At 45.1% G+C, this 57,671-nt stretch carries 56 protein-coding genes and 1 pseudogene (1 of these 57 running past the window's edge); 52 read left to right on the top strand and 5 right to left on the bottom strand.

What is annotated here, in order from left to right; translation table 11 throughout:
* Positions 1–455, top strand: partial view of a methyltransferase gene (locus tag OQJ75_RS15545; RefSeq protein ID WP_265970943.1) — the 3' portion only. 619 nt of this gene lie to the left of the window's left edge; 455 of the gene's 1,074 nt are visible here — the last part of the coding sequence; the start codon falls outside the window, past its left edge; it ends in the stop codon at positions 453–455.
* A gap of 24 nt (positions 456–479) precedes the next feature.
* A complete protein-coding gene (locus tag OQJ75_RS15540) occupies positions 480–1,721 on the top strand; it encodes an NAD(P)/FAD-dependent oxidoreductase (protein WP_265970944.1) in 1,242 nt (413 codons plus the stop codon).
* Positions 1,722–1,863: 142 nt separating this feature from the next.
* Here the strand turns inward: OQJ75_RS15540 and OQJ75_RS15535 are convergent, their stop codons facing one another.
* Positions 1,864–2,370: a Fe3+-citrate ABC transporter substrate-binding protein gene (locus tag OQJ75_RS15535; RefSeq protein ID WP_248374257.1), complete on the bottom strand. Its 507-nt coding sequence runs from the start codon at positions 2,368–2,370 to the stop codon at positions 1,864–1,866.
* Positions 2,371–2,509: 139 nt separating this feature from the next.
* On the bottom strand, positions 2,510–3,643 hold the full coding sequence (locus OQJ75_RS15530; RefSeq protein WP_265970945.1) for a flagellar assembly protein FlgT: 1,134 nt from the start codon (positions 3,641–3,643) through the stop codon (positions 2,510–2,512).
* Between the two features lie 192 nt (positions 3,644–3,835).
* Here OQJ75_RS15530 and OQJ75_RS15525 point away from each other — a divergent pair, with 192 nt between their 5' ends.
* Positions 3,836–4,471 carry a FlgO family outer membrane protein gene (locus OQJ75_RS15525; protein WP_248374261.1) on the top strand — a complete coding sequence of 212 codons (636 nt, stop codon included), beginning with the start codon at positions 3,836–3,838 and terminating at the stop codon, positions 4,469–4,471.
* 9 nt (positions 4,472–4,480) lie between these two features.
* Positions 4,481–4,912 carry an LPP20 family lipoprotein gene (flgP, locus tag OQJ75_RS15520; RefSeq protein ID WP_248374263.1) on the top strand — a complete coding sequence of 144 codons (432 nt, stop codon included), beginning with the start codon at positions 4,481–4,483 and terminating at the stop codon, positions 4,910–4,912.
* 264 nt (positions 4,913–5,176) lie between these two features.
* On the opposite strand, the gene OQJ75_RS15515 is transcribed toward flgP, so the two are convergent.
* The 3 genes from OQJ75_RS15515 to flgA form a co-directional block, all read right to left on the bottom strand.
* On the bottom strand, positions 5,177–5,602 hold the full coding sequence (locus tag OQJ75_RS15515; protein WP_248374265.1) for a flagella synthesis protein FlgN: 426 nt from the start codon (positions 5,600–5,602) through the stop codon (positions 5,177–5,179).
* Positions 5,603–5,668: 66 nt separating this feature from the next.
* Positions 5,669–5,986 carry a flagellar biosynthesis anti-sigma factor FlgM gene (gene flgM, locus OQJ75_RS15510; protein WP_248374267.1) on the bottom strand — a complete coding sequence of 106 codons (318 nt, stop codon included), beginning with the start codon at positions 5,984–5,986 and terminating at the stop codon, positions 5,669–5,671.
* Between the two features lie 179 nt (positions 5,987–6,165).
* Positions 6,166–6,912 carry a flagellar basal body P-ring formation chaperone FlgA gene (flgA, locus tag OQJ75_RS15505; RefSeq protein ID WP_265970946.1) on the bottom strand — a complete coding sequence of 249 codons (747 nt, stop codon included), beginning with the start codon at positions 6,910–6,912 and terminating at the stop codon, positions 6,166–6,168.
* Positions 6,913–6,989: 77 nt separating this feature from the next.
* Here flgA and OQJ75_RS15500 point away from each other — a divergent pair, with 77 nt between their 5' ends.
* The 48 genes and pseudogenes from OQJ75_RS15500 to OQJ75_RS15265 form a co-directional block, all read left to right on the top strand.
* Positions 6,990–7,916, top strand: a complete 927-nt coding sequence (locus OQJ75_RS15500) for a chemotaxis protein CheV (protein ID WP_019825285.1) — start codon at positions 6,990–6,992, stop codon at positions 7,914–7,916.
* Positions 7,917–7,927: 11 nt separating this feature from the next.
* A complete protein-coding gene (locus OQJ75_RS15495) occupies positions 7,928–8,755 on the top strand; it encodes a protein-glutamate O-methyltransferase (RefSeq protein WP_004736174.1) in 828 nt (275 codons plus the stop codon).
* Between the two features lie 255 nt (positions 8,756–9,010).
* On the top strand, positions 9,011–9,406 hold the full coding sequence (flgB, locus tag OQJ75_RS15490; RefSeq protein WP_265970947.1) for a flagellar basal body rod protein FlgB: 396 nt from the start codon (positions 9,011–9,013) through the stop codon (positions 9,404–9,406).
* Between the two features lie 4 nt (positions 9,407–9,410).
* A complete protein-coding gene (gene flgC, locus OQJ75_RS15485; RefSeq protein ID WP_004736176.1) occupies positions 9,411–9,824 on the top strand; it encodes a flagellar basal body rod protein FlgC in 414 nt (137 codons plus the stop codon).
* Between the two features lie 17 nt (positions 9,825–9,841).
* Positions 9,842–10,555: a flagellar hook assembly protein FlgD gene (flgD, locus tag OQJ75_RS15480; protein WP_248374273.1), complete on the top strand. Its 714-nt coding sequence runs from the start codon at positions 9,842–9,844 to the stop codon at positions 10,553–10,555.
* Between the two features lie 50 nt (positions 10,556–10,605).
* On the top strand, positions 10,606–11,910 hold the full coding sequence (gene flgE, locus OQJ75_RS15475; RefSeq protein WP_248374274.1) for a flagellar hook protein FlgE: 1,305 nt from the start codon (positions 10,606–10,608) through the stop codon (positions 11,908–11,910).
* Between the two features lie 251 nt (positions 11,911–12,161).
* The gene (gene flgF / locus OQJ75_RS15470) at positions 12,162–12,911 is read left to right on the top strand and encodes a flagellar basal-body rod protein FlgF (protein ID WP_017056855.1); all 750 of its coding nucleotides are present in this window, start codon (positions 12,162–12,164) and stop codon (positions 12,909–12,911) included.
* A gap of 21 nt (positions 12,912–12,932) precedes the next feature.
* Positions 12,933–13,721 carry a flagellar basal-body rod protein FlgG gene (flgG, locus tag OQJ75_RS15465; protein WP_004739713.1) on the top strand — a complete coding sequence of 263 codons (789 nt, stop codon included), beginning with the start codon at positions 12,933–12,935 and terminating at the stop codon, positions 13,719–13,721.
* Between the two features lie 88 nt (positions 13,722–13,809).
* The gene (gene flgH / locus OQJ75_RS15460; RefSeq protein WP_265970948.1) at positions 13,810–14,586 is read left to right on the top strand and encodes a flagellar basal body L-ring protein FlgH; all 777 of its coding nucleotides are present in this window, start codon (positions 13,810–13,812) and stop codon (positions 14,584–14,586) included.
* Positions 14,587–14,679: 93 nt separating this feature from the next.
* Positions 14,680–15,771 (top strand): flagellar basal body P-ring protein FlgI, encoded by a 1,092-nt coding sequence (locus OQJ75_RS15455; protein ID WP_248374277.1) that lies wholly within the window; start codon positions 14,680–14,682, stop codon positions 15,769–15,771.
* A 10-nt stretch (positions 15,772–15,781) separates the two neighbouring features.
* Complete coding sequence (gene flgJ / locus OQJ75_RS15450; protein WP_248374278.1) at positions 15,782–16,717, top strand: flagellar assembly peptidoglycan hydrolase FlgJ; 936 nt, start codon at positions 15,782–15,784, stop codon at positions 16,715–16,717.
* A gap of 223 nt (positions 16,718–16,940) precedes the next feature.
* Positions 16,941–18,821: a flagellar hook-associated protein FlgK gene (gene flgK / locus OQJ75_RS15445; protein WP_265970949.1), complete on the top strand. Its 1,881-nt coding sequence runs from the start codon at positions 16,941–16,943 to the stop codon at positions 18,819–18,821.
* A gap of 10 nt (positions 18,822–18,831) precedes the next feature.
* Complete coding sequence (gene flgL / locus OQJ75_RS15440; protein WP_265970950.1) at positions 18,832–20,025, top strand: flagellar hook-associated protein FlgL; 1,194 nt, start codon at positions 18,832–18,834, stop codon at positions 20,023–20,025.
* Between the two features lie 421 nt (positions 20,026–20,446).
* Entirely contained in the window at positions 20,447–21,583 is a 1,137-nt protein-coding gene (locus OQJ75_RS15435; RefSeq protein ID WP_248374281.1) for a flagellin, read from the top strand.
* A 638-nt stretch (positions 21,584–22,221) separates the two neighbouring features.
* On the top strand, positions 22,222–23,355 hold the full coding sequence (locus tag OQJ75_RS15430; protein ID WP_248388051.1) for a flagellin: 1,134 nt from the start codon (positions 22,222–22,224) through the stop codon (positions 23,353–23,355).
* Between the two features lie 517 nt (positions 23,356–23,872).
* The gene (locus OQJ75_RS15425; protein ID WP_248374283.1) at positions 23,873–25,003 is read left to right on the top strand and encodes a flagellin; all 1,131 of its coding nucleotides are present in this window, start codon (positions 23,873–23,875) and stop codon (positions 25,001–25,003) included.
* Positions 25,004–25,084: 81 nt separating this feature from the next.
* Positions 25,085–25,510 (top strand): flagellar protein FlaG, encoded by a 426-nt coding sequence (gene flaG / locus OQJ75_RS15420; protein WP_248374284.1) that lies wholly within the window; start codon positions 25,085–25,087, stop codon positions 25,508–25,510.
* A 22-nt stretch (positions 25,511–25,532) separates the two neighbouring features.
* Positions 25,533–27,560 carry a flagellar filament capping protein FliD gene (gene fliD / locus OQJ75_RS15415; RefSeq protein WP_265970951.1) on the top strand — a complete coding sequence of 676 codons (2,028 nt, stop codon included), beginning with the start codon at positions 25,533–25,535 and terminating at the stop codon, positions 27,558–27,560.
* A 3-nt stretch (positions 27,561–27,563) separates the two neighbouring features.
* A complete protein-coding gene (locus OQJ75_RS15410; RefSeq protein ID WP_017060688.1) occupies positions 27,564–27,869 on the top strand; it encodes a flagellar protein FliT in 306 nt (101 codons plus the stop codon).
* Between the two features lie 12 nt (positions 27,870–27,881).
* Complete coding sequence (gene fliS / locus OQJ75_RS15405) at positions 27,882–28,292, top strand: flagellar export chaperone FliS (RefSeq protein WP_004736194.1); 411 nt, start codon at positions 27,882–27,884, stop codon at positions 28,290–28,292.
* Between the two features lie 228 nt (positions 28,293–28,520).
* Positions 28,521–29,987, top strand: coding sequence for a sigma-54 dependent transcriptional regulator (locus OQJ75_RS15400; protein WP_265970952.1), 1,467 nt, complete (start codon positions 28,521–28,523; stop codon positions 29,985–29,987).
* Between the two features lie 183 nt (positions 29,988–30,170).
* Positions 30,171–31,211 (top strand): sensor histidine kinase, encoded by a 1,041-nt coding sequence (locus tag OQJ75_RS15395; RefSeq protein ID WP_265970953.1) that lies wholly within the window; start codon positions 30,171–30,173, stop codon positions 31,209–31,211.
* Between the two features lie 33 nt (positions 31,212–31,244).
* Positions 31,245–32,654 (top strand): sigma-54-dependent transcriptional regulator, encoded by a 1,410-nt coding sequence (locus OQJ75_RS15390; RefSeq protein WP_248374288.1) that lies wholly within the window; start codon positions 31,245–31,247, stop codon positions 32,652–32,654.
* 132 nt (positions 32,655–32,786) lie between these two features.
* On the top strand, positions 32,787–33,098 hold the full coding sequence (fliE, locus tag OQJ75_RS15385; protein ID WP_017060684.1) for a flagellar hook-basal body complex protein FliE: 312 nt from the start codon (positions 32,787–32,789) through the stop codon (positions 33,096–33,098).
* A gap of 16 nt (positions 33,099–33,114) precedes the next feature.
* Positions 33,115–34,857 (top strand): flagellar basal-body MS-ring/collar protein FliF, encoded by a 1,743-nt coding sequence (gene fliF / locus OQJ75_RS15380; protein WP_248374289.1) that lies wholly within the window; start codon positions 33,115–33,117, stop codon positions 34,855–34,857.
* The gene (gene fliG / locus OQJ75_RS15375; RefSeq protein ID WP_248374290.1) at positions 34,850–35,911 is read left to right on the top strand and encodes a flagellar motor switch protein FliG; all 1,062 of its coding nucleotides are present in this window, start codon (positions 34,850–34,852) and stop codon (positions 35,909–35,911) included. Before fliF ends, fliG begins: the two co-directional genes overlap by 8 nt.
* A 124-nt stretch (positions 35,912–36,035) precedes the next feature.
* Positions 36,036–36,836 (top strand): flagellar assembly protein FliH, encoded by an 801-nt coding sequence (gene fliH, locus OQJ75_RS15370; RefSeq protein WP_265970954.1) that lies wholly within the window; start codon positions 36,036–36,038, stop codon positions 36,834–36,836.
* Complete coding sequence (fliI, locus tag OQJ75_RS15365) at positions 36,836–38,155, top strand: flagellar protein export ATPase FliI (RefSeq protein ID WP_248374292.1); 1,320 nt, start codon at positions 36,836–36,838, stop codon at positions 38,153–38,155. The genes fliH and fliI overlap by 1 nt, the downstream gene beginning before the upstream one ends.
* 22 nt (positions 38,156–38,177) lie before the next feature.
* Positions 38,178–38,615: a flagellar export protein FliJ gene (gene fliJ, locus OQJ75_RS15360; protein WP_265970955.1), complete on the top strand. Its 438-nt coding sequence runs from the start codon at positions 38,178–38,180 to the stop codon at positions 38,613–38,615.
* Between the two features lie 182 nt (positions 38,616–38,797).
* Complete coding sequence (locus OQJ75_RS15355; RefSeq protein ID WP_265970956.1) at positions 38,798–40,927, top strand: flagellar hook-length control protein FliK; 2,130 nt, start codon at positions 38,798–38,800, stop codon at positions 40,925–40,927.
* Between the two features lie 115 nt (positions 40,928–41,042).
* Positions 41,043–41,531, top strand: coding sequence for a flagellar basal body-associated protein FliL (gene fliL / locus OQJ75_RS15350; RefSeq protein WP_248374295.1), 489 nt, complete (start codon positions 41,043–41,045; stop codon positions 41,529–41,531).
* Positions 41,532–41,538: 7 nt separating this feature from the next.
* The gene (gene fliM, locus OQJ75_RS15345) at positions 41,539–42,582 is read left to right on the top strand and encodes a flagellar motor switch protein FliM (protein ID WP_086715921.1); all 1,044 of its coding nucleotides are present in this window, start codon (positions 41,539–41,541) and stop codon (positions 42,580–42,582) included.
* Positions 42,583–42,611: 29 nt separating this feature from the next.
* Positions 42,612–43,022 (top strand): flagellar motor switch protein FliN, encoded by a 411-nt coding sequence (gene fliN / locus OQJ75_RS15340; protein ID WP_004739851.1) that lies wholly within the window; start codon positions 42,612–42,614, stop codon positions 43,020–43,022.
* Positions 43,022–43,462: a flagellar biosynthetic protein FliO gene (gene fliO / locus OQJ75_RS15335; protein ID WP_265970957.1), complete on the top strand. Its 441-nt coding sequence runs from the start codon at positions 43,022–43,024 to the stop codon at positions 43,460–43,462. The genes fliN and fliO overlap by 1 nt, the downstream gene beginning before the upstream one ends.
* Positions 43,449–44,378, top strand: coding sequence for a flagellar type III secretion system pore protein FliP (fliP, locus tag OQJ75_RS15330; RefSeq protein WP_265970958.1), 930 nt, complete (start codon positions 43,449–43,451; stop codon positions 44,376–44,378). The genes fliO and fliP overlap by 14 nt, the downstream gene beginning before the upstream one ends.
* Positions 44,379–44,389: 11 nt before the next feature.
* Positions 44,390–44,659, top strand: a complete 270-nt coding sequence (gene fliQ / locus OQJ75_RS15325; RefSeq protein WP_029235191.1) for a flagellar biosynthesis protein FliQ — start codon at positions 44,390–44,392, stop codon at positions 44,657–44,659.
* 6 nt (positions 44,660–44,665) lie between these two features.
* Positions 44,666–45,448, top strand: a complete 783-nt coding sequence (gene fliR, locus OQJ75_RS15320; RefSeq protein WP_017060672.1) for a flagellar biosynthetic protein FliR — start codon at positions 44,666–44,668, stop codon at positions 45,446–45,448.
* 9 nt (positions 45,449–45,457) lie between these two features.
* On the top strand, positions 45,458–46,588 hold the full coding sequence (gene flhB / locus OQJ75_RS15315) for a flagellar biosynthesis protein FlhB (RefSeq protein ID WP_248374298.1): 1,131 nt from the start codon (positions 45,458–45,460) through the stop codon (positions 46,586–46,588).
* A 212-nt stretch (positions 46,589–46,800) separates the two neighbouring features.
* Entirely contained in the window at positions 46,801–48,900 is a 2,100-nt protein-coding gene (gene flhA, locus OQJ75_RS15310) for a flagellar biosynthesis protein FlhA (RefSeq protein WP_265970959.1), read from the top strand.
* Between the two features lie 27 nt (positions 48,901–48,927).
* A complete protein-coding gene (flhF, locus tag OQJ75_RS15305; RefSeq protein ID WP_265970960.1) occupies positions 48,928–50,490 on the top strand; it encodes a flagellar biosynthesis protein FlhF in 1,563 nt (520 codons plus the stop codon).
* 13 nt (positions 50,491–50,503) lie between these two features.
* On the top strand, positions 50,504–51,391 hold the full coding sequence (locus tag OQJ75_RS15300) for a MinD/ParA family protein (protein ID WP_248374301.1): 888 nt from the start codon (positions 50,504–50,506) through the stop codon (positions 51,389–51,391).
* Positions 51,384–52,118: an RNA polymerase sigma factor FliA gene (locus OQJ75_RS15295; RefSeq protein WP_248374302.1), complete on the top strand. Its 735-nt coding sequence runs from the start codon at positions 51,384–51,386 to the stop codon at positions 52,116–52,118. Before OQJ75_RS15300 ends, OQJ75_RS15295 begins: the two co-directional genes overlap by 8 nt.
* Before the next feature lie 42 nt (positions 52,119–52,160).
* Complete coding sequence (gene cheY, locus OQJ75_RS15290; RefSeq protein ID WP_016767062.1) at positions 52,161–52,529, top strand: chemotaxis response regulator CheY; 369 nt, start codon at positions 52,161–52,163, stop codon at positions 52,527–52,529.
* Positions 52,530–52,634: 105 nt separating this feature from the next.
* Positions 52,635–53,366 carry a protein phosphatase CheZ gene (locus OQJ75_RS15285; RefSeq protein WP_248388041.1) on the top strand — a complete coding sequence of 244 codons (732 nt, stop codon included), beginning with the start codon at positions 52,635–52,637 and terminating at the stop codon, positions 53,364–53,366.
* A gap of 9 nt (positions 53,367–53,375) precedes the next feature.
* The gene (locus OQJ75_RS15280) at positions 53,376–55,550 is read left to right on the top strand and encodes a chemotaxis protein CheA (protein WP_265970961.1); all 2,175 of its coding nucleotides are present in this window, start codon (positions 53,376–53,378) and stop codon (positions 55,548–55,550) included.
* Between the two features lie 13 nt (positions 55,551–55,563).
* Complete coding sequence (locus tag OQJ75_RS15275; protein ID WP_248388039.1) at positions 55,564–56,688, top strand: protein-glutamate methylesterase/protein-glutamine glutaminase; 1,125 nt, start codon at positions 55,564–55,566, stop codon at positions 56,686–56,688.
* 10 nt (positions 56,689–56,698) lie between these two features.
* Positions 56,699–57,481, top strand: a complete 783-nt coding sequence (locus tag OQJ75_RS15270; RefSeq protein ID WP_265970962.1) for a ParA family protein — start codon at positions 56,699–56,701, stop codon at positions 57,479–57,481.
* Positions 57,468–57,671 (top strand): annotated as a pseudogene (locus tag OQJ75_RS15265) (chemotaxis protein CheW); the annotation flags it as partial. The gene OQJ75_RS15270 and the pseudogene OQJ75_RS15265, both read left to right, overlap by 14 nt.

Here is a 57,671-nt window from a genome sequence, read left to right as displayed (position 1 = left end):
CGATTGTCGACTTGCCACAGCAACTAGAAATGGCAATGGCAAACGCGACACAACATGGTCATCAAGACCGAGTGACGCCATTCCCAGCCAACATGCTCGACAAACAACAAGCTTTGCCGACGGGTGCAGATGTGTGGTGGATGAGCCAGTTCCTTGATTGCTTCTCGCCAATGGAGATTCTGAGCATATTAAAGCGTGTTCGCTCTCATATGTCAGAAGAGGCGACGGTCTATATCCTTGAACTGTTTTGGGATGCACAGAAATACGATGCGGCTTCTTATAGCTTAAACGCGACTTCTCTTTACTTTACTTGCTTGGCCAACGGCAACAGCCGTTTTTATCGCAGTGAAGATTTCTTAGAGATCGTTGAAGAAGCAGGCTTTGAAGTGGTGACCCGTACCGACGATATCGGTCTTGGTCATACGCTTCTTGAACTGAAAGCTGGCGCGCAATAAAAATAACAAACATGGCTTAAATTAATGAAAAAACTGTCAACTCAAGTAGTGATCATCGGAGCTGGGCCATCAGGGTCTATTGCCGCGTCTTTGCTTCATAAAAAAGGCATCGATGTTCGAGTGATTGAAAAGAGCCTTTTCCCGCGCTTTTCTATTGGTGAAAGCCTACTGCCTGCTTGCATGGAAGTGATTGAACAAGCTGGGATGAGCGAAGCGGTGGCTGACGCTAACTTCCAATTTAAAGATGGTGCAGCCTTTCGTAAAAATGGTGTGTACACCGCGTTTAATTTTGAAGATAAGTTCTCTGCTGGGCCGGGAACCACGTTTCAAGTTCAACGAGGCGCCTTTGATAAGGTGTTAGCAGACACTGCCGAGGCGCAAGGTGTCGCTATTGATTACCAACATGAGTTGATGGGCATTAACTTCACTGAAGACAGCACCATTTTAGAGGTTCAAGTAGTTGATGGAGAACGCTATCAGCTAGAAGCTCAATATGTGCTGGATGGCAGTGGTTTTGGTCGAGTGTTACCGAAAATGCTTGATTTGGAAGAGCCGTCATCCCTTCCACCTCGTAAAGCCATTTTCACGCACATCAACGATCATATTACCGAGGTGGATACCGACCTTGAATATGATCGAAACAAAATTCTGATCTCGGTGCACCCGACCAATCCTGACGTTTGGTATTGGTTGATCCCGTTTAGTAACGGAGTGTCTTCGTTTGGTGTAGTCGGGGAGCCTAAGTTCTTTGAATCATACCCAGAGGATAAGATTGCCGCGATTAAGCAACTGGCAACGGAAGAGCCGGGTTTGGCTGAAATATTAGCGAATGCAGAGTATCCAAACCCTGCGGGTGAAATCGGTGGCTATTCTGCCAACGTAAAACACCTTGCAACAGACAAGTATGCACTATTGGGCAATGCCGGTGAGTTCCTTGATCCTGTGTTTTCATCAGGTGTGACAATTGCGATGAAGTCAGCTCAGTTTGCGGTTGAGTGCGTGGAAAAACAGCTCAATGGTGAGACGGTTGATTGGGTTCGTGATTATGCCGATCCATTGATGGTTGGCGTAAACACCTTTAGAACGTATGTCGAAGGGTGGTACTCAGGTACTTTGCAGGATGTGATTGTTTATCAAGATCCTAATCCGAAGATTAAGCAGATGGTGTGCTCAATTTTGGCTGGCTACGCATGGGATCAAACCAATCCTTATGTGAAAGAGTCAAAGCGTCGATTGACGACACTGGCAGAGATATGCCGAAGCTAGGTGGTCGATTTAGGGTGTAGCAACACACTAAAGCACCGTAATGACATAGCCTATAAATCAAAACAGCCGCAATGCGGCTGTTTTTGTATCTGGTAAATATGGGAAGCTGATTCTCAGCTAACTCGCTCTACTGAGGTTGATACTATTTCAGGTCGATGCTATTCAGTCGCCCCATAAAGATAAGCAGCTCAATCACATCTTTGTGAGCTTCAAGCAGTGCTCGTTTGGTTTGGCTATAAGCGGCAAGTCGGCCGTGCTTTCTGATGGAGCACACCTTAGTTTTGTATTTGTAGTCGCCGTTTTCTGAGAATACACGCCACTTAGCGATGTAGCATTCGTCGCGGTGTTCAGGATCACTCTGAGTTGGATTTGGCTTGAATACAATTTTAGGTTCTAGACTATGAGGCAGGCGCGTCATCAGATAGGGCTCTTTGAGGACTTTGGGCCAGAACTTACCCCAAAGCTGTCTGCCTAGCTCATCTCTTAACTTAATGGTTTTCTTCAGTGCTTTATCTTCACCCATACGAACAAAGCCGACAGACCTATGTAGTACTGTGTCTTCGGGTGTATGAATGTGGATCTTAAAAGCGGTTTTACCTTTCGAGATAAAGCGGTAACCGGTAGCACCAATTAGATTATTCTGGCTCATAGTTTGCTAAATGATGATTATGTTATTAATAAGGTTACGACAAATACGTTAAAACCGAAACTAATCATCATGAAAAAAATAAAGCCTTAACAAAAGTGCTAAGGCTTTATTAGAAACTCTGAGACGAGAGTGTCGGTAACTACATGATTTTCTGCATCACATCACCAATTTGAATGCTTCCTGCAAGGCTTGGTTGATCAATCGTCAGTTCCGCTTCGTTTTCATAAACGCGAGAAACCGTTAGGGTAATGTCGCTTTGAGAAACCTTATTTCGTGGCAAGCCGCGTTGGTCGATAAACGAACCTGTGTGCCACAGCTGCAGCTTGTCACCATGTTGAACACCATGCATTCGGCCCAAATCAATGGTCACAGTATTGCCGTAGACCGCAGCAACCTCTGGAAGGGTGATCTTACATGATACTTCTGATTCCAAGTCCAACATGATATTACGGCTGACGCGAAGCATCATGCTGCCGTAAGTGGATGCCCAGAAGCGCGCGCTGCGTGTATCGACTTCACTGGTCTTGGCAAATGGCCATTTTGCTACTTCACGGTAGCTACGATTGTAAACTTGGTGACCTGTTTTACCGTCAAACACTTGCATCTCTAGTGCAAACTGACGGTTGATAACGTCGTCTTTCAAAAGTTTAGATTCGATGGTCGCGGTTAAATCGGTAATGTCGCCGCCGATGATGTACTGCGCGCCTGTGTCTTGAGCGATCATCTTGATCACTTCAGGTCGACGCTTGTCGATGTCGTAGTTGGTTGTGCCGACAGACACAAAGCTGCGAGATTCTTGCGCAAGTTGCCTGTCAACCACGTGGCTGAAATCATCGCCGATGTTATAGATTCTTCCCATCACGGCTTGTTGAGGCGAGGTCACATCAATATTGCCGACCAAAAATGTCTTTTTGTATTGGCTCTCATGGCAAGCATTTGCCGAAGGGTAGATGTCTATCCTTGCGGTGATCATTAAATTGCCACCGCGTATTCTCTCTTTATCAACCAAGATGTAGCGAACTTCGTGGTTGGTAAACTGGAACTCTTTCTTGCTCGCATCCAGATAGGGCGTGAGGTTGGATATACTACCTATATCAGCGCCTGAAAACTGAACAGCTTTGTAAACCGCGTCTTCCAGGGCGTGGATCCTTGCGTTTTCTTCTGTCGATACGATGGCTGCGGTACCGGTAACTTCATACCAAGAGGCATGAGCACTGAAGCTTATGGTTATCAGTGAACTTATTGAAAATAAGTAAGAAATTATTTTTTTCATCTATTCGTTACCAGTTGGGTATAAATATTGCTTAACAAATAACTATAAGCTTGAAGCTGACTTAAGTGCGTTTTTCTTAATCTGTACCATTAATGAAAAGCAAAGACTGTTCCAACATTGTAATCCATTGAAAAGAATAATGGTGAGAACATATTGGAACAGGTGGCACTAAAACTATCTGGAGATAAGAGAATGAAAAAGTGGCTCGTAGTAGTGAGTGTCATGTTATTGACCTCATGCGCTTATTCGCCAATCTATAACGGTAAGTCTGAATATTCAGGCAGTCAGTTTATGTTGATGGATAGCCCTCGTCATACCATGGATTTTTTCGTGGAAAGTATGACCGAAGATCTGATCATTTCGAATACGAGTATCTCAGCAAGAACTCCGATAGCGATCACTTCGTTTGTTGATTTGCAACATATGGACACAACTAACTGGCTAGGAAACTCGGTATCAGAAGGTTTCATTCATCAGTTTCAACGTCGTGGCTTCAAGGTTGTTGATTTTAAAACGACAGGTTCTATCCAAGTGACTCACCAAGGTGACTTCGCGTTAAGCCGCGATTGGAAAGACTTAGCTCAAGAGCAAGACGTACAGTACGTACTGACAGGCACTATGCTCCGTCAAGAAGGTGGTGTTCTAGTGAATGCTCGTGTGGTTGGAATGCAAACACGTATAGTGGTGGCTTCTGCACAAGGCTTCTTGCCTGCAGACCGTATTGGTCGTGACCTAGATACTCTAAACAGTATTCGAACTCAAGATGGCGTTATCATTCGTTCTGACCCAACGATGACCCAGCCTTATACCGTTATTCTTCGCCCTTAGGAGTTCGAGATGAAGAAGTTAATATTTGTTGTCGCCGCTTTGTTGCTTGTTGGGTGCCAGCCATTGCAAAATATGAGGGCAGACGACTTCTTGGTTGCCGTTGGTTACGCGAGTATCAGTGAGCAGAAAGGTCGTAACGACGAAGAAAGACGTATCCGTGCGATGAGAGCCTCTAAGATTGATGCTTATCGTGAACTTGCAGAGCAAGTCTATGGTATGCGTGTGAGTGGTCGAGCAGAGCTTGAAGATCAACGCCTTGGTACTGAACGTACTTCTGGTGCGGTTGATGGTGTAATCCGCGGTGCAGAAGTGGTGCGCAGTTACCCTGTGGGTGATAGCTATGTAACAGAGCTTCAGCTCGATATTCGTAAGATGGATAAGTTACGTGATTACGGTGAAGTGCAACCAGTGCCTGAGAAGAGACAGCAAACTCTGTTCTAATTTCGGTGTTTGAATTGAATATTCAATGATATTGGCTGCCACTCGCTTTCCAGGTGGCGTATCGGCAACCAATAACTGATATGAATAAAAAGCGGCAAGTATGAAGATACTTGCCGCTTTTTATTTATCGATTTTGTCAGGGCGCTCAAAGGCTGAATTAGACGTTTTGATAAGGGATAACGACAGGAATAGTCTGGGATACAGATACAGATACAGATACAGGCAGAAGGTTAATAAGGGGTATTACTGAAGAGGGAGACTTAACTAGGCTTTTACGTTGGTTCCCAACGTAGAGATAGTATGCGTTTGACCACCGGCATTGTAGGTCATGCCAATTTTCCCGTGGCTTTGTTGCATCATATTGCTGAGTTTTTTGAAGCTAAGCTGTGCTCGATTCAAGGCTTCGCCATTCACAAGGTTCGCTTGCTGGCAATCGTGCACTATGGACTGGATCTTTGTAACTAACTGAGCGAGTTCAGGATTCTCGGTCAATTCTGATATGTTGGTATGGGCTGCGATTCGTTGATCGGTTGATCTTAGCTGTTCAACAAGGATCACTTTGTCTTTGGCAATTCGCTCAATATCGTTTGATTGTCGGCTCGTAATAGCGGTTTTCTCTGAACTTAATAATTCAGATAAGGCTTTGGCATTTTGAAGTTGAAAATTAACTAAATCTGCTAGTGCCGCCATAATGTAAACCTATTCATAACCTCGTGTTCTTTAAGACAATCGCTTCAATCAAAAGTGAGTGCTGGCTTAAAGACCTTTTAATTCATCTTCGAACTTGATCATGTTGTCTGCCAGTTTTTCTGGATCGACAGTGTATGAACCGTTCGAAATCGCTTCTTTGATCGCTGCTACTTTCACAGAATCAAAGCTTGGCTGTGCAGCCATATCTTGATGGAGCTGACCAATCGCTTTGCCTTGTTGGCTCAGTGAAACCGCATCTTTGCTTACTGGTGATTTAGTTGATACATCAGAGCGCGATGCCTCAGAACTAGAATCAGAGCGCACTGCTGAACGGTTAGTGGTCGTTAGGGTTTGCCCTGAACGAATATTATCGATGCCTGCCATAGTTAAGCCTTTTTCTTCAAAAATGGGAACCTGTACAGTCAATATCGACCAAGGGTTCGATTACTTTAGCAATTTTTAGCCCAATAGTCGAAAAGGGACAAAACACGGCAGCTGTAATATTTAGCGTTAGAATTGAGAGTAAAATCACTAATGATTACCACCCATTTAGAAGTAAAGCGTTAAAAGTAAACCGTGACTTCAGACATGCTGGTAACAATCCCTTCAATTATACGCTGTGATTTATCATTTTTCACTCTTACTTGATCACCCATAGATCCATCGGCAAGCGCAGTTCCTTTGGTGGTAATGGTCATGCCACCTTTTACTGCCTGTATGATAACCTTCTCGTTTCGACATACGACACAGATATCACCTCTTTCAACAACATCTCCCGGTCTTAGGTTCTTTTTAACCTTGGCACCGACGACTTGCTCTGGGGCTGTGAAACCTTGGCGACGAAACTTGTTAAGAGAAATCATCGCGGTGGTCACATCGTATTGACCGACAATTTCGCCTCTCGCTAGTGCTCTGGTTGTCGTGACAAGGGGCACCGACATAGAAAGACGTACCGGTACATAAACTCGCCACTCATCAGGAACACATTGCACTAAAACCGTAATACTGCTGCGGGTATTGGTGGTGGTTGAGGCGCTGGTCTCTAAAGGCACTGGGCAGTTTGTTGCTTTGATTCTTGAGTCAACATTTGCTGAATTAACAAAGAGTTCGCCGCCTCGTGGCTGTTCAACGGTATCAAGGATGTGTTGCTCCGCTGCAGACTGAATCATCTCAATTTGTTCTGGGGTCGCAGCTTGTACAAAAAAACTAAACAATATTGATAAAATGCCGATAAACTTAGCGACAGTTTTAAAAGTAGCTCTACACATTGCTATGGAAAGAGGTGGCAAATTTGTTTTATAATACGTCATTCCGTTTCTCTGGTGGTTCGTAGCCTGCAGTAGACTAACACTTTTTATACAAAAAAGTTTGATATGGAGATGAGCTCATGACGGGTATTCTTGATTCGGTGAATCAGCGTACGCAACTCGTCGGTCAAAACCGATTAGAATTACTAACCTTTCGCCTAATGGGGCGTCAGCGTTACGGCATTAATGTCTTTAAAGTAAAAGAAGTGCTTCAATGCCCTAAGCTGACAAAGATGCCAAACTTGAACCCACTGGTTAAAGGTGTAGCACACATTCGTGGCCAAACGATCTCTGTGATCGACTTGAGCTTAGCGATTGGTGGCCGTCCTACAACGGATGTTGAAAAGTGTTTTGTGGTTATCTCTGAGTTTAACCGAACCATTCAAGGTTTCTTGGTCAGTTCAGTAGAGCGCATTATTAACATGCACTGGGAATCGATTCTTCCGCCGCCAGATGGCGCAGGTAGAGCTAACTACCTGACAGCGGTAACCAACATTGATAATGAATTGGTAGAAATTCTTGATGTTGAGAAGATCCTTGCAGAAATTTCTCCTGTTGATGAAACAATGGACAGCAAGATTGCTGAAGATATTGCGAAAGTAGAACAAGAGAAAGAACTGGTTCGCCGCATCTTGATTGCTGATGACTCGACCGTTGCTCGTAAGCAGGTTCAGCGTGCTATTGAGTCGATTGGTTTTGAAGTTATCTCGGTGAAGGATGGTAAAGAAGCCTATGAGAAGCTGATGCAGATGTCATCAGAAGGCAGTATTTACGATCAGATTTCATTGGTGATTTCTGATATCGAAATGCCAGAAATGGATGGATACACGCTGACTGCTGAGATTCGTCGTCACGCCGAACTTAAAGATTTATACGTAATTTTACACTCATCGTTGAGTGGTGTATTTAACCAAGCCATGGTTGAGCGTGTTGGAGCTAACTCCTTCATCGCTAAATTCAACCCGGATGAGCTTGGTGCAGCGGTAAAAGCTGCGTTAACTAACTAAAAGAGACATTAATGACTGCTATAACAATAAGTGATCAAGAGTATCGCGATTTCAGCCGTTTCTTAGAATCTCAATGTGGCATTGTATTAGGTGACAGCAAGCAGTACTTAGTGCGCAGTCGTCTAAGCCCATTAGTAACGAAGTTTAAGTTAGCTTCGTTATCTGATTTGTTGAGAGATGTAGTAACAGGCCGAAACCGTGAGCTGCGTGTGGCTGCTGTCGATGCCATGACGACGAACGAGACACTTTGGTTCCGTGATACTTACCCGTTTGCTGTACTTGCGGATAAGCTTCTACCGGAAATAGCGGCAAATAAACGTCCTATTAAGATTTGGTCTGCGGCAAGCTCTTCAGGCCAAGAAGCGTACTCAATGGCAATGACGATTCTTGAAACTCAAGCTCGTAAGCCAGGTATGCTGCCAAATGTATCGATTACCGCAACTGACATTTCAGCAAGTATGTTAGATATGTGCCGCACTGGCGCTTACGACAACCTAGCATTGGGACGTGGGCTTTCTCCTGAACGTCGTCGTACTTTCTTTGAAGATGCGGGCGATGGCCGTATGAAAGTGAAAGATAACGTCAAGCGCATGGTGAACTTCCGCCCTCAGAACCTGATGGACAGCTATGCATTGTTAGGCAAGTTCGACATCATTTTCTGTCGTAACGTGCTTATTTATTTCTCGCCTGATATGAAGTCAAAGGTACTTAACCAGATGGCAAATAGCCTGAATCCTGGTGGTTACTTACTATTGGGTGCGTCTGAATCGTTAACAGGCTTAACGGATCGTTTTGAAATGGTTCGCTGTAATCCAGGCATCATCTATAAATTAAAGTAACGAGCGGCACCGATATTAGGTGTAACGTTACCATCTAAATTTAAAACCCAGCCAAGTGCTGGGTTTTCTTTTTCCTGCTTAAGCTATATCTTTAAGTCAGAGTGACATTCCAATTTACTCTATTTTTTGGCTTGTATATTGCAAGTTTACCCAAGAGTAACCTGTAAAAGTATTGATAGCCCGCTTTGCTTTAAAAGTTGGTATATATATTGCTTTGGTTATCTCATAACAGTCAGTTCTTGAGTTGAGGTTTACATGGCTATTTCTTTTGACAATGCTTTGGGCATTCACCAACACACGGTTGGTGTACGTGAGCGTAACGCTGAGGTGCTTTCCACCAATATCGCGCAAGCCAACACGCCTGGGTATAAAGCAAAAGGATTAGACTTTAAGAAATCACTGCAAGCGGCAAGTTCTGGGGCAAGTATTGGTCTTAGCCGTACAGATGGTCGGCACATTTCTGCCTCAACAACGGTGATCGGGGAAACGAAGTATCGAATTCCTACACAACCTGATACAGGAGATGGCAACACGGTTGATTTGGATTTGGAAAGAAACCTTTTCATGCAAAACCAAATTAGGCATCAAGCCTCTCTCGACTTCTTAGGAAGTAAGTTCAAGAATTTAACTAAAGCGATTAAAGGGGAATAATTAGATGAGTTTATTCAATGTATTCAATGTAACTGGTTCTGCGATGAGTGCTGAATCTGTTCGTCTAAATACGACCTCGAGTAACCTTGCGAACGCGGATAGTGTAAGTAGTTCTGCTGAAGAAACTTACAAGGCTCGTCACGCAGTGTTCGGCGCTGAGTTAAATAAAGCACGCAACAGTGGTCACACTGTGCCTGTGAAAGTATTAGGTATTGTTGAAAGCGATAAGCCGCTTAGTGCGGAGTACAACCCGGATCACCCATTAGCGAACAACGAAGGCTATATCTACAAGCCTAACGTGAACGTTATGGAAGAAATGGCAAACATGATTTCGGCATCACGTGCGTACCAAACAAACGTGCAGGTTGCTGACTCGAGTAAACAAATGCTGCTGCGTACGCTGCAGATGGGTCAATAAGGATAAGGAGGTAGCACATGGCTGGAATCAACAACAATGTTGGTCAAAGCGGCTTGTCCTATGTTGACCAGCTGAAGAGTCTTCAAGATGGCGCTAAAAAGCCCGACGAAACAACAGGTAAGCAGGATCTTAAACAAGAAGATTTCTTATCTTTGTTGACTAAGCAATTAGCACAACAAGACCCTTTTAAGCCGGTTAGCAATGACCAGATGATTGCGCAAATGGCTTCATTTGCGACCGTAGATGGCATTGGCAAAATGAATACACAGTTTGAAAGCTTGAATTCATCAATGACCTCTAACCAAGCACTGCAGGCATCCTCTTTGGTTGGCCGCGATGTATTGGTTCCTGGTGCGGCAGGTGTAAAACCCGGTGATGGCGGTATGGCGTCAATGGTTAAACTTCCTCAAGCAATGGAAAATGTAATGGTCCGTGTTGAGAACGAAGTTGGCCAATTGGTTCGCACTTTTGATATCGGCTCTAAACCATCAGGTGATACACGTGTTGAATGGGACGGAAAAGACGAAGACGGTAACCCATTGCCGGCCGGTAAATACAACGTGAAAGCGTCAGGTTTATTGGATGGTGAGAACACAGAGTTCCAAGTGTCCAGTTATGCGAACGTGAACAGTGTGCTTCTTGGTAAGGGTGATGGCAACGTACTACTCAATCTGGCTGGTTTCACATCGCCAGTACGACTTGCTGAAGTACTAGAAGTTGGTAAAGCGTAACACTTTAAAAGAGTGATTATGCTAGCTAGAGAGATTAGGAGAATATTGGAATGTCATATGTAGCTTTAAGCGGTCTATCCGCTGCACAACTAGACCTGAATACAACCAGTAATAACATTGCGAACGCAAACACATTTGGCTTTAAAGAGTCTCGTGCGGAGTTTGGTGATGTTTATTCAAGCTCGTTGTTCACTAACGGAAAAACCACCCCAGGTGGCGGTGCGCAAGCTAGCAAAGTTGCACAACAGTTCCATGAAGGTTCAAGTATTTATACCAACAACCCAATGGATTTGAGAGTTAGTGGTACTGGTTTCTTTGCTGTAGCTAAAGATCGTATGGTGCCAGAGATTAATGAATTAACTCGTAATGGAGCATTTCACCTAAATAAAGATAACTACATGGTAACCTCAAATGATGAATTTCTTCTTGGTTATGCAGTTGATCCTGAAAGTGGTGAAGTATCTTCATATGCCCCAAAGCCATTAAGCATTCCTGCTGAGTTTGGTAAGCCAAAGCAAACCGGTAATATTGAAGTAGGAGTTAACCTTCCTGCTAATGGTGATCTTAAAGACCCGGCTGCGTTTAACTTCAATGATTCTGATACTTATAATCGTTCAACATCTTCGACGGTATACGATTCAATGGGGCAGTCTTACAAGTTAACGACTTACTACCTCAAAGATCAAACCCAACCTAATACTTGGCAAACTTATTACACCATGACTGATGGTGAAGGTGAGAAGCCAGTAAATATTACCGGTGGTGATGCGACAAATTCACAAGGCCATATCGGTCACACTATGCGCTTTAACAATGACGGTACTTTAGCGAATTTAAATAACGGTCAGCCGATTATTTCTGAGCAGTTAGGTGCAGGTACAACTCCGATTGATTTAAATGGTGCCGATGTAACTCAAACACTTAATTTCGGTCTAGACTCGTCAACTCAGTTTGCTGCTCCATTTGAATTGACTAAATTTGATGAAGATGGTGCAACCACGGGTTTCCTTACTAAGGTTGATTTTGATGAAGCCGGCAGTGTTCTAGGTACTTACTCAAATGGTGAAAACGTGATGCTTGGTCGTGTTGGTTTGGTACGTGTACCTAATGAGCAAGGCCTGGATAAGAAAGGCGGCACGCAATGGGATTCTACTAGTTACTCTGGTGATAAGATCTGGGGTGAATCGAACAAAGGTTCATTTGGTAGCATCAACAACGGCTCTCTAGAGCAGTCGAACATCGATATGACTCAAGAACTGGTTGATTTGATTTCTGCTCAACGTAACTTCCAAGCGAACTCGCGTTCTCTAGAAGTACACAACCAGCTACAACAGAATATTCTTCAGATTCGTTAATCGTTTAAAGCGTTTGAATCATCTGCGAATACCCAATTCAATGTTATTGAATTGGGTATTGTTGTTTGTCTTTTTATTTGCCGCCCCTATTGCCGCACGGTAATGCCACTGGCAACAATTCTTCCTGAATGATCCTTTGATGATCACCTTTCTTGTTCGTTTTCTATTTAAATTATTGATAAATAACAGTTAAAAATATTGGCACAGTGTTTGCTTTATTAGCCCCAGAAGATGATTTTTGGAGCAAAATTATGGATCGCGCACTGTTTCTTGCCATGAGTGGCGCTAAGCAAAATATGCAAGCTTTGCAGCTACGTGCAAACAACCTTGCCAACGTAAGTACAACGGGTTTCCGTGCTGATTTAGCACAGGCACGTTCAATGCAAGCGTATGGTGAAGGCATGCCTACTCGTGTTTTTAGCATGACAGAGCGTCCGGGACATAATTTCGCTCAGGGTAGTGTGGTTACTACTGGCCGAGATCTAGATGTCACCATTCAAGGTGATGGTTGGATTTCAGTTATGGACAATACTGGCCGTGAAGGTTTAACACGTAACGGTAACCTAAGGGTTGATCAAAACGGTTTACTAACCAACGCAAGTGGTCACTTAGTGCTTGGTGAAAACGACGCACCAATCACGTTGCCTATTCCAATCAGTAAAGTAGAAATTGGTACAGACGGTACGATCTCAGTCATTCCTCAAGGCGCTCCAGCTGAAGAATTGGCCGTGGTTGATCGTATTAAGCTTGTCCGTCCAGACAATCAAAGTTTGTTTAAAGATACGAATGGTCTATTCCGTTCGAAAAACCCAGATCAGGCATACGAAGCAGATGCAGCGGTAACGTTGCTAAAAGGTGCTATCGAAGGCAGTAACGTAAATGCCGTAGGTGAAATGACCAGCCTAATTGACCTACAACGTCAGTTTGAAATGCAGGTCAAGATGATGAGCACAGCAGAGGAAATGGACAAGTCGTCTGATTCACTGCTTCGTATGAGCTAATAGAATTTAAAGGAAATTGCTATGCATCCAGCATTATGGGTAAGTAAAACAGGCTTAGATGCCCAACAAACCAATATCTCAACAATTTCAAACAACCTTGCCAACGCCTCAACCATTGGTTTCAAAAAGAGTCGTGCGGTATTTGAAGATTTGTTCTACCAGAACATTAACCAACCGGGTGGCCAATCGTCTCAGAACACTGAATTGCCAAGTGGTTTGATGTTGGGTGCTGGTTCTAAAGTAGTGGCTACTCAAAAGGTTCACACGCACGGTAACGCACAAACAACGTCGAACAGCCTAGATATGATGATTGAAGGCGATGGCTTCTTCCAAGTTGAGATGCCAGACGGTGAAACAGGCTACAGCCGTAATGGTCAGTTCACTCTGAACGGTGACGGCGCAATCGTAACATCGGGTCAAGGTTACCCTTTGCAACCTGAAATCGTTATCCCTGAAGACGCGATCTCGGTGACAGTAGGTAACGACGGTGAAGTATCGGTTCGTCTTCGTGGTGAGCAAAACAACGTCGTAGTTGGTCAAATCACAATTACAGACTTCGTAAACCCAGGTGGTTTAGAACCAGTCGGTCAAAACCTTTACTTGCCGACAGGTGCAAGTGGTGACCCACAAGAAGGTGTTCCGGGTTTTGATGGCCTAGGTAACATCCGCCAGTCGATGCTAGAAACATCGAACGTAAACGTAACCGAAGAGCTAGTGAATATGATCGAGGCTCAACGTGTTTACGAAATGAACTCGAAAGTTATCTCGTCGGTAGACAAGATGATGAGCTTTGTTAACCAGCAGCTGTAATTGGTTATTTGCCGCTTACTTGTTTCGCATTAATCGACGTGTTTGCCACTGTCTACTATTTACAACGACTTGCTGAGAGTATATCGCCATGAAACGTATTTTTTGTTTAGCCCTGTTAGCTTCGATGACTGGTTGTACAGTACTGGATCCTATTGAAACTCCAGCGCAAGAGAACGCGACCACAGTGGTTGATGCGGTAGAAGGTGATAAGTCGGCAGATGAAAGCTCTGGCATTATCGACACGCTTCGTGGCAGAACCGACCCAATCGCGGGTGATCCAGCATGGGCGCCAATCAATCCAAAAGAAAAACCAGAACATTACGCAGCGGCAACAGGCTCACTGTTCAATATCAATCATATTGGCAGCATGTACGATGACTCAAAACCGCGTGGCATTGGTGACATTATTACCGTAGCGCTAGATGAGAATACTCGAGCGACCAAAAAAGCCAATGCCGACATGTCTAAGTCGAACGATGCATCGATGGAACCTTTGGCTGTGGGTGGCCAAGAGCTGACGATAGACAAGTACAACTTCTCTTATGATCTGAGCAACACCAATACCTTTGCGGGTGATGCGTCAGCCAACCAAAGTAACAGCATCAGCGGCTATATTACCGTTGAAGTTATCGAAGTCTTAGCCAATGGCAATCTAGTGGTTCGTGGTGAAAAGTGGATGACACTGAACACGGGTGATGAGTACATCCGTCTAAGCGGCACTATACGTCCAGACGATATTGATTTCGAAAATACCATCGCTTCAAACCGTGTTTCTAACGCACGAATTCAGTACTCAGGGACTGGCGTGCAAAAAGATATGCAAGAGCCTGGATTCTTGGCACGATTCTTTAATGTATCACTGTAGAGCTTGAGAGGGTGTCGACATACTGACAGCTTCTATCGCGCACCATATCTAGCTAAGCTATTATAAATTAAAGCAATACAGACAGGTTACTCAATGAAAAAACTAACACTCGTACTATTCGGCATGCTATTTCTTGCCACCAGTGCCCATGCTGCGCGTATCAAAGACGTGGCAAAAGTGGCGGGTGTTCGTAGTAACCAACTTGTTGGCTACGGTTTGGTGACAGGTTTGCCGGGTACAGGTGAGACAACTCCCTTTACCGATCAAACATTTAACGCGATGCTGCAAAATTTTGGCATCCAATTGCCGCCCGGCACTAAGCCAAAAACAAAAAACGTAGCGGCCGTTATTGTGACTGCTGAATTGCCAGCCTTCTCTAAGCAAGGTCAGGAAGTTGACGTAACCGTATCTTCTATCGGTTCGGCAAAAAGCTTACGTGGTGGCACACTGATACAGACCTTCTTGAAAGGTCTAGACGGTCAAGTGTATGCGGTCGCGCAAGGTAACTTGGTAGTAAGTGGCTTTAGTGCACAAGGTAACGACGGTTCTAAGATTGTCGGCAACAACCCTAATGTTGGCATCATTTCTAGCGGCGCAACAGTAGAACAAGAGATCCCAACCCCATTTGGCCGTGGCGACTACATCACCTTTAACCTAATCCAATCAGATTTTACAACGGCTCAGCGTATGGCTGATGCGGTTAACAATTTTTTAGGTCCACAAATGGCATCTGCGGTTGACGCGACGTCAGTAAAAGTTCGCGCTCCTAGAGAAATCAGCCAACGTGTGGCTTTCCTCTCTGCCATCGAAAACATCGAATTCGATCCTGCAGAGGGCTCTGCAAAAATCATCGTTAACTCACGTACTGGTACGATTGTGGTTGGTAAGCACGTTCGACTAAGAGCGGCGGCGGTAACCCACGGTGGTATGACGGTTGCAATCAAAGAAAATCTAAACGTAAGTCAACCGAATGCATTCTCTGGTGGCCAAACGGTAGTGGTTCCTGATTCCGATATTGAGATCACGGAAGGCGATGGCAAGATGTTCAAATTTGAACCTGGCTTAACGCTGGACGATTTGGTCCGCGCAGTCAATGAAGTGGGCGCTGCACCTTCTGATTTAATGGCAATCCTTCAAGCACTGAAACAAGCGGGTGCGATTGAAGGCCAGTTGATCATTATCTAAGGAGTAAAGCATGATTAAGAACAACAATGACATCGGCTTTATTCACGACATCGGCAGCTTAGACCGTCTTCGTCAACAAGCAGTAAACGGTGAAGAAGGCAGTGAAAAAGAAGCACTCACAGCAGCTGCAAAACAGTTTGAATCGATTTTTACGTCGATGCTGTTTAAGTCGATGCGTGATGCAAACTCTAGTTTCAAGTCAGATATGCTGAACAGCCAGAACGAGCAGTTCTATCGTCAGATGCAAGATGACCAAATGGCGAGTGAACTCAGTGCATCAGGTTCACTTGGTCTTGCGGATATGATTGTTGCTCAGCTAAGTGCAGGCCAAGCAAGTGATGCGACAGAAGATAAGGTTCGTAGTGAAGGTTTTGATACTTCACTGCAAAGACCTCAGTATTCAGGCCGTTCAGAAGAGAAATTCTCTGAAGTTCAATCAGCTAAGTCAGCAACAGCCATGTCAGCAGCAAAACAACCCGCTTCATTTGATTCTCCAGAATCGTTTGTTACGTCGATGAAGCCTTACGCTGAAAAAGCGGCGAGCGCACTCGGTGTTGACTCGTCACTGCTATTGGCACAAGCAGCACTTGAAACAGGTTGGGGCTCTAAGATGATTAAGAACTCTTTGGGCAACAGTAATAACCTATTCAACATCAAAGCAGATAGAAGTTGGAAGGGCGATAAGGTCGCGACTCAAACGCTTGAGTTCCATGGCAAAACAGCCGTTAAAGAGTCAGCGTCTTTCCGTTCTTACTCTAATTTCGAAGATAGCTTTAATGATTACGTGAAGTTCTTGAACGAAAACCCAAGATACGAAACAGCGCTACAGCATCAAGGCAATTCAGAGAATTTCATCAAAGGCATTCATCAGGCTGGTTACGCAACTGACCCTAACTATGCAGAAAAGGTGTTGCGAGTTAAAGCCAAGATTGATGAGATGAACTAATCACCTTTAATGAACATTGAGAGCTTGCCATTGGCAGGCTCTTTTCTTATTTTCCCCTTCCGATCTTGCCACGTCTCTCATCGTTATCTCCTTATACATCAATAAATTATTGTCTTTTATCTCTCCGCTTTCTCTGTTGGCACATATATTGCTAAATATCTTAGTAATATGCGGTTGTAGTTAATCAGTTTATCCTGATTTTGTTAAGTTTTTTGGGGGTATTATGGCGTCGGATCTTCTGAATGTAGGGGCACAAAGTGTTCTTACTGCTCAGAGACAGCTAAACACCACTGGTCATAACATTTCTAACGCCAACACAGAGGGCTATAGCCGCCAATCTGTGATTCAAGGTGTTAATGACCCGCGTCAGTACGGTGGCCAAAGCTACGGTATGGGTGTGCATGTGGAAAATGTTCGCCGCTCTTGGGACCAATTTGCCGTCAACGAACTTAACTTATCGACAACCAATGCCGCCAATAAAGGTGATACCGAAGCCAATCTAGACATGCTGTCGAGCATGTTGTCATCGGTTGCTTCGAAGAAGATTCCAGAAAACCTTAATGAATGGTTTGATTCAGTTAAAACATTGGCCGATACACCGAATGACGTTGGTGCGCGAAAGGTTGTATTAGAAAAAGCTGGGTTATTAAGTAAAACGTTGAATGAGTTTCATGAAACGGTTCGCCAACAGTCTGATTCTACGAACAAAAAATTAGACATGGGTATCGAGCGAGTTAACCAACTTGCTTACGAGATCCGTGACGTACAACGCTTAATGATGCGAACTCCTGGGCCTCATAACGACCTACGAGATCAGCACGAAAAGCTAATTAATGAGCTATCTGGTTACACCAAAGTGACGGTAACGCCGCGCTCGAATGCCGAAGGGTTTAACGTTCATATCGGTAATGGTCACACCTTGGTTTCAGGTAGTGAAGCAAGTCAACTGAAAATGGTTGATGGCTTGCCCGATGCGCATCAACGTCGTTTAGCGATTGTTGAAGGTAAGTCTTTAAAACCGATCACCAGCAGTGATATCGATGGAAAAATTGGTGCCATGCTAGACATGAGAGACGAGCATATTCCAGCAATCATGGATGAGCTTGGCCGTTTGGCGACCGCGTTTTCATACGAAGTAAATAGTCTTCAAGAACAAGGTTTGGATCTTAACGGCAACGTAGGTAAGGACCTGTTTACCGATGTGAACTCAGAGCGGGTGGCAAAATCTCGTGTCACGGCTAGCGGGCAATCAAAAGCAGATGTTGCGGTATATATTGAGGATACCTCTGCCCTAAAAGGCGGTGAGTATGGCCTGAAATACGATGGCAGTGATTATGTCGTGACTAAGCCGAACGGTGAGAGCGTTAAGATGGCAACCGACTCTAGCGGTAGCGCTTTTTATCTTGATGGCATGCGAGTGGAAGTACGTAATCCTCCTGAACTAGGAGAGAAACTGTTACTGCGTCCAACGCGTAATTTTGCCGCTCAGATTCAGATGGAAACCAAAGATCCAAAAGACATCGCTGCTCAAAGCTATGAAGCTTCGACCACGTTTGCCAAGGGTACTGCTGGGTTCAAAATCATAGAGGCGGGTCAGCTGCGTGAGTTTGAAGTGATTGTTTCACCAAAAGGTGAGCAGTTTGCTGTGACTGACCCGAAAGGTAATATTTTAATGCAGCCGCAGCCGTACCCACCACAAGGACCTGTGACCATCAATGGCACGACCTTTGAGTTAACCGGTGGCGCGGTGGCAAACGATAAATTTACGGCAAACCTTGTCCCATCAGAAGGTGATAACGGAAACCTACGTAAACTACAAGATCTCCAAACAGGCAAGATGTTGAATGATGGCGAGTCTACGATTTTAGAACTTTATCACAACTTGAATACCAATACGGGCTTGAAGTCTTCAACGGCAAATCGCTTGAATGATATCGCAACGTTAGAAAAGCAGTCAGCTCAAGAACGTATTGCTTCGATCTCGGGAGTTAACCTCGATGAAGAAGCGGCAAATATGATGAAATTTCAACAAGCGTATATGGCTTCTTCACGCATCATGCAAGCAGCCAACGATACGTTTAACACTATTTTGGCTCTGAGATAGGAAGGTATAAATGTTGAATCGTATCTCTAGCTTCCATAATTATCAGTCAGTACAAAATGACTTGCGCCGCCAAGAGAACAAGGTGCATCACAACCAAGCACAACTCGCTTCGGGCAAAAAGTTACAGTCGCCAAGTGATGACCCATTGGCAACGCACTATTTACAGAACATTGGTCAGCAGTCAGAACAACTCAAGCAATATAGTGACGCAATAGTCTTGGTTCGTAATCGATTAGAACATCAAGAAGTCATGATTTCTAATTCGGAGGATTTTGCTGATGACGCAAAACGTACCGTGATGGAAATGGTCAACGGCTCATTATCTCCAGAAGATCGCCTTGCAAAGAGACGCGAAATTCAAGAGTTAGCGAGTAATTTTTTGCATATGTCTAACTCCCAAGATGAGTCGGGTAACTATACATTTGCAGGTACAAAACCTAAGAATCAGCCATTTTTCCGAGATAATGAAGGTCATGTCAGTTATGCCGGTGATGATTATCAACGCAAGATGCGTGTGGCAAGCAGTTTTGAAATGGCGATGAACGATCCGGGTAGCAAGCTGTTTATGGAGATCGATAATCCATTCGGTGATTATGAACCTCAATATGATTTGCAGCCAGCCTCTGCATTGTTACTTGAAAGAGCAACAAACGAATCTTTGCAAGACGAATCAACCTACAAAATTACTTTTGTAGATATGCAAAATGGCAAATTTGCTTATCAACTCGAAAAAGATGGTAGCACGGTTTCCGTAGAAGATTTTGAGCCGTCTAAAGGTATTGAATATGAAGGCTTGAGTATTCAAATCAAAGGTCAAATCACCAAAGGTGATTCGATAACCTTGGAACCAAGAAGCTCTTTTTCAATATTTGATACCTTTCAAGATGCAGCAATACTTGCAGAATCATCAGTGTCCGATGCATCAGCAACCGCAAAATTACAACAAGTAACCGAAGAGTTCCATGCTGCTTTTATTCATTTGACTAAGGCTAGAACGGATGTTGGTGCGCGGTTGAATACGCTAGATATCCAAGAACAGCAACATGAAGATTTTAAGTTGTCTTTAGCGAAAGCAAAAAGCAACTTTGAAGACTTGGATTACTCGAAGGCAATCATTGAATTCAATGAAAACTCTAGAGCATTACAAGCTTCTCAACAAGCGTTTGGTAAAACCAAAGACCTGACCTTGTTTAACTATATTTAATAATCAATCGGTATATAGCGGTGAATTAACACTCACCATTGAAGTTAGATTCTTTGCCGTATGTGCTATGCCGTACGAGCGAATTACTTCAACCTTTACCGTTTTTTATACAGGATGCTATCTGTTTGAGAATAGCGGCAAAAAGCGGCAATGGGCGAATGAAGGTACCTTTGTTTCCTAAGCTAGTTAAACCAAATTAAGTTAAGTTTTAATTTAAGTGATTGATTTTATGCGCATTAAAAATTAATCAAAACAGTATTAAACTTGGCATATAACTTGTATCTGTGTTGGTCATAAAATGATTTATACAGATCTTAAACTCTGCATAGGGTTTAGCGAGTAATACACGGTCAGTGCTTATCCATATGAGAGTAAAGCTGGCCGCTTCGCAGAAAGTTTGCGAACTCATAAGGAGAGCAAAATGGCTATTAATGTAAGCACTAACGTTTCTGCTATGACAGCACAGCGTTACCTGAATAAAGCGTCTAATGATTTAGCGACCTCAATGGAGCGTTTGTCATCAGGGCATAAAATCAACAGCGCGAAAGATGATGCAGCCGGTCTGCAAATCTCTAACCGTTTAACGGCACAATCACGTGGTTTAGACGTGGCAATGCGCAATGCCAATGATGGTATTTCAATTGCACAAACCGCTGAAGGTGCGATGAATGAATCAACTAACGTACTACAACGTATGCGAGACCTCGCTATTCAATCATCTAACGGAACTAACACCGCAGCTGAACGTACCGCGCTCAATGAAGAATCATCGGCGCTTCAAGATGAGCTTAACCGTATCGCGGAAACCACATCTTTTGGTGGCCGTCGTCTATTGAACGGCTCCTTTGGTGAAGCGTCATTCCAGATTGGTGCAAGCTCTGGTGAAGCAATGATCATGGGACTCACTAGTGTTCGTGCTGATGACTTCCGCATGGGTGGTACGACGTTTGATTCTGAGAATGGTAAAGATAAGAGTTGGGAAGTGCCTGCTCAAGCTCGCGACCTTAAGCTCGAATTCAAAACTAAAGCGGGTGAAGACATCGTTTTAGATATCAATACCAAAGCAGGTGATGATATCGAAGAGCTCGCGACTTATATTAATGGTCAATCGGACCTTGTGAACGCATCGGTTACTGATGATGGTCGCATTCAACTATTCGTTGCTGAACCTGATCTTGAGGGAGCAATGTCTATCTCTGGTGGCCTAGCGTCTGAGCTAGGTATTAAGAGCGAAGGTCGCGCAACATCGGTTCAAGATATTAGTTTGATGAGTGTTGCAGGATCACAGAATGCTATTAGCGTGATTGATTCTGCAATGAAATACGTAGATTCACAGCGTGCTGATTTGGGTGCGAAACAGAACCGTCTAAGCCACAGTATTAATAACTTAGCAAACGTTCAAGAGAACGTAGACGCTTCAAACAGCCGAATCAAAGATACGGACTTTGCGAAAGAGACGACGCAAATGACCAAGTCACAAATTCTGCAGCAAGCAGGTACTTCGATACTTGCTCAAGCAAAACAGTTGCCTAACTCTGCAATGACACTATTGCAATAGTTATTGGTTGAACTTGCTGCTCGTGTTCAGACGTGAGCCATGTAGCAAGGGAAACTGGCAAGCATACTTACTATGAGTGTTTAGCTCTCTCATCTCTCACCTGCTATTCATTTTTACGGTAAGAATGCAACGGCGCGTCAGAAATGTGTTCATTTCTCGATGATCTCCACACAGGCTCTGACCTGCCAACTAGCCCCGGTTCTCTCAAAGGAAAAGGGGCTTTTTCCTTTCTGTTTTTGCTATTTATTTTCCTGCGAATTTTCTCGCTCTACCTTTCTAAAATTTCTAGTTGATTGTTCTTCTTCACGGTAAATAATTTCATCTATTACACAAGATCTGCCTAATCGAGAGATCTTTTGCGATCGATCATTTCTCCGACTTGAGCAATTTAGACGACGATTCGAACGTTTTTTAAACAGTTCAAGATCTTTTCTCAATTGAAATCTATAACTGTATTAGAAAGTCATCAAAATTAAGTTATTGATAAATATTAAATTAATATTTTTTTTGTGGTTTTTTAAAAGTTTTCCTAAAGCTTCTGATTTTCGCGCCGTTATTAAAAGTAACTTTGAGAGAACTACTTGGTTTTCCGAGACGTCGGAAACCGCTATACCGGAAAATCAATTGGAGAAATCACCATGGCAGTGAATGTAAATACAAACGTATCAGCGATGACAGCGCAACGTTACCTAAACAACGCAAACAGCGCGCAACAAACATCAATGGAGCGTTTAGCTTCAGGCTCTAAAATCAACAGCGCAAAAGATGACGCTGCGGGCCTACAAATCTCTAACCGTTTGAACGTTCAGAGCCGCGGCCTTGATGTTGCTGTTCGTAACGCGAACGATGGTATCTCTATTGCACAAACTGCTGAAGGTGCAATGAACGAGACAACAAACATCCTGCAACGTATGCGTGATTTGTCTCTACAATCTTCAAATGGCTCAAACTCAAAATCTGAGCGTGTAGCGATTCAAGAAGAAGTAACAGCACTAAACGACGAACTGAACCGTATTGCAGAAACGACGTCTTTTGGTGGCAACAAGCTACTTAACGGTACTCACGGTACTAAATCATTCCAAATCGGTGCGGATAACGGCGAAGCGGTAATGCTTCAGCTGAAAGACATGCGCTCTGATAATGCTCAGATGGGTGGTAAGAGCTACCAAACTGACAACGCAAAAGACAAAGACTGGAACGTTCAAGCGGGCTCTAACGACCTGAAAATGACGTTTACAGACAACTTTGGTCAAGCTCAAGAAGTCGATATCAGCGCAAAAGCGGGTGACGATATCGAAGAGCTAGCAACGTACATTAATGGTCAACAAGACTCTGTAAAAGCGTCGGTAACTGAAGATGGCAAGCTACAAATGTTTGCAGGCAACAATAAGGTTGAAGGCAGTGTTGAATTCTCTGGTGCGCTTGCGGGTGAACTAGGTATGCAAGCAGGCAAAGAAGTGACGGTTGATACTATTGACGTAACGTCTGTAGGTGGCGCTCAAGAATCAGTTGCTGTTATCGATGCGGCACTTAAATACGTAGACAGCCACCGTGCTGAGCTAGGTGCTTTCCAAAACCGTTTCGACCACGCGATCAGCAACTTAGACAACATTAACGAGAACGTTAACGCATCTAAGAGCCGTATTAAAGATACCGATTTCGCGAAAGAAACGACTCAGATGACTAAGTCTCAGATCCTTTCTCAAGCTTCAAGCTCGATTCTTGCTCAAGCGAAGCAAGCGCCGAACTCGGCACTTAGCCTACTAGGTTAATCGATTAAAAAGCCACGTTGGTTATAAACGCTGTTGATCATAAGCGTTAACGTTAGGCTTCCACAAATTAGCTCGTGGTGAGAGATGAGCGCTAAACAGACCCAGCTTCGGCTGGGTTTTTTATTGCCTGCAATTTGGCGAAGGTGTCTCTGGAAAAGTGCAGTGCTGGTAAGCAGTCTTTCGTCATCCCAGAATCGAGTCGAACGAGATATCAGGGATCTTTTTTGGTTTTTATATTCAACACCACGCCCATTGATCCGAGCTGAATGGAAACTTTAGCGAATGTCGCCCTATTAATTGAATCCCGATCACACTTTTCTTTGTTGTTGAAAAGAATACGAAAAAAAACACATTTTTTATTAAAGCTTCTACTTGAGGGGCCGTTAAAGGGATTGAGAGAAATGATATGTACCAATGTAAGGTGAGAGAGACACTGGTGCATAAACAAAATTGACATGTATTTGTGTGAGGTGAGAGTCACATAAGTGCATTAAAAAATGCCTAAAGGAGATCAACTATGGCGATTAATGTAAACACAAATGTGTCTGCAATGACGGCTCAGCGCTACCTAAATAGCGCGGCTGAAGGTACTCAAAAATCAATGGAGCGTTTGTCTTCTGGCTATAAAATAAATAGCGCAAAAGATGATGCTGCAGGCCTACAAATCTCTAACCGCTTAACGTCGCAAAGCCGTGGCCTAGATATGGCTGTGAAAAACGCGAATGACGGTATCTCTATTGCACAGACAGCTGAAGGTGCAATGAATGAGTCAACCAACATTCTGCAACGTATGCGTGACCTTTCTCTTCAATCTTCAAATGGTTCAAACAGCAAATCTGAACGTGTTGCGATCCAAGAAGAAGTCTCTGCTCTAAATACAGAACTTAACCGAATTGCTGAAACGACCTCTTTTGGTGGTAACAAGCTTCTTAACGGTACTTACGGTAGTCAATCTTTCCAAATCGGCGCAGATTCTGGTGAAGCTGTAATGCTTTCTATGAACAACATGCGTACTGATACTAAAGACATGGGCGGTAAGAGTTACGGCGTAGAAGAAGGCAAAGATGCTTCTTGGCGTGTAGGTGCCGGTTCTGATCTAACGATTAAGTACAACGATAAGTTTGGTGAAGCTCAAGAGTTGTCTATTTCTGCAAAAGAAGGCAATGACATCGAAGAGCTAGCGACTTACATCAACGGTCAAAGCCAAGACGTAAAAGCGTCGGTAGGTGAAGGCGGCAAACTGCAACTTTTCGCTTCAAGCCAAAAAGTTGAAGGCGATGTTGAGTTCGGCGGCAGCCTTGCTGGTGAGCTTGGTATTGGTGCAGCTAAAGACGTGACTGTTAATGATATCGATGTAACTTCTGTTGCTGGTGCAAACGAAGCGGTATCTATCATCGATGGCGCACTAAAATCTGTTGATAGTAACCGTGCATCTCTTGGTGCTTTCCAAAACCGTTTTGACCACGCAATCAGTAACTTAGATAACATCAACGAAAACGTTAATGCGTCTAAGAGCCGTATCAAAGATACCGATTACGCGAAAGAAACAACGGCTATGACTAAGTCTCAAATCCTACAACAGGCGAGTACTTCTATCCTAGCTCAAGCAAAACAGTCACCATCAGCAGCTCTAAGCTTATTGGGCTAAACTTACCTCGGTAAGTAGCGGTAAACTCTACTCTGAGTAGAGTTTTACTGTTTGGCTCATAAAGGATGGAGGGAGAGTGTTATGGAAATATCATCCAACGCATCGAACATCCAGCCTTATGGCTCACCTAATGGCATTAAAATTGCAAGCGATGAAGGTAGTAGTGCGTCGAGTATTTCGCGACTAAAAGAAGCAACATCTTATGGCAAGGTAGATAAATCGAAAGAGGAAGCTACCGAAGCGGCGATTCAATTAGCTCAACATAGACAAGAGTTAAATGATGAAGAACGAGTCAAAATGGTGGAGAAGGTAAACGAGTTTATCTCCTCTCTCAATAAAGGTGTAGCTTTTAAGGTTGATGAAGAATCTGGGAGAGATGTGGTTACCATTTATGAGACCACAACCGGTGATATTATTCGCCAGATCCCTGATGAAGAAATGCTTGAAATTCTAAGACGCCTAGCAGCCCAAAACTCGAATAGTCGAATATTTGAGGTGAAGGTTTAAGTCGTATTATTGAGGTGGTTTAATGAGTTTTGGCCCAATGGGGATTTCGTCTGGCATGGATATCAATTCCATGGTCAGCAAAATTGTTGATTCGGAGCGTGTGCCTAAACAGCAACGAATCGACAATGAACGAACGCGAATCGATACCAGCATTAGTGCCTATGGAAGACTCAGAGAATCCCTTGATTCGATGAAAAACCTGATGACAAACTTTCGTCAGGAAAAAGCTTTTGCTGTGAGAACAGTTGAAAGTACCGATGACGGTCTTGTCTCTGCAACCGCGACTACCGAAGCGATCGCTGGCAAATATGCCATCGATGTGTTGCAGCTTGCCCAAAGCCATAAAGTGGCTTCTGATGTTCTATCAGAGGACATGAAATTTGGCCCAGGTAAGCTGCAGGTTTCGCTTGGTGATGACAGCTTTGACGTGCAAGTTGGCGACAGATCGAGACTTATCGAAGTTGTTCGTGGTATCAATGGTGCAGATAGCAACCCAGGCGTTCGTGCATCTATTATCAACGATGTCGAAGGTCCAAGACTTATAATTGCCTCGAACCAGTCTGGTTCCGATCAGCAGATCAGCATTAATGTTGAGTCAGACGCTGCCAATCCCCTGAAAAAACTCGAATACAAAACGCTTGAAGAACGTGTTAAAGCGCTAGAGAAAGCGCGCGTTGCTGCTCAAGATATTCTAGCTCTAACCCCTGCAGGAAAAGCCGCGGAACTCGTTGATGACGCGATCTCGAACGATGATCCAAATGCGAGTGAAACACTCGATGAAGATGGCAATGTCATCTCTAAATCTCAAACCGATTCTACTTCTGGTGTTGACGGAGGCTCTAAAAGTCTCAGCTACGGAGAACAAGCCGCAGCCGACGGCCAAGCAGCTCTTGATGCAGCTAAAGCGGCAAAGTCGGTGATGCCTGAAGATAATATCCCCGGCTGGACTGAAACCGCGTCAGGAACTCTTTTAAATTCTTACAATACACCAGAACTTGAGCTTGATGAAAAAGCGATAGAGAAGGCACCCGATGTGCCGGGGTGGTCAAATGCTGCCTCAGGTACTCTGACCGATTCATACGTGACACCGAAAGAAGCCCAACAAAAGCTTGAGGCGGAGCAAGCGCGTATCGAAGAGAAAATTTCACAAGAAAAAGCCGATCTTGCTGAAAAAGTTCAAAAAGGCGAATTGACCGCTGAGCAAGCCAAAACAATTGAACGTGCGAAATTAGAACCTGAAGAGCGTGAGCTTTTAGAGCAAGTCGATAAAGTGCAAGCTGATCTTGCTCAAGCTCAACAGTCTTTTGATACCTATAGCGGCATGACTGAAGTCCAAGCGGGACAAGATTCAATGGTCGTCTTGGATGGCGTAGCTCAATTGTCTAGTAACAACAATGTGATTGAAGATGCCGTAGAAGGTATCGACATTACGGTGAAAGGAAAAACGCCAAAAGATAAGCCACCGGCAGAGATTGGTGTGGAGTACGACCGTAATAGTGTGCGCCAAGACATTGAAGCTTTCGTTAACTCTTACAATCAATTTTACCAAGTCTCTAAGAGCTTGGCAGGTGTTGATCCAACGACCGGCCAAAAAGGGCCGCTTTCTGGTGACAGTACAGTGCGTAACGCCGACTCGCGATTGAAAGGGGTGTTCTCATCAAGTATCGAAGGTGCGCCTGACAACCTTAAGTCTTTGACTGAATTCGGTATCACCACCACAAGACAAGGCTCGCTAGAAATCAACTACGACATGCTTGATCGTCAACTCAACAATAACTTTGATAAGTTGGGCGAGTTCTTTGGTGGCAACAACGGCTTCGCCAAAAAAGTGGAAGATGCGATTCAAGGTATCACAGGTATCACGGGTTCAATCCGTACTAGAGAAAAGAGCTTGGTCGAGCAAAACTACCGTTTAGTTGATGACCAAAGCGCGCTTGACCGCCGCATGGACAGCCTAGAGAGCCGTACCCACTCTAAATTCACTGCCATGCAAGATGCGACCAGTAAGATGCAATCTCAGTTGGGCAGTATGATGAATGCGTTGGGCTAATAGATGAATAGCCAGCTACAAGAGCTTTGTGAACTCGATCAACTAATTATCTCCAAACTTGAATTTAGTGAAATTAATGCTGAAGAAATCACGCAGCTAGTCGATAACAGAGAACAGTTATTGCAAAACGTGCTTCAAATAATCGACTCACATCCCGACGTTAAGCAAAGTTCTGAATGGTTTGAAGCCATTACCAGAACCAGAAAATTAGTCGAATTGATGCAGTCTGAGACGAGTCGAGTAGGTAAGACCCTACACAAATACCGTCACGGCGCTAAATCAGTTCAACAATACAAAAAGTTTTTATAGAAGAGGTTTACTATGCGCGGTTCTTTACAGGCATATAAAAAGGTATCAGTGGATAGTCAGCTAACAGCTGCCTCACCGCATAAGATTGTACAAATGCTAATGGCCGGTGCTATCGAGCGTTTGATTCAAGGTAAAGCGGCAATGCAAGCGGGCAACATCCCAGTAAAAGGTGAGCGACTTGGTAAGGCTCTAGATATCATTATTAGTCTACGCAGTTGCCTATCTATGGACGATGGTGGCGATATTGCGAAAAATCTAGATCAACTTTATGAGTTCATGATCACGCAAATTTCTGCGGCAAATCACAAAAATGACCCACAGCCTATTGATGATGTTATCGATATTATTCGTGAAATTAAGAGCGCTTGGGACCAAATTCCGAACGAATATCACAACTTGACGTCAGCTGACGTAGGTATTTAAAGAAAAATTGCAGTTTTAACCAATCTCATATCCCTTAATTGGTTGGTTGCCTTATTTTTTTAATCAAATAAAATAGAAGCCATTAGATAGCCTAATGGCTTTTTTCGTTGCTGATTTCCTAAATTTGTCCACGTAAAACATAATCGTTGATACTTATCTCTGTTTTATAGATTGCGTCGCTCACCGTTTTTCCGCATCGCACCAAAATAAAGGCAATAATTCCTACTTATGCAAGGTTTGGCAAAACTGCTTGTCGTCGACGATAACGCTCAAGATCGTCACAATTTAAGCACAATATTAGAGTTTGTAGGAGAGAGCTGCGAAGTAATCAGCTCTGAACAAGCACGTAAAGTTGACTGGTCACAACAGTGGGCCGGTTGCATTATTGGTACCATTAAAGGTAAAGGCTTCAACGCATTACTGAATGAGAAGCTTGTTCACGCCAATCACATCCCTTTACTGGTGATTGGCAAAAACAATCACCCGGTTGACGAGTTAACTAACTATGTTGGTGAGCTTGAACTTCCTCTTAACTACCCGCAATTAAGTGATGCATTAAGACACTGTAAAGACTTCTTAGGCCGTAAAGGTGTTCAAGTTGTGTCTTCAGCACGTAAGAACACACTGTTTCGCAGCCTAGTCGGACAAAGTGCTGGCATTCAAGAAGTACGTCACTTAATTGAACAAGTCTCTTCTACAGAAGCTAACGTGCTGATTCTTGGTGAGTCAGGCACAGGTAAAGAAGTTGTAGCGCGTAACATTCACTATCACTCTAAACGTCGTTCAGGGCCTTTCGTGCCAGTGAACTGTGGCGCGATTCCACCTGATTTGCTTGAAAGTGAACTATTTGGTCATGAGAAGGGCGCATTTACTGGTGCGATTACCGCACGTAAAGGCCGCTTTGAATTGGCTGAAGGTGGCACACTGTTTCTTGATGAGATTGGCGATATGCCAATGGCGATGCAGGTTAAGCTGCTACGAGTACTGCAAGAGCGATGTTTTGAACGCGTGGGTGGCAATAGCACCATACAAGCTGACGTTCGAGTAATTGCGGCAACGCATCGCAACCTTGAAGATATGATCGACGATGATTCGTTCCGTGAAGACCTTTACTATCGCTTGAATGTATTCCCGATTGAAATGCCGGCGCTTCAAGACCGTAAAGAAGATATTCCACTGTTGCTTCAAGAACTGATGACTCGAATGGAAGCGGAAGGCAGCATGCCTATCTGTTTCACGGCTCGTGCTATCAACTCTTTGATGGAGCATTACTGGCCGGGTAACGTTCGTGAACTTGCGAACCTTGTTGAGCGAATGGTTATCTTGTATCCAAACAGCTTAGTAGATGTGAATCACCTACCAACTAAATATCGATACAGCGATATCCCTGAGTTCCAGCCAGAGTTTAATAGCTTTGGATCTGAAGAAGAGCAAGAGCGTGATGCACTTGCTGACTTATTCTCAGAAGATTTCAGCTTTGAGCAGCAAGATGATATTGCCGACAATGCTAACGCTCCTCAAGAGTTACCGCCAGAAGGGGTTAACTTGAAAGAACTACTTGCGGATATGGAAGTGAATATGATCAACCAAGCCTTGGAAGCGCAGGGCGGCATTGTTGCTCGTGCTGCTGACATGCTTGGAATGCGTAGAACCACTCTGGTTGAAAAAATGCGTAAATATAACTTGCAGCGATAGTGTACAGTTTTAGATGAAAACGAAAAACTAACACACACTTTTAGCTATTGGGCAACTCTAGCTAAGTGAATAGATAAACCATAGTCGAGTTGTTGCTTGCTTAACTATGTGATAAATATAGCAAATAGCCTGACTCGTGTTGTACGTCTCAGGCTGTTTTAGTATTTGAGGCAAATTTTTGACATGCACGTATCTAACGAACCAGAAAATCAATCTCACCTAGATTCTGTTGAACAGCAGGTTGAGCGCTATAAGCAAGTGCTCGACGTGATGCCAGCAGGAGTCATCTTGTTAGATACACACGGTGAAGTGAGAGAAGCGAACCCTGAAGCGCACCGTATTCTTGGTGTTGAGTTAGTCGGCGAGAAGTGGTTTTCAGTGATTCAAAGTGCCTTCGACCCAAAAGACGATGACGGTCATGAGATCTCATTGAAGAACGGGCGAAAAGTGCGTTTGGCAATTTCAGCCTCTACCACGGGTCAGCTTATTTTGATTACCGATCTGACCGAGACCCGACTATTGCAGTCTCGCGTGAGTGATCTTCAACGCTTGTCTTCATTAGGCAGAATGGTGGCCTCGCTTGCCCATCAGGTTCGTACGCCGCTTTCAAGTGCGATGCTGTATGCATCAAACCTTGCCGCGCCAAACCTGCCGCCGGCAACAAAGACACGTTTTCAATCTAAGCTTATGGATAGATTGCATGACTTAGAGAAGCAAGTGAACGACATGCTGCTGTTTGCCAAAGGTGGTGACAACAAAGTGGTTAAGCCATTTACTGTAGCTGAATTGATCACTGAATTTCACCCTATGGTGGAAGCGGCATTGAAAACCAACCAGATTGATTATTGCCAGGAAGTTGAGGGCGAAAAGACTCAAATGTTTGGCAACGCCAATGCTATCGCCTCAGCGTTAAGCAACCTAGTGTTGAACGCGGTTCAAATTGCGGGTAAGGAATCGCAGATCGATGTTTTTTTTAGGCCCGTAAACGGCGAGCTTAAAATATCAGTGCAAGACAGTGGCCCCGGAGTACCGAAAGAGCTTCAAGGTAAAATTATGGAACCCTTCTTTACCACTCGTTCGCAAGGTACAGGTCTAGGCTTAGCGGTTGTACAAATGGTATGTCGAGCACATGAAGGCCGACTGGAATTGATATCAGAAGAAGGGGACGGTGCATGCTTTACCATGTGCCTACCGCTGGAAAGAAGTACTTCTTCTGAAAACTAATAAGTTTTAACTGAATTTACACTGGAGAATCCTATGGCTCAAAGCAAAGTGTTAATCGTCGAAGATGATGAAGGTCTACGCGAAGCCCTTGTCGACACACTCGCGCTTGCTGGCTATGAATGGCTGGAAGCGGATTGTGCGGAAGATGCTCTGGTCAAATTGAAATCTAACTCCGTTGATATTGTCGTGTCTGACGTTCAAATGGCAGGCATGGGTGGTTTGGCACTGTTAAGAAACATCAAGCAGCATTGGCCAAACTTACCTGTATTGCTAATGACAGCGTACGCCAACATCGAAGATGCCGTTGCTGCAATGAAAGAGGGCGCTATCGACTATATGGCAAAGCCATTTGCGCCAGAAGTTCTGCTCAACATGGTCAGCCGCTATGCGCCTGTAAAATCGGATGATAATGGCGATGCCATCGTTGCCGATGAGAAAAGTATCAAGTTAATGATGCTGGCTGATAAAGTCGCAAAAACCGATGCCAACGTCATGGTGTTAGGCCCGAGTGGTTCTGGTAAAGAGGTGATGTCTCGCTACATTCACAATGCCTCTAGTCGTAAAGATGGCCCGTTTGTCGCGATTAACTGTGCAGCGATCCCAGACAACATGTTAGAAGCGACCCTGTTTGGTTATGAAAAAGGCGCATTTACTGGCGCTATTCAAGCTTGCCCGGGAAAGTTCGAGCAAGCGCAAGGCGGTACTATTTTGTTGGATGAGATCAGTGAAATGGATCTTAGCCTACAAGCCAAACTACTGCGTGTATTACAAGAACGCGAAGTTGAGCGGTTAGGTAGTCGTAAGAGCATCAAATTGGATGTTCGTGTATTAGCGACCAGTAACCGTGACCTTAAACAGTATGTTTCTGAAGGTAATTTCCGTGAGGATTTATATTACCGCCTGAATGTATTCCCAATTTCTTGGCCACCACTGTGTGAGCGTAAAGGCGATATTGAGCCTTTAGCCAAGCACTTAGTTGAGCGCCACTGCACCAAACTTGGCATGCCAGTGCCAATTATGTCAGCGCAAGCAATCAGTAAACTCGTCAATTATCCGTGGCCGGGCAATGTTCGTGAATTAGACAATGTGGTACAGCGTGCGTTAATATTGAGCGAGCAAGAGAACATCTCTGGTGAGCACATCCTTCTTGAAGGTGTTGATTGGCAAGACGCAAGCAGCCTACAACAAATTGTTGAAGGTAATAGTGTTGTAGCGCCAGAAATTAAGCCGATTGCTGAAGCAAACCCAATCAATAAAATCGCAGCTAGTAGCGAAGGGTTAGGTAATGAGCTTAGAGATCAAGAGTATGCGATCATCCTTGAAACCCTGATCGCATGTAATGGCCGACGCAAAGATATGGCTGAAAAACTGGGCATTAGCCCACGAACATTACGTTATAAACTGGCGAAAATGCGCGATGCTGGAATAGATATCCCAAACTGAGGATAGATTAGTAGTGTCAGCTTTCTGACTAGTGTAATACGATATCTAGTCAATTTAATGTGTGGCACGCTAATTGCTCTGTCAATAATATATCTAAATAGATGGTCATAATTTTGACTCCTGAGGTAGTAGATGAGAATAGATGGTTTACAAGGCGAAATGCAGGCAATGATGGTCGAAGCTGCCAGCGCGCGTCCCGCAGCAACGGGGCAAGCGGTCGGTGCAGATTTTGGCAATATGCTGACTAATGCCATCAATAATGTGAACTCATTACAAAAGACCTCAGGTGATCTTCAAGCTCGTTTTGATAGTGGCGACCAAAGTGTGTCTCTATCAGACGTGATGATTGCTCGGAATAAATCTAGTGTGGCTTTTGAGGCGACGATCCAAATTAGAAATAAATTGGTCGAATCGTACAAAGAGCTGATGAACATGCCGGTATAAGTTAGGTAGTTAAATAGTGGCAGATAATAGTCAAACAACAGATTTAACCGTGAGCGATAGCAACGACCACGCACTTATTGCAGGCTCTGAGCTAGACGGCGAAGGGCAAAATCCCGATCTAGGTGAACGCAGTTCATCGAAGTTCGATATGGCAGTAGGTGACCTCGATTTACTTCGTCAGGTCGTCTTAGTCCTTTCTATCTCTATCTGTGTAGCGCTTATTGTGATGCTGTTTTTCTGGGTTAAAGAGCCAGAGATGCGTCCATTAGGGGCCTACGAAACAGAAGAATTGATTCCGGTTCTTGATTACTTAGATCTACAAAAGATCGAGTACTCACTTGAAGGTAATACCATCTCTGTTCCTGCTAGCGAGTACAACTCATTAAAGCTGAACATGGTACGAGCTGGTTTGAACCAAGAGCGAAACGCGGGTGATGACATCCTCATGCAAGACATGGGCTTTGGTGTATCGCAACGTTTAGAGCAAGAACGTCTTAAATTAAGCCGTGAAAGACAACTTGCCAAAGCCATTGAACAGATGAAACAGGTACGTAAAGCTCAGGTCTTATTGGCCTTGCCAAAGCAGAGTGTTTTTGTACGTCATAATCAAGAAGCTTCCGCTTCCGTATTCTTGACCCTTAAAACGGGTAACAACCTCAAGCAGCAAGAAGTCGATTCTGTTGTGGATATGGTCGCTAGTGCCGTTCCGGGAATGAAAACCTCACGTATTACGGTGACCGATCAGCATGGTCGACTGTTGAGCTCAGGCTCTCAAGACCCTATGTCTACGGCGCGTCGTAAAGAACACGAGTTAGAGCGCAATCAAGAACAAGCGCTGCGTGAAAAAATTGACTCTATCTTGATCCCTATTCTTGGGTTTGGTAACTACACAGCTCAAGTTGATATTCAGCTCGATTTCAGTGCTGTGGAGCAAACAAGAAAACGTTTTGATCCGAACACGCCAGCAACACGAAGTGAATACACCTTAGAAGATTACAACAACGGCAATACTGTGGCGGGTATTCCTGGCGCATTGAGTAACCAGCCTCCAGCTGATGCCTCAATTCCACAAGATGTCGCTCAGATGAAAGACGGCTCAATGACTGGTCAAGGCTCTGTTCACAAAGAAGCGACCCGAAACTTTGAGCTAGACACCACCATCAGTCATGAACGTAAACAGAGCGGAACGGTTAACCGCCAGACGGTTTCTGTTGCGATCAAAGACCGTCAATCCTTGAACCCAGATACGGGTGAAGTGGTTCATACGCCTATCCCGGCGAGCGAAATCAATGCGATTCGCCAAGTTCTGATTGGTACGGTGGGCTTTGATGAAACTCGTGGTGATTTGCTAAATGTATTAAGCATGCAGTTTGCCCCTCAAGTAACAGATGTTGTTGCTGATGTACCAATCTGGGAACATCCAAACTTCAATGACTGGGTTCGTTGGTTTGCAAGTGCCTTGGTTATTATTGTGGTGGTGTTGGTACTTGTTCGCCCTGCTATGAAGAAACTACTTAACCCAGCAGCAGACAACGACGATCAAATGTACGGCCCTGATGGTATGCCAATTGGTGCCGATGGTGAAACCAGCTTAATTGGTGGTGATATTGAAGGTGGTGAGCTGTTTGAATTTGGTTCAAGCATCGACTTGCCAAACCTTCATAAAGACGAAGACGTGCTGAAAGCAGTACGTGCACTTGTAGCGAATGAACCAGAGCTAGCAGCTCAAGTAGTTAAGAATTGGATGGTAGATGGCTAACGAAATAGTTCCACAACAAACTGAAGGCGGTGAAGTGCTTGATGTCTCGAGCGTGGATATCGGTTCTATCTCAGGCGATGAGCGTGCTGCGATCTTGTTGCTCAGTTTAAATGAAGAAGATGCTGCTGGTATTATTCGTCACCTAGAGCCAAAGCAGGTTCAGCGTGTGGGTAGTGCGATGGCGCGAGCTACAGACCTATCCCAAGAGAAAGTAGGCGCAGTGCACCGTGCTTTCTTAGATGATATTCAGAAGTACACCAACATTGGTATGGGCAGCGAAGACTTTATGCGTAATGCGTTGGTTGCTGCTCTGGGTGAAGACAAGGCGAATAACCTTGTTGATCAAATCCTTCTCGGCACTGGTTCGAAAGGTTTGGATTCGCTTAAATGGATGGATCCTCGCCAGGTGGCGAGCATTATCATCAACGAGCACCCGCAGATTCAAACGATTGTATTGTCGTACCTCGATGCCGATCAGTCGGCAGAGATCCTATCTCAGTTCCCAGAGCGTGTTCGTCTGGATCTGATGATGCGTATTGCCAACCTGGAAGAAGTTCAACCTTCGGCGCTTGCTGAACTGAACGAAATCATGGAGAAACAGTTCGCGGGTCAAGCGGGTGCTCAAGCTGCCAAAATTGGTGGCCTGAAAGCTGCGGCTGAGATCATGAACTACATGGACAACAACGTGGAAGGCGTCTTAATGGATCAAATCCGTGACCAAGACGAAGACATGGCAACGCAGATTCAAGATCTGATGTTTGTCTTTGAAAACCTTATTGAAGTTGATGACCAAGGTGTTCAACGTCTACTACGTGATGTTCCACAAGACGTTCTACAGAAAGCACTTAAAGGTGCCGATGAAGGTCTACGTGAGAAGATCTTCAAGAACATGTCTAAACGTGCTGCCGATATGATGAGAGACGATATTGAGGCTATGCCGCCAGTGAAAGTCTCTGACGTTGAAGCGGCTCAGAAAGAGATTTTGGGTATTGCTAGGAAGATGGCAGATAGTGGCGAAATTATGCTATCTGGTGGCGCCGACGAGTTCCTTTAAACAGAAACCTCAAAAGCCCCACACTGTTGGGGCTTTTCTTTATCCAATCTCGAACCACAGATTAATTCAGTTTAACTGCTTGAACTTACAATACAGTTAAGCTCACTCATAGATAGGTACTGATATGTCAGGTGATAGAAAACGCGGCTTCCTTCGCCCTGAAGAAGATAATACGGTTGCCCAACCTCAAAAATGGGGGCTGCCTGACTACACCTCTGATGTGAGCAAACAAGCCAAAGAAACCGCCTTTAACTACGATCCCAGTTGGATGCCAACGGTTGAAGAAGCCATTGAAGATGAAGAGCTGGTTCTGACTGAAGAGCAAATCGAACTGATTAAGCAGGGCGCTTATCAAGAAGGCCTTCATCAAGGTCAAGAAGCTGGCTTCAAGCAGGGCTACGAAAAGGGCAAAGAAGAAGGCTTTGTCGCAGGTCATGCCGAAGGCAATGAAGCCGGTAAGCTTGAAGGCGTGACTGCTGGTCAAGAGTATATCCAGCAGCAAGTCGCCATCTTTATGGGACTCGCAAACCAGTTCGCTCAACCTTTGGAGCTAATGAATGCTCAGGTTGAGAAGCAATTGGTCGACATGGTGCTTACCATGGTAAAAGAAGTGGTTCATGTTGAAGTGCAAACCAACCCACAAATCATATTAGATACCGTGAAAGAATCGGTAGAGTCGTTGCCGATTTCTGGTCACGCGATTACATTGAAGCTTAACCCTGAAGATGTTGCGATTATTCGCTCTGCGTATGGCGAAACCGAATTGGATTGCCGTAATTGGACGTTAGTTGCCGAGCCTGCACTCAACCGTGGCGATGTCCAAATCGAAGCGGGTGAGTCGAGCGTTAACTACCGCATGGAAGAACGTGTGAAGAACGTGATTCAAAGCTTCTGCGGCGCAAATCGTCATCAAGGTCATGCGTAATGCTTGAGTTAGCGAATCGTCTCAGCCAGTACAAAATCGAAGGATTAAAATCACGACCAGTTGCCTCAGGTAAATTGGTGCGAGTTGTCGGCTTAACACTTGAAGCAACCGGCTGTAAAGCGCCGATTGGTAGCTTGTGCTTGGTTGAGACCATGTCTGGTCAGATGGAAGCTGAAGTCGTTGGTTTCTCTGGCGATAACCTATTTTTGATGCCGAGTGAACAAATCACTGGGATCTTACCCGGTGCTCGCGTTACACCAATGACCTCAGAAAGTGGCATTCCTGTCGGGATGGAACTGCTTGGTCGAGTGATCGACGGCGTCGGTAATCCACTCGACGGTTTAGGTCCAATCTATACCGAGCAACGCGCTTCATTTAATGCTGAACCAATTAATCCGTTAGCTCGTAAACCGATTTCTGAACCACTCGACGTTGGTTTGAAGGCGATTAATGGCCTACTTACCGTAGGTAAAGGGCAACGTATTGGCCTGTTTGCTGGCTCTGGTGTGGGTAAGTCGGTCACGCTTGGGATGATGACTCGAGGCACTACTGCGCAAGTGGTGGTGGTAGGTCTAATCGGTGAGCGTGGACGAGAAGTAAAAGAATTTATTGAAGAGATTCTTGGCGAAGATGGCCGTAAACGTTCAGTTGTTGTCGCAGCTCCTGCCGATTCATCGCCATTGATGCGCTTAAAAGGCTGTCAAACTGCGCTGGCTGTCGCCGAGTATTTCCGCGACCAAGGCTTAGATGTTTTACTACTAATGGATTCATTGACCCGTTTTGCTCAGGCTCAGCGTGAAATTGCTCTTTCTGTGGGTGAGCCGCCTGCAACCAAAGGTTATCCGCCATCAGTCTTTGCTAAGCTTCCTGCGTTGGTGGAACGTGCGGGTAACGGCAACGATGAACAAGGTTCGATCACCGCTTTCTTTACTGTTCTAACCGAAGGCGATGACTTACAAGATCCGATTGCTGATGCGTCGCGAGCGATTTTGGATGGACACATTGTGTTGTCCCGAGAGATGGCCGATGCGGGTCATTATCCTGCGATTGATGTTGAGAAGTCTGTAAGCCGTGTGATGCCTCAAATCACAACCGAAGAACATGTCTTGATGTCGAAAGCGGTAAGGCAAGTGTTGTCTATTTGTCGTAAAAACCAAGACTTGGTATCGATTGGTGCTTACAAGCCGGGTACCGATCCTGCGATTGATAGTGCCTTCACCTTGAAACCGAGATTGGACGAATACTTACAACAGAAAATGAAAGAAACGGTTCCCTATGACATGTGCGTCAACATGTTGAAACATGTGTTAGGGGGCTAGGTCGTGTTGAAAAAGGTCAATCATGGATAACGCGTTAGAATTTCTTCTTGATCAAGCGAAAGACCAAGAGAACCAAGCCGTACTGGCGCTTAACAAAGCGAATTCTGAGTTGCAAGGTTACTACGATCAGGTCTCGCAGATTGAAAAATACCGACTGGATTATTGCCAACAATTGGTCGACCGAGGTAAGGCGGGGCTTACAGCCAGCCAATATGGTCACCTGAACCGCTTCCTAACTCAGTTGGATGAGACATTATCCAAACAGAGAGAAGCCGAACACCACTTCAAAAATCAGGTCGACAACTGCCAAAACTACTGGATGGAGTTGCGTAAAAAACGTAAATCCTACGAGTGGTTGATGGAGAAAAAGCAGAAAGAGAAAGCAAAGCTGCAAGACCAAAGAGAACAAAAACAAATGGATGAGTTCTCGACTCTGATGTTTGGCCGAAAGAAGATGTGATCCTAAGTCATAAACGATACAGGTATTGTTGGGCAGATTGTAAAACCGTAACTTATAGGCATGTTTCTTGCTCCGTTTTATATAAAATTGCGTGTTATGCCCTACAAAGGTATGAAAAACGCCCGACTTTCTTTTTGTTGCCTAGTTTGTGGCAGCAAAGCTAGTAGATAGAGCTTGTATATATGAATGTTAGTCTTTCCTCAAATTCAGCGACCAACAAAACGTCATCGTTGTTGGACACCGGTTCTGCCTCTCCCAAGGTAGAAGAAACCGGCGACTCTAAAGGTTTCTTTGAATCCTTTAAAGAAGCGCTTGGCTTTGAAGAAAGTGGTAGTAAAGCCGTAGCAAAAGACGCAGAAAGCACCGCGAACCCTGATGCTAAACAGGCCTCTACCGAAGGTGAAGCGTCAGCCGAAACGAACAAAGGTGATTCAGCTGAATCAAAGGCGACTGACGAAGTGAGCGAAGCGCAAAGCAAGCAAGCAGCTTCAGAAGTAGAAGGCGAGAAAGCTGCTGAGAAAACATCTGTAGAGGTTGCGTCTAGATCTGAGGCTAAGCTCAAAGTTAATTCAGGCCCTGGTAGCACTGTCGCTGATAAAACTTTCGCAGATAAGACGGATGGTAAAGATGCGCAGGCTACGACTAACGATTCTAAAGAACAGGTTGCTCAATCCCAGGCTCAGGTTTCATCAGTTGTAGATGGCTCTACGCAGGCATCGCAAGCTAATGCAGCGATGAGTGAAGGCAATAAATTGCTTGGTCAGTTGGATGAGGCAAATAAAACGCTTAATAAGACACCTAACGGCAAAGGCTTGCCTCAGCAAGCTCAGATAGACCAAGCTCAAGGCAATATCGCTGGAGCTCCTATTGCAGGTGCCTCCGTTGTTGGTCAGGCTACACAACAAGCCAATGCTGCAAATCAAGAGAAGAGTTTTGAAGTCGATTCTGAAATCGCAGTGCTTACCGGTGGTAAAGGCGTTTCTCAACTGACAGATGATGAAATTCGACAGTTGATGGATAAAGGCGTCACTCCAGAACAAATTGAAGCCAGTATGAGTCGAGAGCTGAGCCAAAAGAATGCGGCTAGTGATGTTGTGGCTGTTCAAGGTCAAGCAATCTCGCCAGCAGATATTGAGCTCGCAAAGCAGGTTGATGCCCATGCCAAAGCGCTAAATCAATTGAATGGACAAATCGAATCAGAACAGTCTGTTGTCGATAGCTTGCTTGAGAAGCAACAAAGTGGCGCTAAGTTGACGGTTGATGAGCAAGCCACTTTGGCTAAAGCAACCTCTAACTTAGACCTGTTGAATCAACAGCTCACTAACGTTCAACAACAAGCAACGGATTTGGTAAGTCATGCTCCGACTGTGAACAGCATGTCCGGTGACCCCGCTGCTATTGATTGGGAGAATACGGATTCAAGCGAAACTAAAGCCTTAGCTGCGGCAGCATCAACAGCGGCTGTAGCGACGGCTGCACAACAAGTGTCAGCGCAGGCCGCTTCTCAATCAGCAAACAATGCTCTTACGGATAAGGCGGCAATACTGCACGCCAATAATGCGCATGCAGCCCAACAGGCAGCAGCTCAACAAGCTAATGTAGCTTCACCTCAGCAGCAAGCAACGTTGGATCCAGCTTTAACCGCGCAAGGAGTGGCGATGAATGCAACGCCAGTTGCCACAAAAGCAGGCTCGACTGATGCGCTTCTTAAAGCGGGCGCCGGTGCAGCAGCACTGTCTGGTTTGGGTAAAGCGGGTGCTAAAGAAGATTCTAAAGATTCGACCTTTGCTCAGCAGATCGCTTCTGCGACTGGTGCACAAGGGACAGCCTCGGTGGGTTCAGCACCTACGCGAGCTGAAATTCAAGCTGCTCAACAAGCGCCTTTACAGCTCACCAAAGAGCTAGCCAATGAGCAGGTGGCTGAGAAAGTACAAATGATGATGTCTAAGAACCTTAAGAATTTGGACATCCGTCTCGACCCGCCAGAGTTGGGCCAGATGAAAATACGCATGACCATGAATAATGACGTGGCGAACGTACACTTTACGGTGAGTAATCAGCAGGCGAGAGATGTGATAGAACAAACCTTACCTCGCTTGAGAGATATGCTTGCTCAGCAAGGTCTGCAGCTTGCCGATTCGTCAGTTCAACAACAGAACTCTGGTCAGGGGCAAGATAGATACAACAATGGTGAGCAACAATCCGGCGCTAACCGCACAAATGGTGGCCAAGGTGATGAAAACCTTGATAGTGGCAGCAATCTTGAATTGAATGTCGCATCAAAGCGTGATGGAATTAGTTATTATGCCTAATATCAGGCTAAAGAACGCTTGGTTAATAGAAAAAACCATCAGTTAATAGAAAGTACTGTTAGTTAAATAGAAAGAACCGTCAGTTAATCGAAAGAACAGGAAGTTAGAGTAAAGTATGGCAGAAGAACAAGATGCACCTAAAGGAAAGAGCAAGCTCCTTATAATCATTATTGCCGTAGTCGTGTTATTGCTTGGTGTAGGTGGTGCACTGCTCTTTTTCTTAAGCTCTGACGATAGCGCCTCTGAATCTCCGTCTCAGCCAGCAACTGCTGTGGTCGCTGCAGAGCCCGTTATGTATGTTAATATCCCTCAGCCCTTCTTGTTCAATGTGACAGGTGATAAAAAAGATCGCTTAGTTCAAATAAAAGCACAGATGATGGTTCGTGGTAGTAAAAATGAAGACCTAGCTCGTTACCACTCTCCACTTGTAGAAAGTACGTTATTGGCCACGTTCGCTTCGGCAACAGTCGAACAGTTACGTTCACCAACCGGGAGAGTTGAACTGCGTAACAAGGCAACAGAAGATATCAAAGCCAGTCTGACCCAAGCCGTGGGTCAACCTGTGATAGAAAAAGTGCTATTCACTGACTTCGTGATTCAGTAGGTAATTTGTGACCGATTTATTAAGCCAAGACGAAATTGATGCGCTGTTACATGGCGTTGATGATGTTGAAGAAGTTGAAGATATTGTAGAAGCTGATAACGACAGTGCTGTCAATTTCGATTTCTCCTCACAAGATCGAATTGTTCGTGGTCGAATGCCGACCCTTGAACTTATTAACGAGCGCTTCGCGCGTCATTTGCGTATTAGTTTGTTTAATATGTTGCGTAAAACGGCTGAAGTGTCGATCAACGGCGTGCAAATGATGAAGTTTGGTGAGTACCAAAACACATTGTATGTACCCACCAGTTTAAACATGGTTCGTTTCCGTCCACTTAAAGGTACGGCGCTCATCACCATGGAAGCGCGTCTGGTTTTCATTCTCGTAGAGAACTTTTTTGGCGGTGATGGTCGTTTCCACGCCAAGATTGAAGGTCGTGAATTCACGCCTACCGAACGACGAATCATTCAGTTACTGCTGAAAATTGTTTTTGAAGATTACAAAGAAGCTTGGTCTCCAGTGATGGGGGTTGAGTTTGAATATTTGGATTCTGAAGTGAACCCAAGTATGGCGAATATTGTGAGCCCAACTGAAGTGATTGTTGTGAGTTCGTTTCACATCGAGGTAGATGGCGGTGGCGGTGACTTCCACGTTGTCATGCCTTACTCGATGGTTGAGCCGATTCGTGAACTGCTGGATGCGGGTGTTCAATCAGACAAAATGGAAACCGATGTTCGTTGGAGCACAGCACTGCGTGATGAAATCATGGACGTGCCCGTTAACTTTCGCGTTAACCTTCTAGAACAAGATATATCGCTACGTGACTTAATGGAGCTGCGCCCTGGTGACGTTATTCCCATGAACATGCCTGAGCACGCGACGATGTTTGTCGAAGAACTGCCAACGTATCGTGTGAAAATGGGACGTTCAGGTGAAAAACTTGCGGTGCAGATTTCGGAAAAAATTCGAAGACCGAGTGTGGTTAAAACTGATCTCGCTTTTCTAGGTAAAGACTTGATGTCTGAACTCGAAAACAGCGATGATGACGAATAGCAAAATAGATAAAAGTATAGGAATTGGTAATGGAACCTAGTGAAGATCAAAAGCTAGCAGACGAATGGGCTGCAGCACTTGGTGAAGATCCTTCAGCACCGTCAATTGATGTTGATGATGTACTTGCGGCACCACTTGATGAGCTAACCGATTCATCATCTCCGATTTCTGAAGATGAGCGTCGTAAGCTGGATACCATAATGGATATTCCAGTGACTATTTCGATGGAAGTTGGCCGCTCTCAGATCAGTATCCGTAACTTACTTCAATTGAACCAGGGCTCAGTTGTTGAGCTTGATCGAATTGCTGGTGAGTCACTGGACGTGATGGTTAACGGTACTCTGATTGCCCACGGTGAAGTGGTTGTAGTAAACGACAAATTTGGTATTCGCTTGACTGACGTTATTAGCCAAACAGAACGAATTAAGAAGCTGCGTTGATGAGCTTTTTGTTTCAAAGACTGGCGAGCTCTTCTCTCGGAATGACAGAGCTGTTACGAGGAATCTTGGGAGTGGGGCTATTAACGGCTCCTTCCATTGCTTTTGCAGCAACGCCGCCATCTCTCGATTTAGCAACCACCTTTGGATCGCTAATTTTCGTTATCGCCTTCATCTTATTTATTGCTTGGCTACTCAAGCGCATGCAAGTGCCTGCAATGTCCAACCAACAAGGGTTGTCCATTGTGAGACAGATAGCGGTTGGGACAAAAGAACGTATTGCTATCGTTCAAGCGGGTGAGGATCAGTATCTAGTGGGTATCACCACACAATCGATTCAGCTGATCTCTAAGCTCGATAAACCTCTTACTCAGGAGATGCTGGAAAAAAGTACATTTTCAAGTCAGCTTTCCCAGCTAATAAAAAAAGATGCAAACAAGTAACGGACTTTTGAACTCATCTTACTTTTACCAAAGCGGAGTTTTCCAAATGGTGAAAGTGTGGTTAGTTCCGCTTATTCTCCTCTGCTCTCTAGTCTTCAGCATGTCGGTATTTGCACAAGCTGAAGATGGCACCGTGATTCCAGCGAATACGGCTGGTTCAGAGTCGGTCACCATCAGTACGATGGAGCAAGACCAAGCCAAATCTCAAACCATGACCACGGGCAGTTTAACGGGAAATGGTGGCGGTATTCCTGCCTTTACCATGACAACCAATGCTAACGGTGGTGAAGACTACTCGATTAATTTACAAATTTTAGCCTTGATGACCATGCTTGGCTTCTTGCCCGCGATGGTGATTTTGATGACGTCGTTCACCCGTATTGTGGTGGTGATGTCTATCTTGCGTCAGGCGATGGGTTTGCAACAAACACCTTCAAATCAAGTCATCATTGGTATCGCGATATTTTTGACCTTCTTCATCATGTCTCCGGTGATCAATCAGGTCAATGAGCAAGCGGTTCAACCTTATCTGAATGAACAGATATCGGCACGACAGGCATTCGATGTCGCCCAAGGCCCGATTAAATCTTTCATGCTCAAGCAGACTCGAATCAAAGATTTGGAAACCTTTGTTGAGATCTCGGGCGCGGAAGTGACCAACCCTGAAGATGTTTCAATGGCGGTTCTGATCCCTGCATTTATCACGTCAGAGCTAAAAACGGCATTCCAAATCGGCTTTATGCTGTTCTTGCCGTTCCTAATTATTGATTTAGTCGTTGCCTCGGTGCTGATGGCCATGGGTATGATGATGTTGTCACCGATGATTGTATCCTTGCCATTTAAATTGATGCTGTTTGTCCTTGTTGATGGTTGGAACTTGATACTCTCCACACTCGCCGGCAGTTTTGCCTTGTAGCTGGGGGAATAATGAATCCTGAAATATTCGTAGAATTGTTCCGAGATGCACTTTGGATGGTACTGATAATGGTATGCGCCATTATTATTCCTAGCCTGCTGATTGGTTTGGTCGTGGCGGTATTCCAAGCTGCAACCTCAATCAATGAACAAACCCTCAGCTTCTTGCCTCGTTTGATCGTAACTTTGTTGGCGTTAATGTTGTTTGCTCACTGGATGACGCAGATGATGATGGAGTTCTTTTTTGAACTCATTGAACGCTTGCCGCAAGTTTTGTATTAGACCAACATGGAATACCCAACGAGCCTTGTACTAGAGTGGTTAGCCAATTATTTTTGGCCATACACTCGCATCTCAGCGATGCTGATGGTGATGACGGTAACGGGGGCACGCTTCGTGTCTCCGCGTATTCGTCTGTATTTAGGTTTGGCGATCACTTTTGCGGTGATGCCTGCGATTCCTGCTGTTCCAAAAGAGATTGAACTGCTTTCTTTCCAAGGTTTCCTTACCGTCTTTGAGCAAATCGTGATTGGCGTTGCCATGGGCTTTGTGACTCAGTTCATGATTCAGACCTTCGTCATGCTCGGTCAGATCTTGGGTATGCAATCGAGCTTGGGCTTCGCCTCAATGGTCGACCCGGCTAACGGGCAAAACACGCCTGTACTTGGTCAACTGTTCATGCTACTTGCGACCATGTTCTTCTTGGCGACTGACGGTCACTTGAAAATGCTACAGCTGGTGGTGTTTAGCTTTAAGACCTTGCCGATTGGCAGTGGCTCGTTGACTTCTGTGGATTTTCGAGAGCTAGCATTGTGGCTCGGCATCATGTTCAAAACGGCACTGGCGATGTCCTTATCGGGGATTATCGCGCTGCTGACGATTAACCTTTCTTTTGGTGTAATGACGCGTGCAGCACCTCAGTTAAACATCTTTTCTTTGGGTTTTGCATTTGCACTACTCGTGGGTCTGTTACTTTGTTGGTACATCCTTGGCGGCTTGTACAGTCACTATGAGCTATTTTGGATGCAGGGCGAACAACAGATATGTCGTTTAATCCGGTTAGATTGCTAGGAGACTGAAATGGCAGAGTCAGACGGTCAAGAACGCACAGAAGACGCCACGCCCAAACGCTTGCAACAGGCCAAAGAGAAAGGGCAGGTTGCAAGATCAAAAGAGCTAGCGTCAGCATCGGTACTGATAGTCGGTGCGATTGCATTAATGTGGTTTGGCGAATCGATGGCGAAGGCTTTGTTCGAGGCTATGCAACGCCTTTTCTCTTTGAGCCGCGACGAGATCTTTGATACTAACAAACTTCTAGAAATTGCTGGTGGTGCTTTAGTCAATCTAGTGTTCCCGCTGTTTTTGATACTGATAACCCTGTTTGTCGCTGCCGTCATTGGCGCTGCGGGTGTCGGTGGGATTAACTTCTCAATGCAAGCGGCGATGCCTAAGGCGTCTAAGCTCAATCCACTAAGTGGTATCAAGCGTATGTTTGGCCTGCAAAGCTGGGTTGAACTGCTCAAATCTATTCTGAAAGTGGCGCTTGTATCGGGTATGGCGATTTATCTGATTCAAGCTTCTCAGCATGATTTAATGCAGCTGAGCATGGATGTATATCCGCAGAATATCTTCCACGCTTTGGACATCTTGCTTAACTTTATTCTGCTTATCAGTTGTTCTTTGTTGATTGTGGTGGCGATTGATATCCCGTTCCAGATCTGGCAACACGCCGATCAATTGAAGATGACTAAACAAGAAGTCAAAGACGAATTCAAAGACACTGAAGGTAAGCCGGAAGTGAAAGGTCGAATTCGCATGTTGCAAAGGGAAGCGGCTCAGCGTCGTATGATGGCTGACGTCCCTCAAGCTGATGTGATTATTACCAACCCGGAACACTTTTCAGTGGCGCTGCGCTATAAACAGAATCAAGATAAAGCGCCGGTTGTGGTTGCCAAAGGTGTCGACCATATGGCGATGAAGATCCGTGAAATTGCACGTGCAAACGACATCTATATTATTCCAGCGCCGCCATTGGCGAGGGCGCTATATCACACCACTGAACTAGAACAACAAATTCCTGACGGTTTGTTTACGGCAGTTGCACAAGTGCTTGCATATGTTTTCCAGCTTAAACAGTACCGAAAACGAGGTGGCGAGAGACCAAAACTGCAAGATTCTAATATGCCGATCCCACCTGATTTACGTCATTAGATCAATTGCTTGAGCTCTGCGTGATGAACCCTGATAATAGCGAGTTAGCTAATCTTCTTTTTATTGAGGTGATGGCGATAATTTGACGTGAGATGTTGGTACAGTGTTTGCTGTAGTAAGCCTGAACATTATAAGCCCATAGCAAAACAGCCCTGACTAAGATCTAATCCACTTGTTCAGAGAGCTACAACATAGCGAAACTGTCTAGATTTATGAAATTCTCCCTGCCTTTTGCGGACAAGCTACCTAAAATCCCTAACCGTGCCATGCCTGCGATTGGTGCACCTGTTATGGTACTTGCCACGCTCGCTATGGTGGTGTTGCCCATTCCAGCTTTCTTGCTGGATATGTTCTTCACCTTCAACATTGCATTGTCTATGGTTGTGCTATTGGTTTCGGTTTATACCCGCAGGCCTTTAGACTTCGCTGCATTCCCAACGGTACTTCTGATTGCCACTTTACTTCGATTGGCCTTGAACGTTGCTTCGACACGTGTGGTATTACTCCATGGTCATGAAGGTGGTGACGCAGCAGGTAACGTGATTGAAGCTTTCGGTAACGTGGTTATTGGTGGTAACTATGCGGTTGGTTTAGTGGTGTTCTTGATTCTGATGATCATCAACTTCATGGTTGTAACCAAAGGTGCAGGTCGTATCTCGGAAGTAAGTGCACGTTTCACGTTGGATGCCTTACCCGGTAAACAGATGGCAATCGATGCCGATTTGAATGCGGGTTTGATCGATCAAGATCAGGCTCGTACCCGTCGATTTGAAGTTACCAAAGAAGCGGACTTCTACGGTTCGATGGATGGTGCGTCTAAGTTTGTTAAAGGTGATGCAATTGCCGGTATTTTGATCCTGTTCATCAACATCATTGGTGGCTTGAGTATCGGTATGGCTCAGTTTGACCTTGGTTTTGGCGAAGCAATCGAAATCTATACGCTACTGACTATCGGTGATGGCTTGGTTGCACAAATTCCATCTCTATTACTGTCCATCGCAGCTGCGATGATGGTAACGCGTCAAAACACCGATGAAGATATGGGCGAACAACTTGTCTTCCAAATGTTCGATAACCCTAAAGCCCTAATGATCACTGCTGCAATCCTTGGCATCATGGGTATTGTTCCTGGTATGCCGCATTTCTCATTCTTGAGTCTTGCCATCGTTGCAGGTGCAGGTGCTTATTACATCGATAAAAAGAACAAGAAGAAGGCCGAACAACCCAACCTTCCGGCTACCGTTGAAGCTACTGGAGAAACGGGCTCGCAGAAGGAACTCTCTTGGGATGACGTTCAACCTGTTGATATTATTGGTTTGGAAGTCGGTTATCGTTTGATTCCGCTGGTGGATAGAGATCAGGGTGGCGAACTGCTTGAGCGTGTGAAAGGGGTTCGCAAGAAGCTGTCTCAAGATTTCGGTTTCCTGATTCCGGCGGTACACATTCGCGATAACCTAGAACTGACACCAAACAGTTACCGCATTACCCTGATGGGTGTTGCGGTGGGTGAAGCTGAGATTAAGCCAGATATGGAGCTCGCGATTAACCCGGGCCAAGTGTACGGAATGATCGATGGCGAACCAACGATCGACCCTGCATTCGGATTAGAAGCGGTATGGATTCGTGAAGAGCAGCGTGAACACGCACAAGCTCTAGGTTATACCGTTGTGGACTCGTCTACAGTACTGGCGACACACCTTAGCCAGCAGCTAACCAACAACGCATCTCAGCTCATTGGTCACGAAGAGGTTCAAAACCTACTTGAGATGCTTAGCCGTTCGACACCTAAGTTAGTGGAAGGCTTTGTACCGGATCAATTGCAGTTGGGTGTAGTGGTGAAAGTGCTACAGAATCTGTTGAATGAAGCCATTCCAATTCGTGACATTCGAACCATAGTCCAAACTTTGTCGGAATATTCAAGTAAGAGTCAAGAACCTGACATACTTACTGCGGCAGTTCGTATCTCGTTGAAACGATTAATTGTTCAAGAAATCAATGGAATAGAGCCAGAATTGCCAGTGATAACCTTGATTCCTGAACTGGAACAAATCTTGCATAAAACCATGCAGGCATCCGGCGGAGAATCTGCTGGTATTGAACCTGGTTTAGCCGAACGTTTACAAACCTCCCTCAGTCACGCTACACAAGAGCAAGAGCTGAAAGGTGAGCCCGCGGTGTTATTGACCTCTGGCGTGTTGCGTTCGACTCTGGCTAAATTCGTGAAGAACACGATCCCAAGCTTGAGAGTCTTGTCTTACCAAGAAATACCGGACGAAAAGCAGATACGTATAGTACAAGCTGTTGGTAATTAAGCCGCCTAATTAGAACGGACAATCGAATTGAAAATTAAACGATTTTTTGCAAAAGATATGCGAACGGCTCTGCTCCAAGTTAAAGAAGAACTTGGTTCAGAAGCGGTGATCATGTCTAACAAAAAGGTCGCAGGTGGCGTGGAAATTGTTGCCGCTATTGATGGCGAATCCAGCCCGTCAACAGCGAGCCAGAGACTAAATAAACCTCAGCAGCCTGCACAAAGCCAATATACGCAAATGGCCTCGCCCGCAGCTCCTACTGGACGACGTCAACTAGACGACGACAAGGTTAGCCTACAGTCGAATGCTGAAGGTGGACGCTCAATGACCAAGCGCTTTGCGAATATGCTTAAGCAATACAGTCATGGCGCAGATGATGAACCACAACATCGTGCTGAAAATGAAGATTCATTGTCAGCATTGCTCAATCGCCAATCAAGTACGGGTCATAAGCCTCATAGTCATCAGACTCAAAGCAATTTGCAGTCTCATGGCCATCAGTTATCTCGCGGTAACCAGCAGTCTCACGGAAATCTCGATTCAGCATTTGCTCGTGAAACCGGTTTGTCTAAGTTGATCGCTGAAGACCGCAGAGTAGAACGCCCGGCACCTCGCTTGGATCCAACCCGTTATGATCGTGGTCGAGAGAACACTCAATCCAAAGGTTCTGATACTGAAATGGAAACGATGCGCGAAGAGATGACCTCAATTCGTCGTCTATTAGAGCATCAAGTATCTGGGTTAATGTGGCAAGAAGTAGAGCGTCGTGAACCGCTCAGAGCCATGCTTATTAAGCGCCTTGAGCGTATGGGGGTATCTGCAGAGCTTGCCGATCAAATGGCTTGCTACATTCCTGAAGATACCAAACCTGCACGTGCGTGGAAGGCTTTGTTAGCCTTGGTTGCTGACCAAATCTCCGTTACACAGAAAGATATTTTAAAACGCGGCGGTATTGTGGCTCTACTTGGCCCAACCGGCGTGGGTAAAACAACGACGGTTGCAAAGCTAGCTGCACGTGCAGCCATGGAATATGGCGCTGATAACGTGGCACTAGTGACAACTGATACATATCGTATAGGTGCACATGAGCAGTTATCGATCTACGGTCGAATTATGGGTTGTCCTGTAAGAGTTGCTAAAGATTCTAGCGAACTGGCCGATGTAATATATCAGTTACGTAATCGTCGCCTGATTTTGGTCGATACTGCAGGCATGGGACAACGAGATGTTCGCCTATCTGAGCAGTTAGACACATTGATGCAAGAAAGTGGTTCCGTTATCAATAGCTACCTTGTGTTGCCTGCAACCGCACAGCGCAAAGTGCTGCAAGAAACAATTGAACACTTTAGAAGAATCCCGTTGTCGGGATGCATCATGACTAAGCTGGATGAATCCCTAAGTCTAGGTGAATTCATCAGTGTCGTAATACAAAATGCATTACCAGTTGCTTACATAGCAAATGGTCAACGAGTTCCTGAAGATATCGTTATAGCTCAGCCAAAGTACATGATTGCTAAGGCCAATGAGTTATTAGAAAAATCTACAGAGAATGAACCTCATTACTGGAATAGCGATTCTGAAGGACTCTAGGCGGCGGATAAATATGAATGAAAATATGATACATGATCAAGCTAGCGGCCTCCGTCGCTTAACGAAGCCTTCAATCACGAAAGTTATCGCTGTAACTGGCGGTAAGGGTGGGGTAGGTAAATCTAATGTGACGTTAGGTATGGCTATTTGCATGGCTCGCCAAGGCAAAAAAGTCATGGTACTGGATGCCGATTTAGGATTGGCTAACGTCGACATCATGCTGGGTATTCGTTCTAAGCGAAACCTAGGACATGTTTTGGCGGGTGAGTGTGAACTTAAGGATGCGATTGTCGAAGGGCCGCACGGAATTAAGATCATTCCAGCGACATCGGGTACACAAAGCATGACTGAACTTTCACATGCTCAACATGCTGGTTTGATTCGCGCCTTCGGTTCGCTTGAAGACGAGATGGACATCTTGTTGGTTGATACCGCGGCCGGTATTTCGGACATGGTGATTAGCTTCTCAAGAGCGGCGCAAGACGTAGTTGTGGTGGTATGTGATGAGCCTACCTCGATCACGGATGCCTACGCATTGATTAAGCTGTTGAGCCGAGAGCACCAAGTTCAGCGATTCAAAATTGTTGCAAATATGGTCAGAAGCTATCGTGAAGGCCGAGAATTATTTGCAAAGTTGACTTTGGTCACAGAGCGCTTCTTGAATGTGAGCCTCGAACTCGTAGCATGTATTCCTTTAGATGATAAAGTACGTCAATCAGTTAAGAGACAGAAAATCGTAGTCGATGCGTATCCTCGCTCTCCAGCTGCATTGGCAATCAGCTCTTTGGCTAACAAAGCATTGACCTGGCCAATACCAAAAACACCAAGTGGACACTTGGAGTTCTTTGTTGAAAGGCTGCTGAATCGTACTGAATTTATAGAGGAACCATTTGGTGAATAAAGCGCTTACTTACGACCAACACGCTAATCACAATAGCCAACAGGCTTTTTTTGAGAAGTATTCTGTGTTGGTTAAACGTATCGCTCATCACTTGTTGGGGCGATTACCGCCTAATGTATTGGTTGATGACTTAATTCAAGCTGGCATGATCGGCTTGATTGAAGCGCAACAAAACTATGATGGTACCAAAGGCGCAAGCTTTGAGACGTATGCTGGTATTCGGATTCGCGGGGCAATGTTGGATGATATTCGCCGTGGGGACTGGGTGCCGAGATCGGTTCATAAAAACAATCGAGAAATCAGCAGTGCAATCGCGGAATTAGAGGGTATTCTCAACCGCGACCCGAGTGATGCCGAAGTGGCAAAACATATGGGGCTCAGCTTAGAGCAGTATCACAGTGCTTTAACTGACATTAATTGCTCAAGACTGGTTGGAATCGAAGATTTAGGCGTCTCAGATGATGTAATATCTCCGAATGAAGACTCTCAAGATAATGCGCCTTTTCAAGGGGTTGCTGATGAGTCATTCCGCCAAGCTTTGATCGATTCGATAAAACAACTTCCGGAAAGGGAAGGCCTTGTGCTTTCACTTTATTACGACGAAGAACTCAATTTAAAAGAGATTGGGGAAGTGTTAGGTGTCAGCGAATCTCGTGTCAGCCAAATATTGAGCCAATCTATGCAGCGTTTACGCACTAAATTAAGTGCTTGGACACAGAACGACTAACAACACTGATCCTATTCAGTGGAGGCTAATTTGAACAAAAACATGAAAATTCTCATTGTTGATGATTTTTCAACGATGCGCCGAATTGTTAAAAACCTACTTCGCGACTTAGGTTTCAACAACACTCAAGAAGCAGATGATGGCTTGACCGCGTTACCTATGCTGAAAAAAGGCGAATTTGATTTCGTGGTAACTGACTGGAACATGCCGGGCATGCAAGGGATTGACCTGCTTAAACACATTCGCGCAGATGCAGAACTTAAGCACCTTCCAGTGCTTATGATCACCGCAGAAGCGAAGCGTGAGCAGATTATCGAAGCAGCGCAAGCGGGTGTTAATGGTTACATTGTGAAGCCTTTCACTGCTGCAACGCTGAAAGAGAAACTTGATAAGATTTTTGATCGCTTATAAGCATCAATAAATTTAGGCATTTGTAGATAAACATTGGCTGATAAGTTATCTGTTTATCTCGATAGCCTAAGCGCACAAAGTATGCGGAGTAAGGCCGAATTCAGGATGATTTCATTAGAACAAGCAAAAAAATTAGTAGAGCTGCTTGAGAACGACGAGCAGCAACACGCTGATTCTCTTGTGAGAAGCATTTATGAAGATAACTTTAGTCTTCAAGACAATCCAATGCTTCAAGAAATAGGAAGTCTGACACGCGACCTCCATGACTCTTTGACTCAATTCAATTTCGATGAACGCATCAGCGTTATCGCAAATGACGAAATCCCTGACGCAAGGGATCGCCTTCAGTATGTCATTGATAAAACGGAAGTTGCGGCAAACAAGACGATGGATGCAGTTGACCGCTGTATGCCAATCGCAGACAACCTACACGAGTGTTTACTTCAAGTAAGGCCTCAATGGAATGAACTGATGCATGGCCGCATTGAGCTGGCACAATTTAAAGCTTTATGTCACCGCATTGATGGATTGCTTGTCCAAGTAGAAGGCGACAGTACTGAACTACGTGGACAATTGACTGAAATCTTGATGGCTCAGGATTTCCAAGATTTAACTGGGCAGATAATTAGCAAAGTTATTACCTTGGTGAATGAGGTGGAAGGACGTTTGGTCGAGATTCTCACCGTATTCGGTGCGAATCAAAAAGAGCCAACACCAGAGTCAGAGAAGAAAGCATCGATTGCGCCTGAAGGTCCAATTATGAACCCAGAAGAGCGCGAAGACGCTGTTGCATCTCAAGATGAAGTCGACGATTTGTTATCCAGTCTTGGATTTTAAAGGTAACGTATGAGCTACGATTTAGACGAAGATATTCTTCAGGACTTTTTAGTCGAAGCAGGAGAGATCCTTGAACTCCTATCAGAGCAACTGGTAGAGCTTGAGAATAACCCTGACGACAAAGACCTATTAAATGCTATTTTCCGTGGTTTCCATACAGTAAAAGGTGGTGCTGGTTTCCTAGCATTAACTGAGCTGGTGGATACTTGTCATGGTGCTGAGAATGTGTTCGACATTCTACGAAACGGCCAACGCAGCGTAACATCAGGTTTGATGGATACCATGCTGCAGGCGCTAGATACAGTCAATGTACAGTTTCGCGCCGTGCAAGATCAGGAACCTTTAGTACCAGCTGACCAATCTCTATTGGATGAACTTCACCGTCTCTGCAAACCAGAGTCTGCGGATGAAGTGGCACCAGTAGAAGCGCCTGCACCTATTATCCCTGAACCTGTTGCTGCTGAGCCTGTTGTCGAAAGCTCAAACATCAATGCATCTTCAGTGGATGATATCTCTGAAGATGAGTTTGAGCGCTTGCTTGATGAACTTCACGGTAAAGGTGGTTCACCAACAGCACCTTCTGCACCAACACCGCCGCCAGCACCAGCACCAGCTGCACCTCAGCCTGTTGTTGACAGTGGTGATATTACTGATGACGAATTTGAAAAGTTGTTAGATGAACTGCACGGCGCGGGTAAGAGCCCGACAGCGGCAAGTTCAACGCCTCCACCACCGCCTCCTGCAGCACCTGTTTCAGCGATGTCTGAAGGCGATGATCTGATGACTGACGAAGAGTTCGAGAAGTTACTTGACCAGCTACACGGTTCAGGTAATGGACCTTCGATTGAAGAGTTGGATGCAGCAACTAAGCCTGCAGAAGTTAAGGCCGTTGCACCTCAAGCTGCGCCTACACCGCAACCAGCCGCGTCAGTAGCCGTTAAAGCAGAGCCGAAACCGAGCGTTCCAGCAAAAGCTGAAGTGAAAGCACCAGCGAAGAAACAACAAGCAGATGCCACAGTCCGTGTAGATACATCAACACTGGATACCATCATGAATATGGTGGGCGAATTGGTATTGGTGCGTAACCGACTTGTCAGCCTAGGCCTTAACAGTAACGACGAAGAAATGGCGAAAGCTGTCTCTAACTTAGATGTTGTTACTGCAGACCTGCAAGGTGCGGTAATGAAGACTCGTATGCAGCCGATCAAGAAAGTATTTGGTCGTTTCCCACGAGTTGTCCGTGACCTTGCTCGTAGCTTGCAGAAAGACATCGTTCTTGAAATGCGCGGCGAAGAAACGGACCTTGATAAAAATTTAGTAGAAGCACTTGCCGATCCCCTGATTCACTTAGTGAGAAACTCTGTGGACCATGGTATTGAAATGCCAGAAGCTCGTATCGCAGCTGGCAAATCGCAAACGGGTAAAGTGATTCTATCTGCCTCGCAAGAAGGTGACCATATTGAACTGGCTATCGTTGATGACGGTGGCGGTATGGACCCTGATAAGCTTCGTGCGATTGCAGTTAAACGCGGTTTGATGGACGAAGACGCAGCGTCTCGCTTATCAAACAAAGAGTGTTTTAATCTTATTTTTGCACCTGGTTTCTCAAGCAAAGAACAAATCTCAGACATCTCTGGCCGAGGTGTAGGCATGGACGTTGTGAAAACAGCGATCAACACACTGAATGGTTCAATCGATATCGATTCTGAAATGGGACAAGGCACCAAGATCACGATCAAGGTTCCACTGACACTTGCGATTCTACCCACCTTGATGGTCGGTGTTGCAGGTCACCCATTCGCATTGCCATTGGCATCGGTTAACGAGATCTTCCACCTAGATTTAAGCCGTACTAACGTGGTTGATGGTCAACTGACTATCATCGTTCGCGATAAATCTATTCCGTTGTTCTACTTGCAAAACTGGCTTGCACCAAAAGCAGGTATTGTTGAACTGCGCAAAGGACATGGTCACGTTGTTATCGTTCAACTTGGTAGCCAAAGAGTTGGCTTTGTTGTTGATACGCTTATCGGTCAAGAAGAAGTCGTGATCAAGCCACTTGATAAGCTTCTACAAGGCACGCCAGGAATGGCAGGCGCGACAATTACAAGTGACGGACACATTGCATTGATTCTAGATGTGCCGGACTTGTTGAAGCAGTACGCAGCTGCGTCAAGAATTTAATTTAAGGATAAATATGGCGATTAAAGTATTAGTCGTTGATGATTCGAGTTTTTTTCGTCGTCGCGTTAGCGAGATCATCAACTCAGAGGCTCGCCTAGAAGTCATTGATGTAGCAGTAAACGGCAAAGAAGCCGTTGAGAAAGCGAAACAGCTAAGACCTGACGTAATCACGATGGACATCGAAATGCCTGTCATGGACGGCATCACCGCCGTTCGTGAAATCATGGCCGCGTCTCCAACGCCTATTTTGATGTTTTCATCGTTAACGCATGATGGCGCGAGAGCAACGTTAGATGCTTTAGATGCAGGTGCTCTAGACTTCCTACCTAAGAAGTTTGAAGACATCGCACGTAACCGCGACGATGCGGTTGCATTGCTTCAACAGCGTGTGATTCAGATTGCAGCGAAGCGCGCGTTTATGCGTCGTGCTCCTATTGCGCCAAGAGCGACAGCAACGACTTCAACATCTACGCCATTGCGCCAACCGATTTCAACAGCAGCTTCAACTTCGACAGCGAAACCTGCGGTTACATCAACGGCGAAATTCAGAGCGTCAGGTAAGAAGTATCAGTTAACAGCAATTGGTACTTCGACTGGCGGCCCTGTGGCTCTACAGAAGATTTTGACTCGCATCCCTGCTAACTATCCACACCCAATTGTGTTAGTTCAGCATATGCCTGCTACATTCACCGCTGCTTTTGCTAGTCGATTGAACACCTTGTGTAAAATTGAAGTTCGTGAAGCGCAAGACGGTGATGTGTTAAAGCCTGGGGTGGCATATCTTGCTCCTGGTGGTAAACAGATGATGGTTGATGGCCGCGCAGGGTCTGCACGTCTAAGAATTATCGATGGCGGCGACCGCATGAATTACAAGCCTTGTGTGGATGTCACATTCGGCTCTGCAGCGAAGATCTACGGCGACAAAGTTTTGTCTATGATACTGACCGGTATGGGCGCAGATGGTCGAGAAGGTTCACGTATGTTGAAAACTGCGGGCTCGACGATTTGGGCACAAGACGAAGATAGCTGTGTTGTATATGGTATGCCTCAAGCTGTAGCAAAAGCTGGCATTTCTACTGAAGACCTACCTCTAGACCGTATCGCGGAAAGGATCTTGGTTGAAGTTGGGTTAGCTTAGGTAAATCGAAATGATTGTTTGGAGTGTTGCAAACCAAAAAGGTGGTGTAGGTAAAACGACCACGACCGTGACTCTAGCAGGTTTACTTGCGTTGAGGGGGCACCGTGTTCTGTTGGTTGATACTGACCCACATGCATCACTGACCACCTATCTGGGTTACGACTCAGATACGGTGGCATCGAGCCTGTTTGACCTGTTCCAGTTGCGAGAGTTTAAGGCACAGACGGTAAGACCTTTGCTTTTACAAACGGAAGTTGAAGGAATCGATATTATCCCTGCGCACATGTCTTTAGCGACATTAGACCGTGTAATGGGAAACCGTAGCGGCATGGGGTTGATCTTGAAGCGTGCTTTGGCCGCTTTGAAAGACGACTACGACTATGTGTTGATCGATTGCCCGCCAATTCTTGGTGTGATGATGGTGAATGCACTGGCTGCGAGTGATCGTATATTGATTCCGGTACAGACTGAGTTTTTGGCGATGAAGGGCTTAGAGCGCATGATTCGCACTTTGACCATCATGCAGAAGTCTCGTAAAACGCCGTTTAAGGTGACGATTGTCCCGACGATGTACGACAAGCGAACCAAAGCCTCACTGCAAACATTAACGCAGCTCAAAGATGACTATCCGAACCAAGTTTGGACATCTGCTGTGCCGATTGATACTAAGTTTCGAGATGCGAGCCTAAAGCGCTTGCCAGCATCTCATTTTGCATCGGGTAGCCGTGGTGTATTTGCTTATAAACAGTTGCTTATTTATCTCGAAAGGTTGGCGATAAATGAGCGCGAATAAAGAATCAACATTAGCGCAGCCAAGTCTCTCGAGTGAACAAGCACTGGATGATTACTTTACTGCGCTGTTAGGCGATGAAAACTTTGAATCTGACGATTTTTTTGTTGACGAGTCTAGCGACGAATCACAATCTGAAGAGCCAGAGCCAGAGCCAGAGCCAGAGCCAGAGCCAGAGCCAGAGCCAGAGCCA

The sequence above is a fragment of the Vibrio sp. 14G-20 genome, from assembly GCF_026241515.1.
Taxonomy (GTDB): domain Bacteria; phylum Pseudomonadota; class Gammaproteobacteria; order Enterobacterales; family Vibrionaceae; genus Vibrio.
This window is presented reverse-complemented; position numbering and strand designations above follow the sequence as displayed.

Bases quoted from the DNA above. Each gene is read 5' to 3' on its own strand.
- flgE (WP_248374274.1), top strand. From the start codon at position 10,606: ATGTCATATGTAGCTTTAAGCGGTCTATCCGCTGCACAACTAGACCTG.
- fliE (WP_017060684.1), top strand. From the start codon at position 32,787: ATGAGAATAGATGGTTTACAAGGCGAAATGCAGGCAATGATGGTCGAA.
- OQJ75_RS15495 (WP_004736174.1), top strand. From the start codon at position 7,928: ATGACTGCTATAACAATAAGTGATCAAGAGTATCGCGATTTCAGCCGT.
- OQJ75_RS15455 (WP_248374277.1), top strand. From the start codon at position 14,680: ATGAAAAAACTAACACTCGTACTATTCGGCATGCTATTTCTTGCCACC.
- OQJ75_RS15300 (WP_248374301.1), top strand. From the start codon at position 50,504: ATGAATGAAAATATGATACATGATCAAGCTAGCGGCCTCCGTCGCTTA.
- flgL (WP_265970950.1), top strand. From the start codon at position 18,832: ATGTTGAATCGTATCTCTAGCTTCCATAATTATCAGTCAGTACAAAAT.
- OQJ75_RS15285 (WP_248388041.1), top strand. From the start codon at position 52,635: ATGATTTCATTAGAACAAGCAAAAAAATTAGTAGAGCTGCTTGAGAAC.
- OQJ75_RS15275 (WP_248388039.1), top strand. From the start codon at position 55,564: ATGGCGATTAAAGTATTAGTCGTTGATGATTCGAGTTTTTTTCGTCGT.
- fliQ (WP_029235191.1), top strand. From the start codon at position 44,390: ATGAATCCTGAAATATTCGTAGAATTGTTCCGAGATGCACTTTGGATG.
- fliD (WP_265970951.1), top strand. From the start codon at position 25,533: ATGAGTTTTGGCCCAATGGGGATTTCGTCTGGCATGGATATCAATTCC.
- flhB (WP_248374298.1), top strand. From the start codon at position 45,458: ATGGCAGAGTCAGACGGTCAAGAACGCACAGAAGACGCCACGCCCAAA.
- OQJ75_RS15530 (WP_265970945.1), bottom strand. From the start codon at position 3,643: ATGAAAAAAATAATTTCTTACTTATTTTCAATAAGTTCACTGATAACC.
- OQJ75_RS15515 (WP_248374265.1), bottom strand. From the start codon at position 5,602: ATGGCGGCACTAGCAGATTTAGTTAATTTTCAACTTCAAAATGCCAAA.
- fliR (WP_017060672.1), top strand. From the start codon at position 44,666: ATGGAATACCCAACGAGCCTTGTACTAGAGTGGTTAGCCAATTATTTT.
- flgP (WP_248374263.1), top strand. From the start codon at position 4,481: ATGAAGAAGTTAATATTTGTTGTCGCCGCTTTGTTGCTTGTTGGGTGC.
- fliL (WP_248374295.1), top strand. From the start codon at position 41,043: ATGGCAGAAGAACAAGATGCACCTAAAGGAAAGAGCAAGCTCCTTATA.
- fliJ (WP_265970955.1), top strand. From the start codon at position 38,178: ATGGATAACGCGTTAGAATTTCTTCTTGATCAAGCGAAAGACCAAGAG.
- fliS (WP_004736194.1), top strand. From the start codon at position 27,882: ATGCGCGGTTCTTTACAGGCATATAAAAAGGTATCAGTGGATAGTCAG.
- fliN (WP_004739851.1), top strand. From the start codon at position 42,612: ATGGAACCTAGTGAAGATCAAAAGCTAGCAGACGAATGGGCTGCAGCA.
- fliI (WP_248374292.1), top strand. From the start codon at position 36,836: ATGCTTGAGTTAGCGAATCGTCTCAGCCAGTACAAAATCGAAGGATTA.
- OQJ75_RS15430 (WP_248388051.1), top strand. From the start codon at position 22,222: ATGGCAGTGAATGTAAATACAAACGTATCAGCGATGACAGCGCAACGT.
- OQJ75_RS15410 (WP_017060688.1), top strand. From the start codon at position 27,564: ATGAATAGCCAGCTACAAGAGCTTTGTGAACTCGATCAACTAATTATC.
- flgJ (WP_248374278.1), top strand. From the start codon at position 15,782: ATGATTAAGAACAACAATGACATCGGCTTTATTCACGACATCGGCAGC.
- OQJ75_RS15270 (WP_265970962.1), top strand. From the start codon at position 56,699: ATGATTGTTTGGAGTGTTGCAAACCAAAAAGGTGGTGTAGGTAAAACG.
- flgG (WP_004739713.1), top strand. From the start codon at position 12,933: ATGCATCCAGCATTATGGGTAAGTAAAACAGGCTTAGATGCCCAACAA.
- OQJ75_RS15390 (WP_248374288.1), top strand. From the start codon at position 31,245: ATGGCTCAAAGCAAAGTGTTAATCGTCGAAGATGATGAAGGTCTACGC.
- flhA (WP_265970959.1), top strand. From the start codon at position 46,801: ATGAAATTCTCCCTGCCTTTTGCGGACAAGCTACCTAAAATCCCTAAC.
- OQJ75_RS15400 (WP_265970952.1), top strand. From the start codon at position 28,521: ATGCAAGGTTTGGCAAAACTGCTTGTCGTCGACGATAACGCTCAAGAT.
- OQJ75_RS15280 (WP_265970961.1), top strand. From the start codon at position 53,376: ATGAGCTACGATTTAGACGAAGATATTCTTCAGGACTTTTTAGTCGAA.
- OQJ75_RS15535 (WP_248374257.1), bottom strand. From the start codon at position 2,370: ATGAGCCAGAATAATCTAATTGGTGCTACCGGTTACCGCTTTATCTCG.
- OQJ75_RS15355 (WP_265970956.1), top strand. From the start codon at position 38,798: ATGAATGTTAGTCTTTCCTCAAATTCAGCGACCAACAAAACGTCATCG.
- flgB (WP_265970947.1), top strand. From the start codon at position 9,011: ATGGCTATTTCTTTTGACAATGCTTTGGGCATTCACCAACACACGGTT.
- OQJ75_RS15500 (WP_019825285.1), top strand. From the start codon at position 6,990: ATGACGGGTATTCTTGATTCGGTGAATCAGCGTACGCAACTCGTCGGT.
- cheY (WP_016767062.1), top strand. From the start codon at position 52,161: ATGAAAATTCTCATTGTTGATGATTTTTCAACGATGCGCCGAATTGTT.
- OQJ75_RS15540 (WP_265970944.1), top strand. From the start codon at position 480: ATGAAAAAACTGTCAACTCAAGTAGTGATCATCGGAGCTGGGCCATCA.
- flgC (WP_004736176.1), top strand. From the start codon at position 9,411: ATGAGTTTATTCAATGTATTCAATGTAACTGGTTCTGCGATGAGTGCT.
- OQJ75_RS15525 (WP_248374261.1), top strand. From the start codon at position 3,836: ATGAAAAAGTGGCTCGTAGTAGTGAGTGTCATGTTATTGACCTCATGC.
- fliG (WP_248374290.1), top strand. From the start codon at position 34,850: ATGGCTAACGAAATAGTTCCACAACAAACTGAAGGCGGTGAAGTGCTT.
- OQJ75_RS15425 (WP_248374283.1), top strand. From the start codon at position 23,873: ATGGCGATTAATGTAAACACAAATGTGTCTGCAATGACGGCTCAGCGC.
- flgK (WP_265970949.1), top strand. From the start codon at position 16,941: ATGGCGTCGGATCTTCTGAATGTAGGGGCACAAAGTGTTCTTACTGCT.
- OQJ75_RS15435 (WP_248374281.1), top strand. From the start codon at position 20,447: ATGGCTATTAATGTAAGCACTAACGTTTCTGCTATGACAGCACAGCGT.
- flgM (WP_248374267.1), bottom strand. From the start codon at position 5,986: ATGGCAGGCATCGATAATATTCGTTCAGGGCAAACCCTAACGACCACT.
- flaG (WP_248374284.1), top strand. From the start codon at position 25,085: ATGGAAATATCATCCAACGCATCGAACATCCAGCCTTATGGCTCACCT.
- flgD (WP_248374273.1), top strand. From the start codon at position 9,842: ATGGCTGGAATCAACAACAATGTTGGTCAAAGCGGCTTGTCCTATGTT.
- flgA (WP_265970946.1), bottom strand. From the start codon at position 6,912: ATGACGTATTATAAAACAAATTTGCCACCTCTTTCCATAGCAATGTGT.
- flgH (WP_265970948.1), top strand. From the start codon at position 13,810: ATGAAACGTATTTTTTGTTTAGCCCTGTTAGCTTCGATGACTGGTTGT.
- fliP (WP_265970958.1), top strand. From the start codon at position 43,449: ATGCAAACAAGTAACGGACTTTTGAACTCATCTTACTTTTACCAAAGC.
- fliH (WP_265970954.1), top strand. From the start codon at position 36,036: ATGTCAGGTGATAGAAAACGCGGCTTCCTTCGCCCTGAAGAAGATAAT.
- flgF (WP_017056855.1), top strand. From the start codon at position 12,162: ATGGATCGCGCACTGTTTCTTGCCATGAGTGGCGCTAAGCAAAATATG.
- OQJ75_RS15395 (WP_265970953.1), top strand. From the start codon at position 30,171: ATGCACGTATCTAACGAACCAGAAAATCAATCTCACCTAGATTCTGTT.
- fliO (WP_265970957.1), top strand. From the start codon at position 43,022: ATGAGCTTTTTGTTTCAAAGACTGGCGAGCTCTTCTCTCGGAATGACA.